Here is a 57,671-nt window from a genome sequence, read left to right on the forward strand (position 1 = left end):
CTCAGGCCCGGTCAGGCCGATCTGTTTCCCCGCGAGCTCACCCACTTCGGCAAAGTGCCCGGCGGAATCCGCGAGCGACCGCTCGATAAGATCTCCCAGATCTTTCTTCAGGTCCGCAGGCAACTCCTTGTCGACCGCCCACACGGCGAAGACGAACGGCATTTTTTTCCAATCATACCACTCCTTCGCCAGATCGAACACGAGCTCGAAGCCTTCGAGCCCGAACTTATTCCTGCGAAGCGCCTCGTCGCCGATCAGAAGAACCGCATCATACCCCGAACAATCGTTGACTCCCCCGTGCATCCGCTCGAAGGTCGCCCGAACCTCATACTTTCTCTCGAGCAGGACCTGAAGAAGCCTGACCGAGGTCGCGGTCTCGTTCGTAATCCCGATTCGTTTCCCTTGTAAATCGCGCCAGCCGTGATTGGAAAAAAGCATCACGCTCTTCACCTGATCGCGTGTGGCGATGCACCAGTTCAGGAGTTGCAGGCGCCCGGCCTGCCCGAAGTAATCCATGAGGGAGAAGGGGCCTGCGATGATTTGCCCTTTCTCCTGAAGGAGGCCCATGCGCCGCGGGTTGACGGGAAGCGTCTTAAAGGCATGCGGCTCGAAGCGACGGTAGAACGGGACGGAATTCAGGTACGGGATCTTTCCCACGACGTTTTCGGCATACAGATTCAGGGGATTATAATAGACGTCGCGCTCGACCGGAATTTTCCCCGCATCCCGTATGATTTTGATGATCTGGTCCTTGGCGAGCATCATGGGACTCACCGCCCCGGCGTCGTGTGCGATCCGCTCCTGGCCGACCGTACCGTCGATGTCGTCCGCGCCGAAGTTCAGCGCGATCGACGCGACTTCTTCGGTGAGCATGACCCAGTACGCCTTGATGTGCGGGAAATTATCGAGCATGAGCCGCGAGATCGCGATCGTCTTGAGATCGTCGATGGCGGACGTGAACCGGTGCCGCGGCTTGATGCCGGTATCGCCCGGCTGGAACGCGAGCGGGATAAATGTGAGGAATCCGCCCGTCTCATCCTGTGCCTCGCGCAGCTTGATCATGTGGATGATCCGCTCTTCGAGCGTCTCGATGTGGCCGTAGAGCATCGTGCTGTTCGTCGGAATGCCGAGCCGGTGCGCCGTCTTGTGGACTTCGAACCATGTTTTCGCGCCGATCTTCTGGTTGAAAATCAGTTTTCGCACCCGCTCCGAGAACACTTCCGCGCCGCCCCCGGGCATCGTCCTCAGACCGGCATCCTTCAGTTGACGCAATACTTCCTCGATCGAAAGCTTGAATTTCTTGTGGAAGAAATCGATCTCAACGGCTGTAAAAGCCTTTACGTCGAGATTGGGAAATTTTTCATGAATCGACCTCACGATGTCGAGGTAGCGTTCCCACGGCCAGTCGGCGGGCATCCCGCCGGTGATGTGCACTTCGTGGATGTCGGGGGTCAGCTTCGAGAGGATTTCCTCGGTGGCCATTTCGTACGCTTCGGGGTCGCCCTTCTTGACCGCGAAGTCGCAGAACTTGCAGGAGAGGATGCAGATGTTCGTGTGCTCGATCTTCTGGTTCAGGACAAAATAGACGGCGTCGCCGCTCTTCTGCTGCTGGACGAAGTGGGCCATCTTTCCGAGCGAGATGAGGTCGTTCGTGCGGTACATCGTGAGGCCGTCTTCGAGGGAGAGCCGCTCGCCCCGGCGGACACGCTCCCAGATGGGGAGAAGCTGTTTGTCCTGGAATGCAATCGTCATAAGTTATTCAGTTCTTGTCCCAGCGTTGTGCCGCGGGGTAATGAGATCCTTCGCTTCGCTCAGGATGACAACTTACTTCCAAATCTTTCCCCACTTTTCGTCGACCCGCCTGACAATCTCGTCCTTCATCACGAGCGGTTCGGGGTATCCGGGTTTCCAGGTGGCATCGATTCCCATGACTCCTTTATGGATGGGACAGATGCCCTCGAGCCTGCTTTCGGTGAAAATGACGTCGCGTTCGCAGTCAAACCTGGTAAATATCCCCCAAATATAACTCTCTCTGTCGTGAATATCCACATCGGGGCTGACGGCCGCGATCATTTTGAGCGATGCGAGCTCAGGCATGCCGACGAGTTTTCGAAGGACCTGCATCCCCGCTGTGGGACCGGGTTCCGGAGTCCCAACTCCCGGCAGATTGGAGAGAGCCGATTCGACTTTCACTATCAAGAGCGTCTCATCGATGATATCGCAGTCGAGAATGCGGCGATCCAGGGCTGCGAGTTCCGCGCGCGTCGGCGTCACCCTCTTCTCCTCAGCCCCCGATCTTCGCGAAGACTTCTTCGTCGCGTCGAGTATCATCTTGCTCCCCAGATTCATTTTGTAGCTCGTAAAATCGAGCGTATCGAGCGGGACATTTGGGATCATGATGAAATCAAAATGCGGATCGAAATTTTCCCGCATCTCCCGCACCACCGCGTGCCAGTCGCGCACGTCGACGCCCGGCGAGACGGTGACAAGGCACTTCGTCAGCGAGAGCTGATCGGTGCCCATGAGTCCGAGCGCAGCTTTCATCGCTTCTTTGTGATACCGCTCGTCGATGGAGACAACAAGCAGGTTGTGAAAACCTGCTTCATAGTACGCCCAGAGGTCCTGCACTTCTTTATGGATCAGCTTGACCAGCCGTCCGAGAAGCTGCTGCGTCGCATCTCCCAAAAACTTGTCTTCCATCGGGGGCTTGCCGACGACGATCGCGGGATAAATCGGATTCCGCCGGCGCGTGATTGCCCGGAGATGGAAGACCGGGAATTCTGCCGCGCCGGAGTAGTGGCCGAAATGATCGCCGAAGGGACCCTCCATGCGCCGCTCTCCGGCGGGAACCACTCCCTCCAGTATAAACTCGGCGGAGGCAGGAACTGAAATCGAAACCGATTTGCCGGGTCTGAATTCAACGCGCCGGTTCTGCAAAAAACCGGCGAACATCGCCTCGTCCAATCCTTCCGGAAGCGGCGCCACCGTCGCGATGAGCAATGCGGGATCTGTCCCGAGGGCGACCGCGAGCTCGAGGTCTCTTCCCATCTTCCCGGCCCGGGCGTAATGGAACCCGCCCCCTTTATGAATTTGCCAGTGCATTCCGGTTGAAGCCTTGTCATAGACCTGAAGCCGGTAGATTCCCATATTCCGTTTGCCGTCGCGGGGGTCGGAGGTGATGACCTGACCGTACGTGATAAAGCGGCCGCCGTCGTTCGGCCAGCAGACTTGAACCGGCAGCCGGCCGAGATCGGGGGCTTCCACCATCTGTTGGGAGACTCCGGACGAGACGTTTTTTGGCCTCGCGTTGAAAAAACGCCGAAGGATCGGTTTGTTGCCGAGAAGCCCGTCGAGCGTCGGCGGAAACGCGCTTTCGAGAAATCCGATCAGCTCTTCGCCGATCTCGTCCGGATTCCTTCCGAGCGCGAGTTCGATGCGGCGGGCGCTTGCGAAGTGATTGACGATGAGAGGAAATTCCGAGCCCTTCGGGTGCTCGACCAACAGGGCCGGTTTGCCCTCCCGTAGGGCGCGTGTCGAAACTTCGGTCAGCTCGAGGGCGGGGTCGATCTCAACCTGGGTCCGGTGGAGTTCGCCGGCGGCGGTCAACGCCGCCAGGTAACCGCGAAAGTCAGGAGAGGGCATTCATGATTCCGGCGAGAGCCTCTGCCGCATCACTCCAGTTCCTTGGCGCGCCATCCCCGGGATTCCCGGATTCCGGCCGCGCCGAGGAGTTTGTCGGTGAACGCGCCGACATATTCCTCCACCGTCTTGGGGACAAAGTAGAGCGGGGGAGCGATCGGCATGATCACCGCCCCGTCGCGCGAGAGCCGCGTGCACTGTTCGAGAGCGATCGTCGAGAGGGGAGTCTCGCGGATGCAGAGAATCAGCTTGAAGCGTTCCTTCAGCGCCACCTGCGCGGTGCGTGTGATCAGCGTGTCGCCGATTCCCGAGGCGATCTTGCCGAGCGTGGAGGTCGAGCAGGGGATAATGACGAACACGTCGAACCGGTTCGAGCCGGACGCGAGGGGAGCGGCGAGGTCGTCGTTCGCGAACTGCCGTTTGACGTACGGCTGCAGCTCCTTCTCGGAGATGTTCAGCTCGTCTTTCAGGAGCGCTTTCCCCCATTTGCTCACGACCAGAAATTTGTCGGGGGGGCACTTTTTCAGAAAGTCGAGCGCATAGACTGCTCCCGACGAACCTGTTATCCCGACGACGATTTTCACCGGGCGACGGCTCCGGTGACGATCATCGCGAAGACGAGAAATCCGAGGCCGGCGTTGATTTTGAAAAAGGCGAGTTCGACGTTCGAAGACTTGCGCTGTTCGATCCAGAGGAGGATCCCGGTAAGAAGAAGAAAGGGGACCGCATACCACGTGCGGATCGTGGTGAAGAAAAGGAGCGCCAGGCAGGTGAACGCCACCACGTGGAGCACCGACGACCAGAGGAGCGCCTTCCTTTTTCCGAACCGGGAAACGAAGGAATAGAGGTTTTCGCGGCGGTCAAATTCCTCATCGAGAGTTGCGTAGATGATATCGAAGCCGGCGCCCCAGAAGACCGTGAACAGGCACAAGAGGATCGCGGGGGGGAGATTCTCGAACGAGGGGGAGGCGGCGAACCAGCCCCCGAGAGGCGCCATCGCCATGCCGAGGCCAACGCCGAAGTGGGAGAAAGCCGTAAATCGCTTCATGTAAGGATAAATCGCAAAAATAAGGAGCGGTATCGGCGAAAGAGCGAGGCAGAACGTCGATATCAACGCCGCCGAGGTCAGATAGACGGCGATGCCGAGGGCCAGCACGATAATCGCCTCGCCAAGCTTCATTCTCCCGCTCGGTAATTCGCGCACTACCGTCCGCGGGTTTCGGCCGTCGATGCGCCGGTCGATGATTCGGTTGAGAGCGAACGCCGCTGTCCGGGCCCCGATCGCGCTTGTAAGGACAAGGAGAAGGATTCTCAGGGAGGGGAATCCGTGAATTCCGAGCGCCAGACCGCTATAAATCAGAGGAAGCGTAAAAAGGGTGTGCTCGATCTTTACGAAACTAAGGAACCTGTTGGTCTGGAAGATGGTTTGCTTCACGGTGAAGGATTCGTGATCTCGTGAGAGGCGAAAAGTCGGGAAAATATAGGCAAAAATTGAGTTTGATGCAAGAAAGCGCCGGAATTCTTGAATGTTTCGATAATTTTGACTATACTATTTGTTCGATTGCCCCCAAATCCAACCCTTGTAAAATCGCAACCGAAAGGATTTTTTCAATGAAGTTACGATCCGGGACGCTGGCGGCCTTTCTCCTCTCGCTGGGTATGTTCCATGGCTGCGCTCCCAAGTATGACGACCAGATTGTCCTCGAAGTAGGCCAGCACAAGGTCACGATGAGGGATTATGAGACGTTTTACCTCCGGAACAGCACGACTCTCGATGTCGCCCGGAAAAGCACTCCCGCCGACCGGGAACACTTTCTCGACCTCCTCACAAATTACAAGCTGAAACTCCAGGACGCGTACGACCGGCACCTGATCGACGACCCCGAGATCACGAAAGAGCTCCACGAATACCGCGCCACGCTCGCTTCCACCTTCCTGATCGAGAAGGAAATCAGCGGGCCGGGGATCCGGCGGCTCTACGAACGGCGGCAGAAACAGGTGCACGTTCAGCACATTCTTCTCCCGATGAAGCCCGATGCAAGCCCCCAGGATACGCTCAAACTCTATACCAAGGCAACGGATATTATCCGGCGCGCAAAAGCGGGGGAGAACTTTGATTCTCTCGCGATAAAATTCTCGGAGGGACCGGGTGCGAGCACGAACCGCGGGGATATTTACTTTATTTCTGGCGGCAAGGTGCCCGCACCTCTTGAAGATGCGATCTACTCCATCCCGCCGGGTCAAATCGGCCCGAACCCCGTTCGCTCTCCGTTCGGCTATCATGTCGTGCGTGTCATTGAAACAGAACCGACACGGTCCATAAAAGTCCGCCACATCATGGCGCGCTTTCAGAATCAGACTCCCGATTCCGCCGAGGTGGCGGGCGCTCTCACACGTATCAAGGGGATCCAGGATAGTCTGAAGAAAGGGTTGGATTTCGCGGGCCTGGCGACGAAGCTCTCCGAAGACGGGGGGAGCTCGGGCCAGGGGGGCGACCTGGGTTGGTTCGAGCGGGCCCGGTGGGTGCTGCCGTTCGATCAGGCCGCCTTCAAACTCAAGGTGGGCGAGGTCTCCGGAATTGTCAGGACTCCGTTCGGATTTCATATCCTGAGATGTGACAGCTCGAAATCGCTCGGATCGTACGCCTCCATGGAAAGCGAGCTCAAGAAGACCTACCAGCAGACCCGGTACAACGACGATTACACGGCCTTTGTCGATTCACTGAAGAGACAATTCGGGTATTCATTCCATGAGGAGGCGCTGAAGGACCTCCTTTCCCATGTCGATTCCACGAAAACGACCGAAGACAGCGCCTGGGACGAGAAGCTCACTCCGGAGATCCGGAAATCCGCACTGATGACGATCGCCGGGCGGCCGGTGACCCTGGATACGGTGATCACGATCCTCCGGAACAAACCGGAGTTCCGGAGCGCTTCGCTCCGCGAGGGTGAATTGAAGCCTCACATCGATCGAATCGCCGACGCATTCCTTTTTGAAGAAAAATCGGCGGGGCTGGAATCACGCTATCCCGATTTCGCGGCTCTGATGAAGGAATACACCGACGGCATCATTCTCTATAAGCTGGAACAGATGGAGGTCTGGAACAAGACGACCGTGACCGATTCCTCTCTCCGGAAATACTATGCCGAGAACAAGGATAAGTTCATGTTCCCCCCTCGGCTCAGGATCGGCGAAATCTATCTCGAAGCCGATACCTCGGCCCTCATGATTTACGATTCCCTCAAACACGGTGCGGACTTTACCGCCCTGGCGACTCAATGGAATGAGGACGCCGACCTGAAGGCCAAAGCGGGCGAGAAGGGCTTCCTGATCCCCGACACCGGAGAAGTTGCGGCACAGGCCTCCGCGCTCGCCATCGGAGAGATCTCCGAGCCGTTCGAGCTCGAGAACGGCGGCTATGCCATCGTAAAGCTCCTCGGGAAGGAGCCGGCACGCCAGAAATCGTATGAGGAAGCCGGTGCGGAAGTTTCAAACTCCTATCAGGAACACCAGTCGAAGCTTCTTGAGCAACAATGGGTCGACCGGGTGCGGCAAAAGTTCCCGGTGAAGCAGAACAAAGAACTGCTCAAGAACGCGTTCACCTCCCCGCAGGCGTCCGGACCTCCGTGAGATGCGATCTCTCCATCCCGGTTTTTTTCTCCTCCCGATCCTACTCTTCGGCTGCCGTCAGCAGCCTTCCGGCCGGGTTATCGCACGGGTCGGTTCGGCCGAGCTGACGCTGGACGAGGCGAAAGCCCATATCGACACCACCCGGGCCGCGCTCGACTACGCTCTGAACGACTACGCCTCGTATTGGGTCAACACGGAGCTTTTGTACCAGGAAGCGAAGCGCCAGGGAGTCGAGAACTCCCCGGAGTTTATCCGCCAGCTTGAGGAAGTGCGCCGCCAGCTCGCGAACCAGACATACCTCGAGCACTTCGTCTATTCGGATACCGCCGGGCTCACGCCGGAAGCGATGCAGCAGTACTTCAAGGAACACGCCCGGGAATTCCAGATCCGCGAAAACACTCTCCAGCTCAATCTCCTCGCGCTGAACAGCCGCGATCTTGCAAATTCGTTCTCCGCATCGGTGACAAAGGGCTCGGCCTGGCCGGCCGCCGTTGAACATCTCCTGCACGATTCGTCGGCCGCATCGAGCGTGCTTGCCTCGACGCACGCGCAATACTACACGATGCAAACGCTCTTCCCGCCCGAGCTCTGGAAGGTCGCATCCGCGCTCTCGGTCAACGAGGTTTCCTTCCCCGTCAAAACCGCGGGCGGATACTTCGTTCTCCAGTGCCTCGCGCGGTACGATCAGGGATCACCCGCCGCGTTTGAACTCGCCCGGCCCGAAGTCCGGCAGAGGCTTCTCATGGAGTCGAGACGGCGCCGCTATGACGAACTCCTCGGAACCCTTCGGTCGAAGGCCGATGTTGAACTGATGTTGGGAACTCATCGAACAACCGACTCCACGCATGCTCACGAATAACGCCCGGGCCGCCCTTTTCCTGGTCCTTCTGTTCCTCTGCGGCCTGCAGGTCCTTATCGCGCAGCCCGAGGTCATCGACCGGATCGTCGCCGTCGTCGGCAAGGAACCGATACTGATGTCGGACCTCAACGCGCAGTCCGAATTCTATTCGTTTAACAACCATGTCGATCTCAGCACGCCCGGTCTCAAGCAGCAGGTGCTCGAGGCGCTGATCAACGAGAAACTCATGCTGGCGAGCGCGCTCGAGGACACCACGATCACCGTGACCGAGGATGAAGTCACCGCCCAGCTCGACCAGCTCGTGGCGCAGCGGATACAGCAGGCCGGCTCGGAGAAAAAAGTCGAAGAGCTCTACGGCATGCCAATCACAAAGATGAAGAGGGAATTCCGCGACGAAACGCGGAAAAGGCTCCTCGTCCAATACCTGCAGCAGGCAAAGTTCGGGAACATCAAACCCTCCCGCCGCGAGGTGGAGGAATTCTTCGCGCAGTTCAAGGACAGCCTTCCCCCGGTTCCCGAGGGGGCGGATCTCTATCATATTTTCAAGCTCCCCATGGTCGGGGAATCGGGAAAGCGGGTCGTCCGGGCGAAGGCGTCGCTCGTTCTGGATTCCATCCGGGCCGGGGGCGATTTTGCGGATTTTGCGCGCCGCTATTCACAGGATCCCGCGACCGCCTCCTCGGGCGGCGATCTCGGTTCCTGGCGCCGCGGCCAATTCGTAAAAGAGTTTGAAGAGGTGGTGTTCGGCTTGAAGGAAAACCAGATCTCGGACATCGTGGAGACATCGCGCGGGTTCCACATCATTCAGCTCCTCGAGCGTCGCGGCGAATCGGTTCATGCCCGGCATATACTGTTTAAGATCGGGATCGACAGCGCCGCCGCCGATTCGACGATCGCTTTTCTCAAAGCGCTCAAAGACAGCATCGCGCATGGCGCCGATTTTTCCGACCTCGCAAAGCGTCACTCCGACGACAAGGAATCCGGCCCGCTGGGCGGAGCGCTCGGAAACCTCCCGGTCAGCCAGTTCGACAAGTCGCTGCAGGATCTCGTCCGGACCATGAAGGCGGGCGAGGTGAGCGATCCGGTGCCGGTGACCACCGGCTCCACCTCCGGCTTTCAAATCATCTACCTGAAGAAACACACCCAGGAGCACAGCATGAATCTCCAGGACGACTGGACGCAGGTGGAAAATCTTGCGGGATCGTACAAGCAGAACCTCGCATACCAGAAATGGATCAAGCAGCTCCGCCAGCAATACTTTTGGGAAGTGCGGATGTAAAAGGCTTGTCATTCTGAGGAGCGTAGCGACGAAGAATCTCCGAGATCCTTCGCTTCGCTCAGGATGACATTCGAGGGGTTGTTGTTCAATAAGCAGCACATCATCACCAAGAGGACGAAGTGAATACAGGCCGGCCGGTACGAGAATTGAGCGACGTTGAGGCGGTTGCAGCGCTGCGGGAAAGCTTTGCCGCGATCAAGGCTGAAATCGCAAAAGTGATCATCGGGCAGGATGAGGTGGTCGAGCAGCTCCTGATTTCCCTTTTGGCCCGCGGTCATTGCCTCCTGGTGGGGGTCCCGGGGCTCGCGAAAACCCTGCTGATCAAGACTCTCGCAGAAGTGATGGATCTGAAATTCAGCCGGATCCAGTTCACGCCCGACCTGATGCCGAGCGATATCACCGGCACGGAGATCATCGAGGACAACCGCGCCACGGGAACGAAGTCGTTCAAGTTCGTCAAGGGGCCCGTCTTCGCGAACATCCTCCTCGCCGACGAAATCAACCGCACGCCCCCGAAAACACAGGCGGCGCTTCTCGAAGCGATGCAGGAGCATCACGTGACGGCGGCTGGGCAGAAATACGTTCTCGAAGAACCGTTCTTTGTCCTCGCGACACAAAATCCGATCGAGCAGGAGGGGACCTACCCGCTTCCCGAGGCGCAGCTTGACCGGTTCATGTTCAACCTGTGGCTGGAATATCCCTCCGAGAAGGAGGAGATCGAGATCGTCAAGTCGACGACCAGCATGTACTCTCCGAAGCTCACCCACATGCTCGGAAAGGAAGAGATCCTCTTTTATCAGGAACTGGTCCGGCGGGTCCCCGTCGCCGACAATGTCGTGGCCTATGCCGTGAACACCGTGACACGCACCAGACCGAAGGCGGCGGCATCTCCTCAATTCATCAAGGATTGGCTGAGCTGGGGGGCGGGTCCTCGAGCGTCCCAATATCTGATTCTCGGCGCCAAGACCCGCGCCATCCTTGCTGGCCGGCATACGCCCGACGTGGAGGATGTCCGCAAGGTCGTAGGGCCGGTGCTTCGCCATAGGATTGTCCCGAACTTTAACGCGGAGGCCGACGGTGTCGCTGCTATCCAGATTGTCGAGAAGCTGTTAGAGAACGACTGACGCGCTGCACATGGCGAACGCCCGTCCGGTGCTCCGATCAGCACGAGCAACACTGCTCCTTGTTTCTCTTCTTTGCCTGACCCTCTCCGCTTCTTCCCCGGCGCAGAAAAAGTACTGGGTCTATTTTATCGATAAAGGTCCCTCCGTCGCAAGCCCATCATCCTCTGAGAGCCGCCTGACGCCCCGCGCATTGCACCGCAGGGAGAAGACGCTCCCCCCCGGCATGCTCGTCGATTTCCAGGACCTGCCCCTCTCGAGCCCATACCTTCAGGCGATCCGCGATGCGGGTGGCGTTCTTGCGAACGAAAGCCGGTGGATGAACGCGGCGAGTTTCTATCTTGCGCCGGATCTGGTCGATCCCGTGTCGCGCCTTCCGTTCGTCAAACGCATCGCCCCGGTCGCGGCCTTCGGCGGCCATAAGGAAGAGCAGACCGGCGGCAAGTATGCAGCGCCCGCGCTCCCTGTTTCCACGTCGATCGATTATGGCTCGTCGCTCGCCCAGGTGGAGGCGATTCATGCGACACTTCTCCACGACCTGGGGATTACCGGTTCGGGGGTGCTGGTCGGAATGCTCGATTCGGGTTTCCGCTGGAGAGTGCACGAGGCGCTCCGGACCAGGCATGTCATCGCCGAGTATGATTTCATTTTCAAGGACAGCACGACTTCGAACGAAAGCCCGGACACTCCCGATCAGGACGTCCATGGAACCCTCACGATGTCGGTCCTCGGAGGCTACATGCCCGGGAAACTCATCGGTCCGGCCTTCAACGCCGATTTCATCCTGGCGAAAACGGAAGACATCCGGAGTGAAACCCCCGTCGAAGAGGATAACTGGGCGGCGGGGCTCGAATGGATGGAATCGAGAGGGGTGGATGTCGTGAGCAGCTCTCTCGGTTATGATATTTTCGACGGCGGATCGGGCTACACGTGGGCGCATGGCGACTTTAACGGCAGGACGTCGGTGACTGCCCTTGCGGCCGCGCGCGCGGCGAGGCTGGGGGTGGTCGTCTGCGACGCGATGGGGAACGAGGGGAACGGAGACGGGGTGGCGGGGACCATGCTGACGCCGGCGGACGCGGATAGCATCGTCTCGGTCGGAGCGATCACGTTCGGAGAAAAGCTGGCTGGATTCAGTTCTACGGGCCCCACGAACGACGGGCGCACGAAGCCGGATGTCGTGACTCCCGGAGTCCAGGTCTTCTGCGCCCGCGTACCCGATTCATACTGGCTGCAACAGGGTACTTCGCTCGCCACGCCGCTCGCGGCGGCTTCGGCGGCGCTTGTTCTTTCCGCGAGGCCTGAATTGACTCCCATTCAGGTTCGGGACGCGCTCCGCTCCACAGCCCGGCCGGTCGTCGACAGCATCAGGTTCCCTTCGAGTCCGAACAACTTCACCGGATGGGGCCTCGTCAACGCGTTCGACGCCGCGCTCAGCTTCGGACCTGTCTTCGGCAATACCCCAGGGATCGCCGTGACCCATTCGGAAAGTGTCGTGTCGAGTATTGTGGTATCGGCGAAAGGGATCGTTCCCGCGAGCGTGACTCTCCATTATTCCGGCGCGATCGACCGGGAAAACGCGTCCATCGGGATGACGCTCGATTCCGCGATGTTTTATCCGACTTCGGGCAGGTACCGCGCGATTATTCCCCGCCAACTGCATGGAACGCTCGTTCAATTTACGATCAATGCCTCCGACAGTGCGGGAAATTCTTACCAGAGTCCCGCTCCATCGACCCGGTCGGTATGGCATTTGCGGTACGGTCTCGGAGGCGTCGAAAGGGATCCGTTGCTTCCGAACCTTTTTTCTCTCGCGCAGAATTACCCGAACCCCTTTAACGGAAGAACGATCATCGAATTCGACCTACCGGTCGCGGACGTCGCGGACGTCCGGGTCTATGATCTCCTGGGCAGGCAGGTAGCGGTGCTCACTCACGGCTTTCAACAGGCCGGGTCCGGCCACACGGTCCTGTTCGACGCGGGCGATCTGGCGAGCGGGGTTTATTTCTACAGGCTGACGACCCCCCGCTTCGTCTCCACGAGAAAAATGATGCTGGTCCGGTAGACGCATGGCAAAATTCTCCTTCTCTCTCGGTGGAAATGTCCTTGTCGCGCTCCTCCTTGTAGCCGCGCTTCTCGGGGCGGCGTTTCTATTCTACAGGTACACGCTTCCCCCGCTCGCCCCTCTGCGAAGAACGCTTCTGTCGGTCATCCGGTCCCTTGCCCTCGTTCTCATGCTCCTCATATTTTTCGAGCCGGTGTTGCGGCTCGTGCAGACCGACCACCAACCGGCGGGGCTCGCCGTTCTGATCGACAACTCACAGAGCATGACGATTCCGACAGCGCGCAACCCGGCGTCGGACATCAGGCCGCTCATTAACAACAGCGAACTCTCGCATCTCCCCTCCGGCGCGGGCATGAAGCTGCATCTCTTCGCGTCAAAACTTCAGCCGGAGCAATCCGCGCTCCCCGAATCCCTCCGCTTTGACGGCGAGACCACCGACCTTTCCGCCGCTCTCGCCGGCCTCAAGGACCGGATTGAAAAGGAGAATATTCGCGGCGTGGTGCTGATTTCGGACGGGAACTACACGAACGGAAGGAACCCGGTCTACGATGCCGAAGCGCTCGGGGTTCCTCTCTTCACGGTGGGAGTGGGAGATACCGCCGAGCAGAAAGATATCCTTGTCGCAAAGGCGGTCTCCAACGCGATCGCCTACGCGGAGACGCGCGTGCCGGTCGATATCTCGATCAAGTCGTCCGGGTATGCGGACCAGAACGTCGAGGTCACTCTCTCCGAGGGACCCTCTCTTCTCGATCGCACCGTTTTGAAAGTAAAGGAGGGCACGCATGAGTATCCGCTGCGGATGTTCGTCGAGCCGAAGGAGGAGGGGACAAAGAAGTACACCGTCAGCGTCTCCAGGCTGCCGGGCGAACTGACCGAGAAGAATAATGCGCGGTCGTTTTTCGTGAAAGTCCTCCGGAGCAAGCTGAGGATTTTGCTCTTCGCGGGTGCCCCGGCCCCCGACGTCGCCGCCGTCCGTCAGGCCTTCACGGAGGACGGACATTTCACGGTGGCGTCGTATGTACAGAAGAGCAGGGATGTATTCTACGAGGGCCCGTTCCGCCGCCAGCTCCTCGATAGCGCCGACTGCCTGGTTCTCGTCGGATTCCCGTCGCAGGGATCATCCCCTGCGATTCTTCAACAGGTCGCCGAGGCCGTCGACAGGGAAAAGAAACCGGTTTTCTTTATAAACAGCAGGAAGACCGATTATGCAAAACTGCAGCAACTGGAGCCCGCGCTCCCCTTCAGCTGGTCGGGGGTAAGCCAGAATGAAGGCCTGATCGGGGCCGCAGTCCCGGCGCTGCACAGGAACCATCCTCTGGCCACCCTGCAGGGAACGATGACCGATGAAACCTGGCAACGGCTCCCGCCGATCTTCAAAACCCAGACGATCTTCCGCGCCAAGCCGGGATCGGACATCCTTGCTTCGGGAACGTTTCAAAATACGGTGATCGGTGAGCCGTTGATTCTTTCGCGAAACCTCAACGGCGAAAAATCTTATGCGATCACGGGGGAGGGCGTCTGGAGATGGAGGTTGCTCGTTCAGGACGACACGCGGCTCGTGAATTTCTTTCCGGTTCTGATGGGGAACGTTGTCCGGTGGCTCACGACGAGGGAAGACCAGAAGAGGGTGCGGATTGCGCCTCTGAAAGAGGTGTTCACGACCGCGGAGCAGGTGGAGATGGAGGGCCAGATCTATGACGAACAGCTCCGTCCGGAAGACGACGCCGAGGTGACCGTCGATCTCGAGCACGGCAAGGAGAAAACGAAGATTTCCCTGAACGCGGTGGGAAACGGACGGTACGAGGGATCGCTGGACGGACTCCCGGGGGGCGACTACACGTTTACAGGAAAGGCGACCGCAGGAGGCACCGCGGTCGGTGAAGACCGCGGGAAATTCACCGTGGGCCAGGTGAACCTCGAATTTTTGCAAACGAGGATGAACAAGCAGCTCCTCGAACAGATGGCCTTTCAGACGGGCGGCAGGTATGTCGACATCGATTCGGCCGCCGGACTTTTCCGCGACATCGCGTCGGCAGTCAAGTTCGAACCGAAGGAGCTGGTGAACGCGAGCGAGATCGAGCTCTGGAACTGGAAATACCTCGCGGGGCTGATCATTCTGCTCCTCGCGGTGGAATGGTTCCTCCGGAAGAGGAGCGGGATGCTGTGATCAAAGAGATGTTCCGGCCCTTGCGGGGGAACATCTCTTTGAAACTGGCAGAGCTCGCCGGAGTTGCCGATGCTCTATTTGACGACGATCATTCTCTTTGTCAGGGTGAACGTCCCCGCCGTCAATCGATAATAGTAGATGCCGCTCGAAACCCCGCTGGCGTCCCAGCTGACCGACTTGTACCCCGGATCCTGAACCCCGTCCACCAGGGTCGCAACATCCTGCCCGAGCAGATCGTACACCCGTAACACCACATGGCTCTGGTACGGCAATTGATACCTGACAATTGTCGATGGGTTAAACGGATTGGGATAATTCTGGCCGAGCGCAAATTCCGCGGGACGTTGTCCCGGTTCCGCAACCCCGGATTGCTCCGGCGGAGAAGGGGGAGCGTCTCTCCCTTCGACAATCCTGATCCGTCCTGCTTGTGGCACGGCGCCCGCCGAGCTCAGATATAACTTTCCCGCATTGTTTGTCTTCACCCAGTAGGCCTTTCCGGGATCGATTGTCGTGGCAATCGTGTATGCGCTGTTATAACCGAAGAATGGCGATGTGACCAGACTACCGGGCGCGCTCGTGATGCTGGAAACGTTGACGGGGACGCTTATCGATCCGACGATGTTCCATCCCGGCACTACATCAATCGAGTCCGTCGTCCGGGGATAACCGGTGATCGAGTCGATTTGATCCCCGTTGAACTTCACCCAGTATCCTTTCCCATTTTCAAGAACGGGTTGCGTGACGTAACCCCCCTGGTAGGCGAACGCGTTTGATATTGCAGAGGGAAAGAGAATCGACTTATGGTAATCATCCGGGGTCACCTGCACCGAGAGCATGTTCCATCCGTTCGCCACCGTATCCTGGAACGTCGTTTGTGCTCTCACGAACACCCATGCCGCACCGGCGTTTTCATTGTCGGTCGGTCCACCCGCGATGACGGTGTTGCCATCGGCGGAAAGGGACGCTGAGAAGCCCTGGTAAGCACCGCTGGTCCCCGTGCCGACGAGCTTGCTACCAAGTTGAGTCCACACACTCCCTGAGCGTGTGAAGGCCCACGCCGCTCCGGCGTTTCCATTGTCGAGCGGTCCACCGACGATTGCCGTATTGCCATCGGCGGTAAGGGAGACTGAGGTTCCTCTTTTAGCAGGGTCCACCGCCCCTGTGCCGGCGAGAAGGGTCTGCTGCGTCCAGACACCGGCTGAGCGCGTGAAGACCCACGCGGCACCGCTATTACTATGGTAACTATACCCCCCCTCAATCGCTGTATTGCCATCTGCGGAGAGAGCGACTGAGGAGCCTCTGTTGCCAGGTCCCAATACCGGCCCTGAGCCGACAAGTTTTGGTCCCTGCTGGTTCCACAAACCTCCCGAGCGTGTATAGATCCAGGCCGCACCTGCATTACCATTGTCGCCGTCTCCCCCTACGATTGCCGTATTGCCATCGGCGGAAAGGGCAACTGCGTAGCCCTCACGGCCAGTACCTGCGGCGGCGTCCAGGCCGACGAGCTTCGACCCCTGCTGCGTCCACACACCTCCGGAGCGTGTGAAGACCCAGGCAGCACCCTTTTGGGTGTTGTCGATCGGTCCACCCACGATCGCCGTATTGCCGTCGGCAGAAATGGAGACTGAGTAACCTTGTTCGGCACCCCCGACAGCGCCCGTACCGACTAGTTTCGGTCCCTGTTGCGACCACACACCGCCTGTCCGCACGAATACCCATGCGGCACCAGCATAATTACTGTCGAGCGGTCCACCCACGATCGCCGTATTCCCATCGGCGGAGAGGGCGACTGAGGCGCCTTGGTAAACGGGGCCCACCCCGCCCGTGCCGACGAGCTTCGTCCCCTGCTGGGTCCAGGCACCGGCTGTCCGCGTGAAGACCCACGCGGCACCAGCATAATTACTGTCGAACTGTCCACCCACGATTGCCGTATTGCCGTCGGCGGAAAGAGAGACCGACTGACCTTGTCCGGCTCGACCCACCGAGCCTGTGCCGAAAAGCTTCGATCCTTGCTGGGTCCACACACCTCCGGAGCGTGTGAAGATCCACGCGGCTCCCCGATTTGCATTATCGGTATGCCCACCCACGATCAAGAAGGTGCCAGAGGAGGAAAGGGCGGCTGAGACGCCTTGTCGGGCACCCCCCACACCGCCCGTGCCGACAAGCTTCGATCCCTGCTGCGCCCACGCGAGAGGAAGGCCACTGCGCGTGAAGACCCAGGAAGCACCCCAATTACTACTGTCGCCTTGTCCACCGACGATCGCCATATTGCCGTCGCCGGACAGGGAGACGGAAGAGCCCTGGAAAGCAGCGCCCACGGCGCCGGTGCCGACAAGCTTCGATCCCTGCTGCGTCCACAGCAATGTAACGCCATTGCGTGTGAAGACCCACGCCGCTCCGGCGTTACCGTTGTCGAAGAATCCACCGATGATTGATGTACTGCCGTCGGCGGAAAGGGCGACCGACTGACCTTGTGCGGCGGCACCAACAGCGCCGGTGCCGACAAGCTTCGATCCCTGCTGCGTCCACACGGGTGGAAGGCCGCTGCGCGTGAAGACCCATGCCGCTCCGGCGCTACTATTGTCGGAATTTCCACCGACGATTGCCGTATTGCCGTCGGCGGAAAGGGCGACCGAGGCGCCTTGTCGGGCATTCCCCACACCGCCCGTGCCGACAAGCTTCGATCCTTGTTGGGCCCACACACCGCCTGCGCGCGTGAAGATCCATGCCGCACCGGCGTTTCCATTGTCGAGCGGTCCACCGACAATTGCCGTATTGCCGTCGGCGGAGAGGGAGACCGACTGACCTTGTTCGGCGGGACCAACAGCGCCGGTGCCGACGAGCTTCGCGCCCTGCTGCGTCCACACGCCTCCGGAGCGTGTGAAGACCCAGACCGCACCCATCCCACTGTCGTTCTGCCCACCCACGATTGCCGTATTGCCATCGGCGGAAATGGCTACCGAGTGGCCTTGTCGGGCGAAACCTATAGAGCCTGTGCCGAAAAGCTTCGATCCTTGTTGTGTCCAGGAACTATCCGTGCGTGTGAAGACCCACGCCGCGCCCCTTTGGTTGCTGTCCAGGTCTCCACCCACTATTGCAGTGCTGCTGTCGGCCGAAATGGCGACGGAGACGCCTTCCCCAGGAAAAGGTACGGCACCGGTGCCGACGAGCTTGCTTCCTTGCTGCGTGTACTGTGCTTCCGCAGAATTTTTTGCCGCGAAGATCAGAGCAATGACAACAAGAATCGTCATCGTTTTTTTGAGCCTCCACCCGAACGTACCTCGAATCATAATTTCTCCATTATGTTAGTCATGCAGTAATGTACCCTCCCGAAACCGGGTTGGCAATCACGTAATCACGGGAAAGAGTTGACTCTTCACCCTCTTTTGGCTACTATTGAGCTGAAAGGCAAACCGTCCGATGCAGGTTCCCCCCAGGCTCATTGGTATCATTGCTCTCCTTTGGAGTGTTTTGGATCTCGCCTCACCCGCGGGCATCCAGGCTTCCCGGCCGGCGGCCCCAACCGGCACATCCGACAGCATGATCCACCCCGTTACTCCAGATAAACTGCTCTCCCTCGATAAGTACCTGATCAGGTATGAAGACATACCGCTCCCGAACTTCGGACTCATCAATGATATCATCCGTGACGATCGCGGTTTTCTCTGGGTTGCAACAACCCGGGGCCTGTTCAAATACGACGGGTATCAGGTCAAAGAATATCCGAACGGCTACGAACCGATTCGCAATAGAGATAATATCACAAAGATTCTTCGAATGGACGACGGATCACCGCTGCTCTCCACCGGAAAGGGGCTCTGGAGGTTCGATCTCAAGACGGAACTGTTTGACTCCTTTCTCCCCGAGGCGGAATTCTCGGAGGTCAGAGTTCGTTCGATTGTGAACGACTCAAACGGCACGATCTGGATAGGAACAGAGTCTCACGGGCTGTTTGGGTACAATCAAAGAACAAAAGCGGTGCGGCGATACACCACAGGGAAGGGACTGAGCGACGATCGCATCACCGCGCTCCTGGCCGATCGATCGGGAACCCTCTGGATCGGAACCCTCGGCGGCGGTCTCAACTGTCTTGATCCTGCAACCTCAACGATTGTCTCCTATCGTGCCGCAGGGCGGGAGGATCGCCGGTTGCTTTCGGATCACGTGACCTCTCTGTGCGAAGCCGAAAATCGCGACATATGGATCGGCACCGATAATGGCTTGAATGTTCTCGAACCGGCGAGCCGTCAGATCCGGCGGGTAAGCCTCCCTTCGCCGATCCGGCATACAATCTGGTCGATGGCGCGCGATCCGGCGGGCAGTTTGTGGATTGCCGCATCAGACCTGGGGTTGCTCAACTATCGCGGCGAAGTCCTCACTCGCTTTCCCGCCTCGGGTGAGCTGGCCCGCTCGCTGAGTAAAATCAGAGCGTTGTACTTCGATCCGGTCGCCACAGGCAAGGCGAATCTTCTTCTCTGGATCGGAACGCGCAGCGGCGTCACCAAGCTCCTCGTCTCATCGAACCCGTTCGCCAACCATTTGCGCAATCAAGACTCGCTCCAACTTGACCGGGGGGCCGTCCTCTCGTTTTGCCGGGACCGGACGGGAATTCTCTGGTTGGGGTTGTGGGGCGGGGGGTTGGAGGGTCTCCGGCGGGTTGACGGGAGGTACCGCCGTATCAGCCACTTTGAACACGATTCGGGCGATCCGCTCTCTCTTCCCAGCAACGACATAGGATCTCTCGCCGAGGACCGGAACGGAAATCTCTGGATCGGGACTTCCCGGGGACTCGGAATGCTCGATCATCGCCGGAAACAGATGATCATCGACCGGCATGTCGAGGGGGATTCGACCAGTCTTTCGGGGGATGAAATAAACGAAATTCATGAGGACCGGAACGGCGCCGTCTGGTTCTGTACGAAAGGGGGGCTCTCGCGGTTGCTCCCAGGCGGGATGCACCGGTTCGAAAATTTTCTGGATGATCCCGGCGACGCGCGTCAAACAGGAGGGAACACAGTTTCCGGGATCGTTGAAGATCGCCTCTCGAATAGTTGGGTGGCAACGTACGGGAGGGGGTTGAACAAGATTGATTCCAGCGGAAAAATTACGCGATATCTGTGTCCCGCCGACTCTCCGGGCGTCGGAGAGAATCGCATCGACCAAATCGCCGAAGATCCGGACGGTTTGCTTTGGCTCAGCACGCGGGCCGGTCTCGTCTCCTTCGACCCCCGGAGCGGAGTGTACGGGCGATTCCCGATTGAAGACCTTCGGGACGGGCACATCTTCGGAATCTCGATCGACCGCGACGGCGACCTGTGGTTATCCACGGCCATCGGGCTCGGGAGATTCAGTCCGAAAAGCAGGGAGTTCGAGAGGTTTGACGAGCAGAACGGGCTGCAATTCAAGGAATTCTTTTCAGCGTTCTATCGCGACGATGCCGGGCGCCTTCTCGCGGGCGGCTCGGACGGATTCATGGAGTTTTCGCCCGCGGATGTTCCCGATCACCCGCCTGCTCCGGTGATCGTGATTACAAGTGTTTCGGTGTTCGACAGCGCGCTCCCCGCTTCTGTCCTGAACTCAAGCGAAGTGCGGCTCTCGCATGACCAGAATTTTTTTTCCTTTACCTTTGCAGCGCTTGATTATTCCAACCCCCGGCGCAACAGGTTTGCCTATAAGATGGAGGGGATTGACGAAAAGTGGGTCGATGCGGGCACCCGCAACTTTACGAGCTATGCCAATCTGGATCCCGGGGGCTACATTTTCCGCGTCAAAGGGTGCAATAGCAGCAACGTCTGGAACGAGGCGGGCGCCTCCATCTCGATTATGATCACGCCGCCGTACTGGCGGACGTGGTGGTTTCGCATCCTGGTTGCGGCCCTTTTCGGATGCGCGCTCTATACCGCCTACCGGTACAGGCTCGGGAGACTCCTTGCGGTCGAACGTCTCAGGCTCCGCATTGCCGACGACCTGCACGACGATGTGGGGAGCAACCTGAGCGCGATTGCAATGGTGAGCAGGGTGTTGCAGCGGACGCCGGATTTGACAGAAGCGACAAAACTCAAACTTGCCGAGATTTATGATACCGCGGTGACGACCTCCGAGGGAATGAGGGATATCGTATGGTTTATCAAGCCGGGAAACGACACGCTTGAAGATCTGTTCCTGCGATTGAAAGAGATCGCCTCAACGTTGCTTGCGGATATCGATTACGAGCTTCATGCGCCCGCGGGGGGAAGCTCAGTCCGGACCACTCTCGAATTCAAGAGAAACTTCTTTCTCGCATTCAAGGAGATTCTCACCAACGTTGTCAAACACGCGTCTGCCACGAGAGTCGAGATCCGTGTCGAGCAACGGGACCGGGTGCTGGAAGTTGTCGTTTGGGATAACGGGCGGGGGTTCAGTCCGCTTTCGCCAGCTGACCCCGCATGGAAACCGGCGGGCAACGGCCTCGGCAACCTGAGGAGCCGGGCGTTGACGATCGGGGGAAACTTCGAGATCAGCTCGGAGCGCGGGAAAGGGACGACGGCGAAGTTGTGGGGAAAGTTATGACAACCACGGGGGTGCCCCCCGTGAATACGTGATTGCGAGGAGGGAGTTATTACGGTATACTGTGGACATGACTGACATTTCTTTCCCGCGGACCGGCCATGAAACATCCGTCTGGTTGGTGGAAGACAACGAGCGGTTCCGGGCCAACATCAAAGATCTCATCGACGAGACCGAAGGCCTGACCTGTGAGTTTTCCGCTCCGTCGTGTGAAGACGCGCTGACGCAATTGCAAACCGAGGCTGCGCCGGATATCCTCCTGATGGATATCGGGCTGCCGGGAATGGACGGCATCGAAGGGATCGTAAGAGTAAAGCTTCTCGCCCCTTCGATTCAGGTCATTATGCTGACGGCCTTCGACGACAGCGATAAAATATTCCGGGCGATATGTGCAGGCGCTTCGGGATATCTTCTCAAAAGCGTCCGGCCTGACGAGATCATCCGGTCTCTGACGGATATCCTCAAAGGCGGCGCTCCCATGAGCGGACAGATCGCACGGAAAGTCCTGGAAATGTTTACGGAAATGGGGGCACCGAGAGGAAACTACGAAATCACAAGGATGGAGAGGGAAATCCTTCAACGCCTCGTGGAGGGATGTCCGAACAAGGAGATCGCCAAGGACCTCGGAATCAGCTTCCACACAGTCGATACCCACCTCAGAAATATCTACACGGAGCTCCAGGTTCACAGCCGCAGCGCGGCGGTTGCAAAGGCTCTGAAGGAGAGATTGCTTTAAGCCGTCCCGCCCCCCGGTAATGCCTCAGTTTCCCGTTGGTTGTCATCCTGAAGGAGCGTAGCGACCGAAGGATCTGGCTTTTTGCCATTCGGACGGACGGAGATCCTTCGCTGCGCTCAGGATGACAATAATAGAGTGAGAGACTGCCTGTCCCTTGCTTTTCCCTCTTAAAAGAGCTAATTTCAACAGTGGTGAAACTTCCGTACCTCCAGGCCGTTTATAGAACGGTTCGTTCACCTCGCGTCATCCCTTTACTCATCACAGGAGTCCCTATGTTCAGTTGCATCAAGCCAGGCAGGGCCGGCGTTTTCTCGTTCGTACTCGCGACGGCAATTTGTCTCTTCGGATCCACCGGTTCCGGCCAGGTAAAACCGGCGGTCGGCATCCATCAAAATACACCCAGCGTCCACGCCTTTACGAACGCGAGAATCGTCACCGCCCCCGGCAAAGTGATCGAGAAAGGAACGCTCGTCATTCGCGACGGAACGATCGTCGCGGTCGGCGCCTCGGTCGCGGTTCCGGCGGACGCCCGCGTCTGGGACCTCTCGGGCATGACCATCTACCCCGGATTCATCGACAGCTACTCGGATGTCGGGGTTCCGAAGAAACCCACCCCGGGCCAGGACCAGCCGCCTCCCCCAAAACCGCCGGACGCACGCGGGCCGAAACACTGGAATGAATTCGTTCTCTCCTCGCAGAATGCGGACGAGATGTTCATGCCCGATTCAAAGGCGGCGGAAAAGTTGCGGGGCATGGGATTCACCACCGTGCTCGTGCTTCCCCAGAAAGGAATCTTCCGCGGATCGAGCGCAGTCTTCGACCTTGGCGAGGGAACACCCAACGACCTTCTTGTCAAGCCCCGCGTCGCCCAGCATGTGACATTCGAGAACTCGAACGGCGACGCCTATCCCAATTCCCTGATCGGAACCATCGCCCTGATCCGCCAAACGTTCCTCGACGCGCAATGGTACCGGAGCGCGATGCAGGCTTCGGCAAAGTATCCGTCGGAGCCTCGTCCTGAATTCGTTGCGGAGCTCGCCGCCCTTGAGGGCGCGATCAGCGGGGGGCAGCCCGTCATGTTCGAATCGACCGACGAGCAGAGCCTGCTGCGGGCGGCCAGAATCGCGAAGGAGTTCAGTCTAAAGGCCTGGGTGCGCGGCAGCGGCTACGAGTACCGGCGGATCGATGCGGTCAAGGCGACGGGGCTTCCGATCGTCCTGCCGGTGAATTTTCCCGACGCCCCCGCGGTCCAATCGCCCGAAGAGGCGCTCAACGCGAGCCTTGAAGATCTTCGTTACTGGGACGAAGCGCCCGAGAATCCAAAAAAACTCTACGACGCAGGGATCACGTTCGCTCTTACCACCGCCACGCTGAAAGACGCCTCGACGTTCCCGGCCAATCTGCGCAAGGCGATCGAGCGGGGCCTCTCCCGGGATGCGGCCCTTGCGGCGCTGACAACGGTCCCCGCGAAGTTGTACGGGATCGACCAGAAGGCCGGAACGCTTGCCCCCGGAAAGCTGGCAAATTTCGTCGTCGCAGACAGCGATATCTTCAATGAAAAAACAAAGATCCTCGAAACCTGGGTGGACGGAAAGCGCTACGAGGCCAAGCCGAAGCCCGAGGTCGATCTGCGCGGCGAATGGACTCTCGAACTTGCCGGAGCGCCCGTGAATGACCTTACGTTGAACCTGAAAGGGGACGCCGGCGCCTTGCAGGGGACGTTGAAACGGAACGGGAGGGAAGTGAAACCGACGAACGTTTCGCTGGCGAACCTTCTCCTGGAACTTTCATTTAACGGCGATTCGGTCGGAATGGACCGGGTCATCCGGATGTCGGGAACGGTGAGCGGAGAGCGGATGATAGGAAGCGGCGAACTTGCAGACGGGAAGCGTTTCAGCTGGAGCGCACACCGCTCGGCGGCCTTCAAGCCGGAGCCCGATACGTCGAAAGCCAAGCCGGTCTCCCCCTCGATGTTCACCGCAGTCTATCCTCCGGTGGCATTCGGTCGGGCAAAAGCGCCCGCACAGCCCTCTCATCTGATGGTCCGCGACGCGACCGTCTGGACGTGCGGCCCGCAGGGGACTCTTGAGCACACCGACGTGTTGATGTCGGGCGGAAAGATCGTCAACGTGGGAAAGCACCTCGCGGCGCCCAAGGACGCGGTGATCGTGGACGGAAACGGGAAGCATATCACACCGGGTTTGATCGACTGCCATTCGCACACCGCGGTCTCGGGAAGCGTCAACGAAGCGGGCTCCGCGATTACGGCAGAGGTGCGGATCGGAGACGCCATCGACGCAAACGACATCTCCATCTACCGTGAACTCGCGGGCGGATTAACGGTCGCGCACGTGCTCCATGGCTCCGCGAACCCGATCGGCGGCCAGTGCCAGCCCATCAAACTGCGCTGGGGCTTGTTGCCCGAGGAGATGAAGTTTGAAGGGGCTCCGCCCACCATCAAGTTTGCCCTGGGAGAGAATGTGAAGCAAAGCAACTGGGGCGACAAATATACCACCCGCTATCCCCAGACGAGGCAGGGCGTGGAGCAGACCATCCGGGACGAATTCCGGGCGGCGCTCGATTACGAGCGGACATGGAAGGATTTCGAGAGCGGCAAATTCAAGATCCCTCCCCGGCACGACCTGCGACTCGAGACGATGGTGGAGATCCTGAAAGGGAAGCGCATCGTGCATTGCCATTCCTACCGGCAGGATGAAATCGAGATGCTGATGCGCCTCGCAGAGGATTTCGGGTTCAGGATCGGGACATTCCAGCACGTTCTCGAGGGATACAAGGTCGCGGACCAGATTGCGGCGCACGGCGCGGGGGGATCGACGTTCAGCGACTGGTGGGCGTACAAGATCGAGGTGTATGACGCCATCCCCTATAACGGGGCCCTGATGCACGACGCCGGAGTGACGGTGTCGTTCAATTCCGACAGCGACGAGCTCGCCCGAAGGCTCAACACAGAGGCGGCCAAAGCGGTGAAGTACGGGGGGCTCTCCCAGGAGGAGGCGCTGAAATTTGTCACGATCAATCCGGCGAAACAGCTTCGCGTCGACAAACGGGTCGGATCGCTTGAGACGGGGAAAGACGCCGACTTCGTCGTCTGGAGCGGGAACCCTCTCTCCACCTACTCAATCTGCGAACAGACGTGGATCGACGGGCGGAGATATTTCGACCGGGAGGAGGACCGGACGATGAACGACGAAGTGACCCGCGAGCGCGCCGCCCTAACCCAGAAAGCGCTCCAGTCGAAAAAGGGAGGCTCGATGGATTCGAAGCCGACCGCATCGATGGAAGACAAAGAGCCCTACTCGTGCCATGAAGAAGAGTCGGGAAAGGAGCTACGCTAACATGAAAACGATATTAATTGCCCTTTGCCTGTCCGTCATCGTGTGCGTCTTGCCTGCGCGCGCATCCGAAACTCCCGCGAAGAAACAGGATCACCCCATCGCGCTTGTCGGGGGAACGATTCATACGGTCAGCGGTTCGGTCATCGAAAACGGGACCCTCCTCTTCGATAAGGGAAAGTTGACCGCGATCGGGGCGAACGTCGACCCCGGAGCGGGAGCCGAAAAAATCGACATCCGCGGGAAACACGTCTACCCCGGGCTCATCGACGCCCGGTCCGCAATCGGGCTGGTCGAGATCGACGCGGTGCGGGCTTCCCGCGATGTCAATGAAAGCGGAAGCGTGAACCCGAACATTCGCGCCGAAGTGGCGGTGAATCCCGAGAGTGAAATCATCCCGGTGACGCGCGCCAACGGCGTGACGGTTGCCCTGACGATGCCCGACGGGGGTGCGATCAGCGGATCGGCGGCTGCGATCGAGCTCGACGGTTGGACATGGGAGGAGATGACTCTCAAGGCGCCCGTCGGAATGGTCGTGAACTGGCCCTCCATGCGGATCAACCATGCCTGGTGGGAGCAGCGTTCGGAGGAGGATCAGAAGAAGGCGCGCGACAAGAATCTGAATGAATTGCGCGGGGCCTTCCTCGATGCGAGGGCCTATCTGAAGGCGAAACAATCCGAGACGCAGGCGAATATTCCGTTCCATAAGACCGACCTGCGATGGGAAGCCATGGCGCCGGTTCTGAACCGGGCGGTTCCGGTCCTTATGAACGCCGAGGAGATCGAACAAATCGAGGCTGCCGTGGCCTGGGCGGGGCAGGAGAACGTCAAGCTCATCCTCGTGGGAGGATATGATTCATGGCGGATCGCCAACGTGCTCAAGGAGAAGGATGTCGCCGTCATCGTCAATCCGATACACCGGACGCCCTGGCGGAGCTGGGAGGCGTACGATGAGGCGTTTACGCTTCCCAAGAAACTGTCGGAAGCCGGCGTGCGCTTTTGCATAGCGGGGGACGGCGGAGGTTCGAACGAGCGCAACGTGCCGTACCACGCCGCCACCGCCGCATCATACGGATTGCCGAGGGAGGAAGCGCTCAAAGCCGTCACCCTCTATCCCGCGCAGATCCTTGGGATCGCGGACCGCGTCGGATCCCTCGAGGTCGGAAAGGACGCCACGCTCATCGTGACCGACGGCGATCCGCTGGAAATCATGACTCACGTGGAGATGGAATTCATCCGTGGAAAGAACATCAGCCTCAACAGCAAGCACACCCACCTGTACGAAAAGTACAAGGAGAAATACAGGCGGACGGGCGCGAAGTGACGCCCATTTGTGGCGGCCTTGACGACCATATTCCAGGTTGAGGCTCTTTGCTGTGCGGATGAAGAACACCTGATCCGGAAGAAACTCGACCAGACCCCGGGGATCGAGAGTTTCAGCTTCAACCTGATCTCCAGGACGCTGACCGTGCGGCATTCCTGCACGGTCGAATCGATCGTCGGGGCGCTCCTTGATATCGGATTCAGCGCAAGATCGGATCAGGGCCTCGACGAGCCGCAGACGTTCTGGGAGCGCCGCAACCACCTTCTCTTTACCCTTACCGCCTGTCTGTTTCTCGCCGCGGGGATCATCGCCGGCTTCGCCGGCGCTCCGCAGCCCGTTCTGATACCCCTCTTTCTCTGTTCGATCGCCGCCGGGGGCTGGCGGATCGCCGTGAAGGGGTTCAAAGCCGGGAAGAACCTGGCTCTCGACATGAACTTCCTCATGACGATCGCGACAGCCGGCGCACTTGTCATCGGAAAGTGGGAGGAGGGGGCGGCGGTCATCGTTCTCTTTTCGCTTTCGCAGTTGCTTGAGCGTTACACGATGGAGCGCTCGCGCAAGGCGATACGGTCATTGCTGAATCTCTCCCCGGCGATGGCCACGGTCAGGCGCCGGACGGCGGAGGTGACGGTAAGAGTCGAGGAAGTCGGTGTCGGCGAGCGGATCGTCATCAAACCGGGAGAGCGCATCCCGCTCGACGGCGTGGTCGAATCGGGCGAGTCGGCGGTGAACCAGGCGCCGATCACCGGAGAGTCGCTCCCGGTCCTGAAACGGACGGGTCATGAGATTTTTGCCGGAAGTCTCAACGAGCGCGGCATGCTCGAGGTGCGAGTAACGAGGTTATTTCGCGACACGACGTTATCGCGGATCGTCCGGATGGTGGAGGAGGCCCAGACGGAGCGCGCTCCGGTGCAGAACGTCACCGACCGGTTCGCCCGGATCTACACTCCCGTGATCATCTCCGCGGCCGTTGCGGTTGCAGTCCTTCTCCCCCTGCTGTTCCATCAACCCTTCGGCGTCTGGTTTTACCGGTCGCTCGTCCTGCTCGTCATTGCCTGCCCGTGCGCGCTCGTGATCTCGACACCGGTTACGATCGTGAGCGGCCTCTCCAACGCCGCGAGGAAGGGAGTCCTCATCAAGGGTGGCCGCCACCTCGAAGAAATCGGCCGGGTTCGCGCGATCGCATTCGATAAAACAGGAACGTTGACGGAGGGCGCGCCGCGGGTGACGGACGTGGTCCCGCTCGATTCGCTGACCAGAAACCAGATCATTCAGCTTACCGCCGCGGTCGAGGCGAGATCCGAACACCATCTCGCGGCCGCAATCCTGAAACGGGCCGACGAGGAAGAGCTGTCGATCGACAACATTGCCTACCAACAGTTTGAATCCCTCACCGGAAAAGGGGTCCGCGCGACGATCGACGGGGTGGCCTACGTCGTCGGGAACCACGCGCTGATCGAAGAGAAGAAGATCTGCTCGCCCAGGGTGGAAGCGCTCCTCCGGCAGCTGGAGGGAGACGGCAAGACGGCGATCATCCTCGGCACCGAAACCGAGGCCCTCGGGATTATTGCGATCGCCGACGCGGTTCGATCCGGAAGCGCCGGGATCACCCGGGAGTTGCACGCGGAGGGGATTCAGAAAGTCATCATGCTGACCGGGGACAACGAAGGGACCGCCAGGGTGATTGCGCAGAGGACGGGTATCGACGAGTATTACGCGGGAATGCTTCCCGATGAAAAAGTGGAGAGGATCCGCGCCCTGAAGAAGGAATACGGGAGCGTTGCGATGGTCGGAGACGGAATCAACGACGCGCCGGCTCTTGCGGCGTCATCGGTGGGGATTGCGATGGGGGGGTCCGGCACGGACGTCGCGCTTGAAACCGCCGATATCGTGTTGATGTCGGACGACCTTTCCAGGCTGGTCTCCACAATTCAGCTGAGCAGGAGGACTCTCTCCGTGATCAGGCAGAATATCCTGATCTCTCTCCTGACGAAGATCGTCTTCATGGTCCTTGCCGTTGCGGGGGTTGCGACGCTCTGGATGGCGGTACTGGCTGACGACGGAGCAACGCTCCTCGTTATACTGAACGGACTGCGAGTGCTGGGATTTCGGGGCGGAAAAGCGTCAACGTGAGAAGGAGTGCGTTCTTACGACTCCATCACAACGAGATACGTGTTGATGACGCCGAGAGCCAGATAGATGGTGATTCCCAGCGACACGCCCCACTCCAACAGCAACGGGATTTTGCTCAAGATTGCTGATACCATACATCCCTCCTTGGGATTAGTCTTCCTACCAATAAATATACCTGTGTCAATGACAAATAGCAATAGATGTGACGCGGAGCCGGGGGTCGTTCAGATACATATTTGAGAAAACCGCGCAGTACGCGGGAATGAAGCGGTTTGGAGGGTTTTTTTTGAGGCTTTGCGGGGAGGGGTCTACGAATCCGTATTCAGGACCACATTTCGTATCGTTTGGTGGATTTCGTGCATGTCGACGCGCCCCTTTCGCAAATAGGGGATTCCGTGCATCTTGAGCGTCGCGATGTCCTTCACATCCAGATCGCGGCCCGTAATGACGATGACGGGGACCGACTTGTGTTTCGAATGGTCTTTGAGCTCCCGGATCAGATCGAAGCCGCTGAGCCGGTTGAGGGCCAGATCCATGATGATTGCGGAGGGTTTTTCCTTGTCCACCCACTGTAGGAAGTTTTCCTCGAGCGGAAAAAGGACGCCCTTGAAGCCTTCATCCTCCACGACGAATTTCATGAGCTCGGAAAAGCCGGGGCTATCTTCGACGATAAGGACTGTTTTCTTCTTCATGATCTGCGCGTTTGAAGACTGCACACGGGATTTGCCCGGATGGATGAGTTAGGAAACCGACGCCCCGAAGATACTCGTTCTAGCGCTGAAAGGTACCTGAACATAAAAAAAAACGAATTAAAAGTCAACCTGAATGCAAGGTCTGGTTGAGTTTCGTCGCCCTCTCGTTCCGCGACCTGAAGGTCGCGGCTACCGAGGCCTCGGGCTTGGTAGCCGCAGCCTTTAGGCTGCGGTCGTTTACCCTCGGCGCGTTACCGTCTTTGCCGTCACCCGTCAGGCGGCGATCGACCGGATCGGGCCTCTCCGCTGACTCTCCCCGCCTCAGGATCTCATTGACTTTAAGCGATAATTTTGGTAGATTATTCCACCAAATTTCCCTTTAGAACCAGTAAATCAGGATAAAATCGTCATGTTTGCGGTCGTCGATATCTCAGGGCAGCAGATGAAGGTGAGCCCCGCTGAACGGGTCCACGTTCCAAGACTTTCGAACGAAGTGGGGAGCACGGTGAAGTTCGACCGCGTTCTGCTCGTCTCCGATGAGACGGGCGTGAAAATCGGCAATCCTTTCGTCAAGAGCGCCTCCATCGAGGCGAAGGTCCTCGGCCACGTAAAGGACGATACGGTCATCGTGTTCAAGAAAAAGCGGCGCAAGGGTTATCGCGTCCGCCGCGGTCACCGGCAGCAGTACACCGAAATCGAAATCACCGGCATCGCATAATCGAATCATCGTCATCCCGAGGGAGCGAAGCGACCGAAGGATCTCTCTTTTTGATTTCAGGAGCATCAGGATATGGCACATAAAAAAGGCGGCGGAAGTTCACGCAACGGACGCGACAGCAATTCGCAGCGTCTCGGAGTAAAGAGGTTTGGCGGGGAAAAAGTGACCGCCGGAAGCATTCTGGTCCGCCAGCGCGGCACCCGGTTCGCGCCGGGCGTCAACGTCGGCGTCGGCAGCGACGACACGCTCTATGCGCTGAAGGAAGGCGTCGTCTCGTTCCGCCGGTACGGGAAGTCGTCCAAAGTGGTAAGCATCACCCCGGCCTAACGCCGGCCGCACATCATGCGATCTCAGTGCCCGCGTCCGCGGGCACCGTTCTGACCTCGGGTTCCCCGGAAAACACTCACACCATTTGAAGGACTGTACGATGAAGATTACCGTCGTCGGGGCTGGAAACGTCGGCGCCACTGTCGCGCAACGCATTGTCGACAAGGAGCTTGCCAACGAAGTCGTGCTCGTCGACATCGTCGAAGGGCTGCCGCAGGGGAAGGGCCTCGACATGTACGAATCGGCTCCGATCAGCGGGACCGATGCGCGCGTCCGCGGCTCCAATTCCTATGACGACACGGCGGGATCGAACATTGTGGTCATCACCGCCGGGATCGCCCGGAAGCCCGGCATGACGCGCGAGCAGCTCCAGGAGACGAACGCCGGGATCGTGAAGGGAGTGACGGAAGCGGTGGTCGCCAAGTCGCCCCAGGCGATCCTGATCGTGGTCTCCAATCCGCTCGATGTCATGACGTACGTGGCCTACAAGGTGAGCGGGTTCGAGCGGCACAGGGTGATCGGCATGGCGGGCATCCTCGACACCGCGCGCTATCGCACGTTTATCTCGATGGAGCTCGGCGTTTCCGTGGAAGACATCCAGGCGCTGGTGCTCGGCGGGCACGGCGACTCCATGGTCCCGCTCGTGCGATATACGACGATTGCAGGCGTTCCGCTCTCGGAGTTCCTCGACCGCCCCGCGATCGAGAAGCTGGTGAAGCGCACGAGGGACGGCGGCATCGAAATCGTCAACTACCTGAAGACCGGAAGCGCCTATTACGCCCCGTCCGCAGCCGCGGTGGAAATGGTGGAGGCGATTGTGAAGGACAAGAAGAGAATCCTTCCGTGCGCCGCGTACCTTCAGGGAGAGTACGGCCTTCGGGATACGTATATCGGGGTGCCGGTGAAGCTGGGGAGGAAGGGGATCGAGCAGGTGCTCGAAATATCTCTTTCGGAGGAGGAAAAAGCCGCTCTTACGAAATCTGCGGAGGAAGTAAAATCGAATATCGCCAAGCTGAAACTATAGCAGGGTCAGGCTCCCAGATCCATCTTCATCACGACCTTCGCCCCGCCTTCAAGCCGCTCGAACTCCACGCTGTCCATCAGTGTCCGCATGAGGAACACGCCGCGCCCGTTTTCGCGGAGCAGGTTCTCCTCCGCCAGCGGATTCGGTAACGCTTCGGGGTTCACCCCGCCTCCTTCGTCCTGAACCTTCACGGTGAGGGACGAGTTGTTCACCTCGCACGTCAGCGTGACTTTCTTCTTCGGATCGCGCTTGTTCCCGTGGATGATCCCGTTGTTCACCGCTTCGGTCGTCGCCACCAGGAGCTTGTTGTAGCGGGTGTCCCCGAGCGCCAGATCCTCGTTGATCTTCTCCAGGAACTCCTCCACCTTGATGATCTCGTTCGGGGCGCTCACCAGGACAAGTGTGAAGACCTTATGTTCACGTTTTGGCATCGAGCTCTTTGGCTTACATGTGTACGGTGAGGGACATAGTTATGTTTGCGAAGGAACGCCCGGCGGAACCGGTTTGTGTCTGGTTTTCGAACCAGCCGTTCGTTGAGAATTCGGTCCGCTCGCCGACGTTCCAGACGATGCCCGTCACCGGGCCAATGCTGCGCAAAAAGCGGTCCAAACTTCGTTCCTGCCCCGTGAAGATGTATCTGCGCTGACTAAAATAACGAATACCTGTTGAAAAAAGCAAACTCCGCCCCATGCGGTAACGGATCGTGCCGAGATACGTTTGATCCTCGAAAGAGGTCAACGGAAGCTCGGAAAAATCCGACCACCGCAGCTCTCCCTGCTCATAGAGCCTGATTCCGCTGAACCATTCCAGCCGGAGCCGGTTCGTGAGGTCCCATCCCGACGAATCGGTGAAGGAAAACTGTCTGAAGGCGAAACTCCGGATCGGCGAGGAAGGCGACTCGAAATCGTACACCGTGTAATTCGCGAGCACCTCGAACGTGTTGGTCGACGAGAATTCGCCCGAGGGCAACCAGGCGAGCCGCGGCGCCAGACGGATGACCCTGTTCCACGTATTGTCGGCGCTCCGGCTCGAGAAGACATAGACGAGGTGGTTCAGGTTGGCGTTCGCCTGCATCCAGAACGTGAAGTGCCGGTTGAGGCGGTGGGACCAGAGGAAGCTCGCGATGTACCACAACTCGTCGCGGTCGTCGTCGTTCAACGCGCTCGGAGTGTCGTACCGGAGAAGGCTGCCCGACGCGGAGAGCGTGAGAGTGTCGGATGGGGGGAGCCCGATCGTCAGCCTCGAGGAGACGGAGCTTCGCCGGGAGTGGTTATTCTTTCTCTCCTCCGAGCGGGCCGCCGGGCCCGGGTTGCCCGCGGGGGTGAGCGGCTCTCCCTCCACGGAATGGGTCTCGTCCCGTTCCTGGTACGAGAACTGGGCGGACCCGCGAAACGAGTCCCACGGCGTGTAGTCGAGCCGGACGGCGCTCTCCAGTTTCATCTCGTCGATGTTCGTGTTCGGCGTGGTCCCGGATGCGCTTCTGAACCGGTCCTCACGGCCGATCGAGCGGGAAGCGAGGTTCCCCTGAACCGTCATCGACATCCTGCCCGAAAAGCCGTAGGTCAGGGAATCGGCGACCGCGAGGGCGTCCTCTGTGCGTGTCTCAATATTCTGGGCCACGCCGAACTCCCGCTGAACGTCGGAATCGGCCGCGAAGTAGAAATCGCGCCGGTTCCTGGAGTAGATGAACTGGAGAGAGTTCTGCGTCTGTTCGAAGAAGACCTTCTCGATGCTCAACAGCGCGTTTCGGGTTTCGAGCGTGCGGGGAGTGAGTTTGTCATACTCCCACTTGCCGGTGAGGAATGTGCGGTATCCGTTGTAGTCGAGCCCGTCCCCGGCAAGATCAAGCAGGTACGAGGGCCCGTGATCGCGCTGATCGAGCTGGTGGTCATAGCGGACGCCGATATAAGGCTCGATCGTGAAGTGGCTGACAGGCTGATAGGAGAGCCCTCCGTAGAGCGACTGGGTCGCGGCGTCGCTGATCCCGATGTCCTTATTGTTGGAGAGGCTGAAAAAGGAAACCTTCATCCCCGCGCTCAACGGCGTCCAGAGCCGGCGCTGGAGGGAGAGGTCGAGCGTATGTTCGTCCGTGATGAGTTTGCGGTCGGTCTGGATCATTGTGGAGAGAAACCGGTCCGCCAGCTTGACGGAGAACGGGCCCTGCATCGTCTGAAACAGGGCAAGCCCGTTCCAGTGGTTGGTATTGATCATCTTGTCGAAGGAGATCGAGGCGATGTTGAGCCGCGAGACGGTGTCGGGCCGGGCCTCGCCGGGCCTGAGGACGGGATAGTCGTCCTGCCCCAGCGCCGCGTGGGAGAGGAGACAGAGGAAGCACGCCGCTCCGACCGCGGGCCGGAGGCTCACCATATTCCAAGCGACTCGCCGGCATCGACATTGATCGAAGTTCCGTTGATGAAACTTGCGGCTTCCGATGCAAGGAACAGGACGGCGTTTGCCACGTCCCCGGGCGATGCGAGACGGACGGGAACTTTGGGAGGCGGGGCCTGGGGCGGCACTTCCCCGGGGGATTTCTGGGAGAGCGCACCGATCGACTTGATCGTCTCCTCGGCGAGGGGCGTGTCGGACGGTCCGGGATTTACGCTGTTCACAGTGATATGATCCCCCTCGAGCCCCTTCGACAGCGACTTCGTGAAATTGAGCAGAGCGGCATTGATCACACCCGGAAGGAGAAACAACGGGCCCGGTTCCCTGCCCGCCATCCCGACGATGTTGATGATCTTTCCTCCGCCGCAGGCTTTCATATGTTCGATCACTTCACGCGAGGTGCGGATATATCCGAGGAGCTTGAGCTGAATGTGATACTCCAGGTCCTCTTCGGACGTTTGCAATATCCCGCCGACATGCATGCCGCCCGCGTTGTTCACAAGGATATCGATCCGACCGAATTTGCTCATCGCGGCGCCGACGAAGCGCCGGATATCGTTGAGCCTGGTCATGTTGGCTTTGACCGAAATGATATCGGTCCGGAGGCCCGACCTGAGTTCGTCCACAATCTGCTGGAGCCGCGGCTCATCGCGTCCGCAGATTGCGAGCCTCGCCCCCTGCGCGGCCATGGCCGAGGCCACGGCGCGTCCGATTCCGCCGCTCCCCCCGGTGATGAGAACAACCTTCCCTTCCAGGCCGGTGGTAAGGGGCATTAAAACGTCCTCATAGTTCGGCCTTCTGGCCGCGCACCGGGATCCCGACATTCCTGTACCCGAGGCGTGTCAGTCCGGCCTGCAGATCCGATGCGCGTCCAGCTTCCCCGTGCACAAGGTAAATTTGCCCGAGGAGCTTCTTGTCGAACTGGCCGATATACGCGAGAAGTTCGTTCCCGTCTGCATGGGCGCTGAACGAATTGTGGACGATCACTTCCGCCTTGCGCTTATAGATCGTCCCCAGGATCCGGACCTCCTCGTCTCCGTTCACGAGCCGTTTCCCGAGCGTGTGATCGGCCTGGTATCCCACCATGAGAACGGTGTTCCGGGAGTCGGAAACGTTGTTTGCAAGGTGGTGCAGGATCCTGCCCCCCTCGCACATTCCGGATGCGGCGATAATCAGGCAGGGGCCCTTCAAATCATTAAGCTTGATGGATTCTTCGACGGACCGGATGTACTTGAGCTGGCTCAGGCCGAACGGGTCGTGGTGCTGCCGGATGTGCGTATTGACGTCGTCGTCGAAACACTCGGGGTGCGCCTTGTAGATGTCCGTCGCATTGACCGCGAGCGGACTGTCGACATAGATCGGAATGCGGGGAAGCGTTCCCGCGTCCCAGAGCTGGTGCAGGGTGTAGACGACATCCTGCGTTCTCCCGACGCTGAACGCGGGCATGATGATTTTCCCGCCCCGCTCGATCGTCCGGGTCAGATCGGCAGCAAGCTGTTGTCCCATGTTCTCCGGCGGGTCGTGCAGCTTCCCTCCGTAGGTGCTTTCGCTGATCAGCAACCCGACGTCACCCATGAACACGGGATCGCGGATGATCGGCATATCGCGCCTCCCGAGGTCACCGGTAAAACCGAAAACCTTCGATGTTCCGTTTTCCCGGACCGAAACCTTGATGGAGGCCGAGCCGAGGATATGCCCCGCATCGAAAAACTCGACCGTCACGTCCGGGGTCACGTTGAAGGGAGTCTGGTAGGGGAGGCCCTTGAATAATTTCATCGCGGCTCCCGCGTCGTCGGAAGTATAGAGCGGCTCGATCAGGGGGAGATTCTGTCTGGCCAGTTTCTTGTTCAGGAACTCCGCGTCCTTTTCCTGTATGAAGCCACTATCCGCAAGCATGATCGCGCAGAGATCTTTGGTGGCGAGGGTGCTGTAAATAGGGCCGGAGTAGCCCTGTTTTACGAGGCCGGGGAGATTTCCGCTGTGGTCGATGTGCGCATGGGAGAGGACGACCGCATTGATCGAACGGGGGTCGAAGGGGAATGTCCGGTTGCGCGCGTTTGCCTCCTCACGCCTCCCCTGGAACATGCCGCAGTCGAGGAGGATCGTCGATCCTCCGGCGCGGAGCAGGTGCATGGAACCGGTGACGGTCTGTGCCGCCCCCTGAAATTCTATCTGCATTGCGGATTCTTGCGGTACGTGTTGGCGTATGGTACGCAGTTTTGCCCAGAGAAGCAACGTAACCGGCCGAATTTCAATTGCCGAACCAAAAAGACCGCAGCCTGAAGGCTGCGGCTACCAAGCCCGAGGAATCGGTAGCCGCGACCTTCAGGTCGCGGAACGATCAGGCGACCCTACTGAGCCGGCACCGGAGCGAGGAGGATTATTTTCGGTACTCCATTGCGGCGCGGATGAAGTCGCGGAAGAGCGGATGGGGATCGGTCGCGCGGGAGCGCAGCTCCGGATGGAATTGCGTGCCGATGAACCAGGGATGATCGCGCAGCTCGATGATCTCGACAAGGTTGTTCGTGGGGCAAACGCCCGTCACCATCATCCCGTGCTCCTCGAGCGTCTCTTTGAACGCGTTGTTCACCTCATACCGGTGCCGGTGCCGTTCGGAGACAAGCTCCTTCTTGTACGCACGGAACGTTTTCGTTCCCTTGAGGATCTTGCAGGGATACGATCCAAGCCGCATCGTTCCCCCGTAGGCGGTCACCTTCTTCTGCTCGATCATCATATCGATGATATTCTGCTTCGTCTGCTTGAACTCCGTGCTGTTCGCGTCGGAGAGGCCGCAGACATTGCGCGCAAACTCGATCACGGCGCATTGCAGCCCCAGGCAGATTCCGAAGAAGGGGATCTTCTGTTCCCGGACGTACCGGATCGCCTGAATTTTCCCCTCGATGCCGCGTTCCCCGAAGCCCGGCGCGACGAGCAGGCCGCAGATATGATCGAGGAGGGGGCTCGGGCCGTCGCGTTCGATGTCCTCCGCCCTGATCCAGGAGAGAGTCACCTTCACGTTATTCGCCGCTCCCGCGTGCACGAACGATTCGGCGATGCTCTTGTACGCGTCCTGGTGGTCCGTGTACTTGCCGCAAATTCCGATCGAGACATTCCCCTGCGGCTCCCTGACCCGCTTGACGAATTTTCGCCATTCGCCGAGGTCCGGTTTCGGACAGGTCAGATCGAGCTTGTCGAGGATGATCTCGTCGAGCGACTCGGCCGCGAACTGGAGCGGGACCTGGTAGATGGTCGATACGTCGTGGGCGTCGATCACCGATTCGGCTTCGACGTTCGTAAAGAGAGCGATCTTTTCACGCACCCCCTTGTTGAGGGGCTCTTCCGACCGGCAGATAAGAATGTCGGGCTGGATGCCGATCTCCAGAAGGGTCTTCACGCTGTGCTGCGTCGGCTTTGTCTTGATCTCGCCGGCGGCCTTGATGTAGGGTACGAGCGTGACGTGGACGCTGAGCGAATTCTTTCTTCCTTTCGCGAACATGAACTGTCTCATGGCTTCGAGAAAGGGAAGCCCCTCGATGTCTCCCACCGTCCCCCCGATCTCGATGAGCACCACGTCATATTTATTGGTGGACGCAAGCGCCTCGAACCGCCGCTTGATCTCGTCGGTCACATGAGGGATGACCTGCACCGTCCCTCCGAGGTAGTCGCCGCGCCGCTCCTTGGAGATGATTTCGAAATACACCTGCCCGGTCGTCGCGTTGTTTTCCTTTGTCATGTTCACGTCAAGGAACCGCTCGTAGTGTCCGAGGTCCAGGTCGGTTTCCGCGCCGTCTTCCGTCACATAGACTTCCCCGTGCTGGAACGGGTTCATGGTCCCGGGATCGACGTTCAGGTAGGGATCGAATTTCTGAATCGTGACCCGCAGGCCCCGTGATTTCAATAGCAGGCCGATCGAGGCGGCCGCGATGCCTTTTCCGAGCGACGAGATCACACCGCCGGTAATAAAAATGTACTTCACCTTGTTCTTAGGCAATCCGCATCCTCATTTTGTATGAATTGGACCCCGTGTGACGATCCCGCCCGACAACACCAGCTTCAACCCCTCTTCAACCGACAGGTCGAGAACCTGCATGCTTTCTCTCGGCAGCAGGATCATTGTGCCAGACGTGGGATTCGGCGGGTTTGGTATGTAAACGCTGATCAGTTCAGAAACGGCGGAACCGGAATGAATCGTCAATTGGTTGGTGACGAAGCCGATCGCCGACAGTCCGACGCGCGGGTACTCGACGAGCACGACTTCACGAAAAGATTTTCCCCGCTGTCCGGGTTGAAACGCGTTCATGAGATCCCTGGTGGCGCCGTAAATCGTCCGCGCCAGCGGGATGGAAGAGATGACCCGCTCGAAGAACTTGAAGATCGCAGCGCCGATCAGATTCCGCGAGAGGACGCCCAGCACCATGATCAGGAGTATCATCGTGATAAACCCGAGCCCCTGGGTGTGCCGGGAGAGCAACCGATCGAACAGGGGGGAGATGATGCCGTCGACCGTACTGAAGAGCAGAGTGAAGACCCACACAGTGATCACGACCGGGACGATGACGAAGAACCCGCGCCAGAACGTCGCCCGCAACGCTTGCCAGAATGTCTGGCGGCTCGTTTCCCAGGTCATTCCGCCTGGACCGATTGTTGCTCGCGGAGGAGGGTCCGGACCTTGTCCACGTCCTCCGCGGTATCGACCGGGATGCTTTCGAAATTTGTCACACGCGTCTTGATCCGGATCCCCCGGTCGATGATGCGCAGCTGCTCGAGCTGCTCGATTTCCTCCAGCTTCGAAGGAGGCCACGATGCGAACTCGAGCAGGAACTCGCGCCGGTACGCATAGATGCCGACATGCTTGAAGTAGGCGGGGCGGGCCGGAGGATGCCCGTCAGTCCCGTCCCGGAAATGTGGGATCGGAGATCTCGAAAAGTAAACTGCGAACTGGCCCGAGTCGGTCACAACCTTGACGACACTCGGATTCACCGCCTCCTCCGGATTCTCGATCTTGCGAATGAGGGTGCCGACGCGAATCTGGGGATCGTTCAACAGGAGTTCGGCAGCCTCGTCGATCATCCTCGGCACGATGAGGGGTTCGTCGCCCTGCACGTTGACGATGATTTCAGTGCCGGTCATTTCCTTTGCGACCATCGCGATGCGGTCGCTCCCCGAGCGGGCCTCCTCCGGAGTGAGGACGCACTCTCCGCCGAAACTTCGCACTACGTCTGCGATCCTCTTGTCGTCGGTCGCGACGATGACTTGCCCGGCGAGCCGCGCACGCTTCGCCCGTTCCCAGACGTGCTGGATCATCGGTTTTCCGCCGAACTTGATGAGCGGTTTGGCGGGCAGGCGCGTCGACCCGTACCGCGCGGGGATGATGATCGCAACCGAAGGCGCGGTCATCTCTTAACCCTTCCCGCGCCTGGAGGGAGCGTCGCCGATGACCTTCGGAACTTTGAAAAACTTGTCCGTCTTGTCCGGGGCGTTTTTCAACATCTCCTCTCTGGGGGAAGACGGCCGTGTGCGGTCCTCCCGGAACACGTTCGAGATTTCGATCACGTGGGAAAGGGGTTCGACGTGCGACGTATCGAGCTCGTTCAGTTTTTCCATGTAGGCGAGAATCTGGTTCAATTGGTTTTTGAATTTCTCCTTCTCCGCCGCGGTAAACCGCAGGCGGGCCAGCTCAGCCACATGTTCGACGTCGTTGATTGTGACGGGCATGAGACCCTCCTACTGATTCTTGTAATTTCGTTCGATTGCGGCGTGAACGTCGTCGCGCATCGCAAGCTCCGAGCTCTTTCCGTTCGAGCCGCGCGGTTGTATCGGCCGTTCGACCACAAGCGTGATGGTTCCGGGCTCAATCCGGAGGGACCCCTTCGGCATGATCTTATAGCTGCCGTTGATCGTGAGCGGGACGACCGGAACGCCGGCCTTCGCAGCCAGATTAAAAGGCCCGCGCTTGAACGGTTGCAGCTTTCCGTCCTCTGTGCGCGTTCCCTCGCCGAACATCAGGACGGAGCCGCCGCCGCGGGTGATTTTCGCCGCGGCCTCCTCCAGCCCGTGCATCGCCTCCTGTCTGTTCCGCCTGTTGATCGCGATGTATGTTCCTCCATAGCGCAGGCCCCACCCGAATACCGGAATCCGTTCAAGTTCTTTTTTATAGACGATCCGGACTTCGCCCGGGAGGCCCGCGATCACAGCGGGAATATCGAACATGCTGGCATGATTCGCGACCAGAACGTGATTTTGATTGAAATCAACCCGCTCCACCCCTTCGACGATGAGATCGACGCCGCACAAGGCGAGCACGGTGCGGGAATAGAACCGGGCCATCGAATAGTACGCGCGCTCGGACCTGATCACCAGCGATGTCAGCGTCATGATCGCGGCCATGAAGGCCGTAAAGAGAGCAGCGAGCACCACCCTCACGGCCGAGAGGATCATTGCAGAAACCCCGGAAATTTCCCAAGAAGAGAGACGAACAACGAATCGGCCGGGTAAGGATGGTGAGGGATCAGGGGGCGGCTCGGCGTTGCGTGGCGGAACACATCAGCGGAATTGCCTGGCACCGTCTTGCCCTCGCGACGAGTGAACGACATCGTGGTTTGATTAATTTACAAAAACGAGGGCTGAAAATCAAGAAGGATTGTCATCCTGAGCGTAGCGAAGGATCTCAATCCTTCGAGGCGCGAGATCCTTCGGTCGCTGCGCTCCCTCAGGATGACAACCGATAAGGCGGCTTGAATTTGTCGAGCACGCTTAGTACAATGGTTTGATTTTATGACTCTTCCATCAGGCATCCCCCTCAGGAGAATCGATCACCTCGTCATCGGCGCACTCACCGTGGCCGCGATTTATTTCTATGCGGGATTTTTCTTTCCCGATCCATACATTCTCTCCTATGGGACACACACACGGAAGATCCTGTGGTTCATCCGGATCTGTCTCCCGCTCCTGTATGCCGGGACGGTCATGCTCTACGTCCAGGTGCGCCGGCAGAAGGTGGATCGCGCCTCCGTGGCATTGCTGATCGTAACCGCGCTGATCACCCTCTCCGTCGCCTATACGGTCGGAGACATTTACTATCAGCATTGGGCCGACAACCATCACGCCCAGTATCACCCGTATCTCCAGTTGATGCCCGCGGATGACAGCGTTTCGCAGGAAAGGAAGCCCGGAGCGCTCTCGGTGTATTGCGTGGGGGGATCGACGACGGAGCTTGCCGACAGCTCTGGTGTGGATTGGCCTTCGCGGGTCGAACGGGAACTCCGGACCGGATACGGAATGCAACATGTGGAGGTGTATAACCGCGGGAGACAGTGGTACACCTCGCTCCATACGCTGATCAATTATGAGACCAATCTCAGGAGGCACAGGCCGTCGGTCGTCCTGTATATGGAGTCGGTCAACGACCTTCTGCAGAACGCGGACTTTTCATATTTCAGCCACGGCCGTTTCCGGGAAGATTACGGACATTTCTATGGGCCGGTCAACAGGGTGATCAACCGGCGCAGTCTCTGGCGCTATCTCGGGGACGTCATCCCCGCGCTCTGGTTTGCCCGCCCCCGGCAGGCGCTCACCACCGGAATATTCCCGGGCGCGGCGGCGTATGCGCGAAACATCGAATCGTTGATTGAATTGGCGCGGAATGACAGCACGCGGGTGGTGCTCATGACCGAGCCCTGCCTGCTCAAGCCCGAGATGACTGAAGCCGAGCTTTCTGCAATCTGGATGATCAGAGTGGAAGCGGTGAACGATACTTTGGCCTGGAGCAGCGAAACGGTGCTGAACGGGATGAGGCAATATAACGACACGGTGCGGGCGATCGCGGCCCGAAACCGGGTGCCCTTGATCGATCTTGAACGAGAACTCCCCAAATCACTGACGTATTTCCGGGACGAGGTGCATTACCGCGATACGGCATTTCCCCTCATCGCCCGGTTCGTGGCCGCGCGGCTCCATGAGATCCTTGTGTCCCCATGAAGATTCTCGCACTCACGGACATCCACGGAGCGTATAAGAAGGCGAAGGAGATCATCGACCGGCATCCCTCGGACGTGGTTCTGATCGGTGGCGATCTGACCACGGCGGGATCCGTGAAGGAGGCCGAGGAAGCGATCAGGTTATTTCAAACCGGCCCGGGACGGATTTTCTCCGTTTCCGGAAACATGGATTTGCCCCAGCATGACCAGATGATGGCGAGGGTGGGAGTCTCTCTCGATTCCAGGGGAGTCAAGATCGACGGGATCGGCTTTTTTGGAGTCTCCGCGGCGCCCGTCTCTCCGATGCACACCCCCTACGAGATAAGCGAGGAAGAGATCGCCCGGCGGATCGAAGCCGGCTTTTTGCAGGTGCGGGAGTGTCCGGTCAAGGTGTTCGTGCCCCACGCCCCTCCGTATGGAACCAGGGTGGACATCATCCACATGGGCATTCACGTCGGGAGCACGGCGGTCCGCGACTTCATTGAAGAGAATTCTCCCGCCGTCGTGGTCTGCGGCCACATCCACGAGGGCCGGGGGCAGGATCGTCTGGAAGGAAGCCGGATCGTCAACTGCGGAGCGGCGATGAACGGGTATTTTGCCACCATCGATATTGGAGAGGAAATCACGATCGAGAACCACCAGCTCGGGCACTGATGGAGTAGCGCCGAACTCCCCCTGCTCCCACCCCAAAATCCCCCCTTTCTCCCCCTCGAAATTCGCAAAAAATGAGCATTTCTGGAGACCGCCATTGGGCATGCCGCACCGGTACCATTAAAAATATCTAAAAGTGGTATTTCCGCATTATTTTGCTTGACTTTCAATCGAAAAACCCTACATTGGTAAACCACAGTGGGGAAAAGTGGGTAATAATGGTGTGGAAATCATTTTGTTTTGAAGGATAGAATTACGAACAGGGCTAGCTGAAGCAATGTCATCATTCAAGGGTTCATATATGTATTCTGTGGACGAAAAAGGGCGCGTAAATCTGCCTGCCAAGCTGCGGAAATATGTCTCTCCCGACACGAATGACACATTTGTTCTCACGCGGGGTTTCGAGAAATGTCTCTTCGTTTACCCGATCGACGAGTGGAACAGGCTGGAAGAAAATTTGCGAAATTTATCCGGGTATGATCCGGAGCATCGCCGGTTCATCAGAGCGCTTCTCGAGCTCGCCTCGGAGAGCCAGCTGGACGCCCAGGCCCGCCTATCAATCCCCCAGGAACTGAGGGAATATGCCAACATCGAGAGCGAGGTCAGGATTATCGGAACCCTCGATAAGATCGAACTCTGGAACCCTCAGGTGTACGTCGAATACCGAAACTCTCAGCCGGAAACGTACGAGAGTATCGCCGCGAAGGTCATGAAATAGCGAGATGAACAAGAGAACTTGATACCCGGTGATTACCACACTCCTGTCCTTGTCGATTCCGTTCTTCACTACCTCCGGCCCGTGCCGGGCGGCGTCTATGTGGATGGCACGGTCGGCGGAGCAGGCCACGCCGAAGAGATTCTCATGAAGAGTTCCCCCAACGGAAAACTCATCGGGTTCGACATGGATTCGGATGCGATCGCGTTTGCGGGCAAACGCCTCAAGAGATTCGGAGACCGTGTCACGCTCATCAGGGATAACGCGGCCAACATCGGCAGGAATCTCAGAGACGCCGGAATCGGGCGGATGGACGGAATGCTCCTTGATCTGGGCGTTTCCTCGCACCAGATCGGGTCACCGGAGAGAGGGTTCAGTTTCCAGTCCGGCGACCGGATCGACATGCGGATGGACCGGAGTCACGAACCGGACGGGTGGACCGTGATCAACACCTACCCGCAGGAGCGGCTCGCGGAGATACTCTGGAAATTTGGAGAAGAGCGGGGAGCACGCCGGATCGCAAAGCTCCTCGTCCAGCGGCGCCGGAGCAAGACCATCGATACGACGGACGAACTCGCGGCCCTGATACGCCCGGTGGCGACCGGCGGAAATCCGCAACAGACCCTCGCAAGAGTCTTCCAGGCGATACGGCTGGAAGTCAACAGGGAGCTGGAAAACCTCCCCCGGGCGTTGTCCGGCGGGTTGGAATTCATCGTTCCGGGCGGAAGGCTGGTAGTGATCTCCTACCACTCGCTGGAAGACCGGATCGTAAAAACGTTTTTCAGGGATGAATCGAAGACTTCGGTGGCGTCGGGGACGAAGCTCCTCCCCGACCGGCCGGCGGTGCCGCGATTGAGCGTGCTCACGCGGAAGCCCGTCGTGCCTTCGTCCGAAGAACTCGCCCTCAACACACGGTCCCGCAGCGCCAAGCTGAGGGCCGCGGAGAGAATATGAACAATATGAAAAGCGCCGGCACGACCGTCGAACTTCCCGCCCCGCGCGCGACGGCGGAACGGCGCTATGTCTATAACGGTGAGCCCCCCGCGGAACCTGTGTATGAGGTTGCCCCGCGCAGCAACCGGCCTGTACAACGCCCCAAGCGTTCCGCATTCACGGTCATCGCGACGCTCGTCGCAGTTTCGCTGATGATCGTCTTCTATGTGTGGACAAAAATAAGCGTCGACAGACTGGCCATCGAGGTGAATGAGCTGCAGGCGCAGAATCAAAAGATCATGAACGCCAACGCGCTGCTGCAGGCCGAGATCAATAAGAAGTCGACGCTCGAGCGGATCGGAAGGATGGCAACCCAGCTCGGCCTCACGTACCCCAAGGAGCAGCCCGCCTGGATTGAAATCGACGGCGAGAAGCTCGACGAACTCGAATCACACTAACATCCGAATCATCCACGGATCATCAGAGACGCACCGATGAGCTATCAGGAAAACAACGCCCCGCTCGGAAATACCGCAGGATCGCTCCGGCCGGTGACCCTGCGTGTGAGGATCGTGCTCGGGTTGATCCTGGCATTCTTCGCGCTGGTGGGATTGCGGCTTGCTCAAGTCCAGGTCGTGGATTATCAAAAGTACCGCGGCATCGCGCAGAAGCAATACCAGGCGAAGGTCGATCTTCCCGCGGCCCGCGGGACGCTGACGGACCGCAACGGCGCGATGATCGCGTCCAACACATCGCTCGTGTCATACGCGGCGGATCCGAAGCTGGCGGCGGACGATGCGAGAGCCATCGCCAGGAGATTTTCCAAGCTCTTCGGCAAACCGGCGGGCTACTACCTCGAGAAGCTCCGCTCGGACTCCCGGTTCGTCTGGCTCGAACGGCTGGTGAGCGTCAGCAGCCTCAAGAAGATCGATCCGCATGAATTTGACGGGCTTGTCGTCCGCTACGAGCCCAAGCGCCTCTACCACGACCAGGTGGCGGGCCAGCTGATCGGCTCCACGGACCTCGATAACAAGGGAATCGCGGGGATCGAATCGAAGTTCGACGCGGACCTTCATGGCGTCGAGGGGTGCGTCATTTTTCAGCGCGACGGGCTCGGCCGCGCCCGACCGTCCGTCGACTTCCCCCGCGTCGAGCCGGTGAACGGTTCGGATATCTCGCTCACGATCGACATGGAAGTGCAGCAGATCGCCGAACAGGAGCTCAAGAAGGGCGTCGACCAGTTTAACGCCGACGGCGGGATCACGATCATCATGCGTCCCGGGACGGGCGAAATACTGGCGATGGCGCAATGCCCGACGGTCGATCCGAACAACTTCAAGAACTATCCCCTCGAGCAGCAACGGCTTCGCGCGGTGACCGATCTCTTCGAGCCGGGATCGGTCTTCAAGATCGTGACCGCGTCGGCTGCGCTGGAGAACAAGCTTGTCGCGCCCGAGAGACGGTTCTTCGCGGAGAACGGAACGTACGTCGTGCCCGTTCTGAACAGCAAGCCCCGCACGATTGTGGACACCCATAAGGAGGGGTGGATCACCTTCATGGAGGCGATGGAGTTTTCGAGCAACATCGTGATGGCAAAAGTGAGCGATATCGTCGGGAGCGAGCGCCTGTACAAGATGGCGCGGGATTACGGGTTCGGCATTCCCACGAATATCGAACTTCCGGGCGAAGTGAACGGGGTGCTGAAAAAGCCGGCCGATTGGTCCGCAACGACACTGAACACCATCGCGTTCGGGTACGAGGTCGGAGTCACGCCGCTGCAGATCGCGACCGCCTATGCCGCCGTCGCGAACGGCGGGATGCTCATGAAGCCGTACATTTTTGCCAGGGAAACCGACCAGGCGGGGCTCGTCGTCCGTTCCGGACAGCCGGAACAAATCAGGCGCGTGATCTCTCCCGCGACGGCCCGGACGTTGACGGGATTCTTTGAGGGTGTCGTGACGAAGGGAACGGGAAAGCCCGCGGCGATTCCCGGCGTGAAAATCGCGGGGAAGACGGGCACGTCAAAAAAGATGGTCCAGGGTCACTATGAACAGGGGAGCTACACCGCGTCGTTTGTCGGGTTCTTCCCCAGCGACGATCCGCGGATTCTCTGCCTCGTGATGCTCGACAATCCCCGCGGAGGAAATTACACCGGCGGCGCGACCAGCGCTCCGGTGTTCCGGGCCATCGCCCAGCGCCTCCTGAACCGGTCCGAGCTCTTCGCTCCCGCGGTGCCGAATAACCAGGTCATCGTGAAAAACACTCCCCGCACCGGGGGCGGCGACGAGAGAGACCGGGACGAGACGGTTGCCGCGGCTCCGGACCGCCAGGTTGCGGCGGCGGGAATCGTGCCGGATGTGCGCGGATTCAGTTTGCGCCGCGCGGTGAACCTCCTCGGAACCGGAAAGCTCGTGCCGGTGGTGAACGGCTCCGGCGTCGTGGTGAGCCAGTCTCCCGCGGGGGGATCGTCCGCAAAACCAGGAATGCGAGTTCTCCTCACATGCCAGTCCAAATCGGCCGCCTTCCTCGGCAATTGAAACGCGGCGCGGCGATCGGCCGGTGATTGGCCAGAGATCGGAACGACATGAATTGGAATCGAAACTGCGGCGGGGAATCGGGAGAGGTCGAGATTGCGCCGCAGTCCCCGATTGAGGAATACAGGGTCTGGAATGAAGCGTGTCCCATGATGTTATCGAAGTTGCTCGAAGGAGTGACCGTCGCCAAGATGTTCCAGACGATGTACGGCCAGATGGTCGTCACCCACGACGTCGAGGTTCACGCTCTCCAATACGATTCGAGGAAGGTCGAGAGGGGAGACCTTTTCGTGGCGCTCCGCGGAAGCGCGCAGGACGGGCACCGGTTTATTGCCGGCGCGGTGGAGAGAGGGGCAAAAGTGGTTGTGCTGGAGGACGACCGGGCGCTGCCGGATTCGTACTTCATGCACGCGGGCGTCGCAAAAGTCGTCGTACCGGATTCGAGGATTGCTCTCGCGCAGCTCTCGGCCGCTTTTTACGGCAACCCCTCCCGCGGGCTCGAGCTCGTCGGGGTGACGGGAACGAACGGAAAAACGACAACCGCGTACCTGTTGAAATCGATACTCGAATCGCGGGGATCGAAGGCGGGGCTCATCGGTACCATCGAGTATGCGATCGGCGACCGGGTGGTGCCCGCGACGCACACGACGCCTGAATCGCTGGAGCTGAACGGGCTGCTCTCACAAATGCTGGGCGAGGGCTGCTCGGCGGTTGTGATGGAAGTGTCGTCGCACGCGTTGGAGCAGAGGAGGGTCTACGGACTCGGTTATCGCGCCGCGGTCTTCACGAACCTGACGCAGGATCATCTAGATTATCACGGCACAATGGAACGCTACTTTGAAGCAAAAAAAATCCTGTTCGAGAACCTTGACCCCGGCGCCTGGGCCGTCGTCAATCTCGACGACGAGTGGGGCGGGAAGATGCTCGCAGCCGCGAGGGGCAACAAGTTGACCTTTGGGATTCAAAGCGCGGCCGACGTCCGTGCCACGAAAATATCGCTTTCGATGAGGGGGACGGCATTCACCATCGCCCACTCCGGCGAGGAGACCGCGATCGAGACGCCGCTGGTCGGAAGGTTCAACGTCAGCAATATCCTTGCGGCCTTCGGAACGGGCATCGCGCTCGGAATTCCGAAGCCGGCCATGCAGAAGGCGATCGGCACGATGAATCGGGTGCGCGGGCGGTTCGAGACCGTCGCCTCCCCGAAAGGCTGGACGGCCGTGATCGATTATGCGCATACGCCCGATGCGCTCGAGAAAACGCTCGCCGCGGTGCGCGACGTGGTCGGCACGGGCGGCGGCAGAATCGTCACCGTCTTCGGGTGCGGCGGAAACCGCGACCGGACGAAGCGGCCGAAGATGGCCCGGGTGGCGACCGGGATGAGCGACATCACGGTCGTCACGTCGGACAATCCCCGGCAGGAAGATCCGGAACGGATTATCGACGAGATCATGACGGGAGTGCGTCCCGGATCGACGACGTACAGGGAAACCGACCGGAAGGAGGCCATCGGAACGGCGCTCCGGTTGGCCGCCAAGGGGGATGTTGTGCTGATCGCAGGAAAGGGGCACGAGGACTACCAGGTCATCGGCGACCGGAAGATCCATTTCAGCGACCGGGAAGTCGTCGATGCATTCGTCCGTTCGCAGGCATGAAGCTGTCGCTCTCCGACCTGCTCGGCATCGAGCACACCGCGATGTGGAATATCGACGGGCTCCGGAGGAAATCGTTTACGGATGTTTCGACAGACTCCCGGTCGGTGAATGAAGGAGAGCTCTTCGTCGCCATCCGGGGCGAGAGTTTCGACGGCCATCAGTTCGTCGAAACCGCTTTCCGGCGCGGGGCTGCCTGCGCGGTCGTCGACCGGAGGGCGAATATTCACGCGTACCGGAAGCGTCCGTTCCTTGTCGTCCACGACACCACGAAGGCGCTCGGCGGACTGGCGCACGCGTACCGGAAGAAATTCGACATCCCGTTCCTCGCGGTTGCGGGGAGCAACGGCAAGACGACGACGAAAGAAATGATCACGAACGTACTCCGATCCCGGTATTCCGTGCTCAGCACGGAAGGGAACCTGAACAACCATATCGGCGTCCCGCAGACGCTCTTCCGGCTGAACCGGCGCCATGAGTTCGCGGTGGTTGAGATCGGGACGAACCACTTCGGCGAGCTGGATCATCTCTGCTCCATACTCGATCCGACCCACGGAGTGATCACGAACATCGGCCGGGAACACCTGGAGTTTTTTAGATCATTGAGCGGGGTTGCCCGGGCCGAAGGCGAGCTGTTCGACGCGCTGCGGCCCCGGGGGACGGGGTTTGTCAATGCCGACGATCCCCGGATCCGAACCATCGCGCAGAAGCTCCGGAGAAAGGTCTCCTACGGCTTCACCGCGGGAAGCGTGCGCGGGACCCTTGCCGGGATCGGGCCGGACGGGTGCGCGACATTCCTGGTAAAGGCGCGCTCGCGGAGGGCGTTCAAGGTCGCCCTCAGGACGCCGGGGCTTCACGCCGCGGTCAACGCGCTTGCGGCCGCCGCCGTCGGCTTGTCCTTCGATGTTCCGCCCCGGGAAATCGGCCGGGCGCTCGGAACGTTTTCGAGTGTGGGCAAAAGAATGGAAGTGCTGCGCTCGTCCGGGCTGACGATTTTGAACGACACCTATAATGCGAACCCCGATTCCGTGCTGACCGCGCTCCGGACGCTGGAGGGGATGAAGACGAGCGGCAGGAAGATTGTCGTCCTCGCAGACATGCTTGAGCTGGGCGAATCGTCCCGGACCGAGCATGAGCGAATCGGAAAGGCAGTGGGCAGGATGGGAATCGACGCCCTGTTCACGTTCGGAAAGGGAGCGGCCGCCATTCATGAAAGCGCCGCGATCCGGACCCGCCGGCACTTCGGAACAAAAGGCGAATTATCGAGGGCGCTTCTCGCCCTCGCGGCCGAACCCGACATTATTCTCATCAAAGGATCGCGCGGCATGAAAATGGAAGAGGTGACAATGGCACTGCAACAACGGCGCGGGGGAAAAGCGAAATGAAGCGAGTTCTTTTCGTGGTATTATTAAGCGTCTCCATGCTCGGAACGATGCAGCGCCGCGCCGATTTCGGCGGGACCTGGAAGATGGCGATCGTGAAGAGCAAGAACCTCCCGCCCTCCTTTAAGAATCTGAAGGTCTATCAGATGAACATTCAGCAGACCCCGGATTCGATGACCGTGATCGTCGGGTTCGAAGGGATGGGCCAGAAGGTCGTTCTTCCCCCGTCGGTCTACGTCTTCGACGGGAACGAACGGTACCGGGAAGACACCGCGCGTGGTTCGAAGCGGTGGACCAAATCGACCTGGACGACGACCGGGCAAAAACTGATCATGACGAGCCGGGTCATTCAAAGCCGGCCGGGGCGGGAAAGCCGTTATACGGAGACCGACACCTGGGAGTTGACCGGCAGCTCCACGCTCCGGCTTCACGTTGACCAAAAATTTGAGGGGAAGGATTCGACGAACAGCGAGATACGGGTCTTTCGTCGCGTAGGGAAGTAATGCTCTATTATTTTCTTGAATATATCCGTCACAAGTACAGCCCGCCGGGATTCGGGATGTTCCGGTATATCACCGTCCGGGCCGGCGCCGCAGCGATAACGGCACTGATCATCTCCTTCTGGCTCGGGCCGAAGATCATCCGCATGCTGAAGGAGCATCAGATCGGGGAAGCGGCGAAGCTCGAGGCCCCGAAGTCGCATCTCAGCAAGGCCGGGACGCCGACCATGGGAGGGCTCATCCTCCTGGCAGCGATCCTCGTGCCGGCGGCGCTCTGGGCGGACATCAAGAACGGCTATGTCTTTCTCATCCTGGTCGTCACCGCCTCCCTCGGGGCGGTCGGGTTCCTGGATGATTACCTGAAGGTCGTCCGGAAGAAACGAAAAGGGTTGATCGAAGAATACAAGCTCATCGGCCAGATCGCCGTCGGGTTGTTCGTCGGATGCGTGATTTATTTCTATCCCAACTACATCGACCCCGACCTCTGGAAGATCAAATCGAGCACGACGGTCCCGTTTTTCAAACATATGGAAATCGACTTCCAGTGGTTCTACATCCCGATGGTCATTTTCGTGATCACCGCGACCAGCAACGCGGTCAACCTCACCGACGGCCTCGACGGGCTGGCGGCCGGGACCGTCGGCATCGTGGTCCTGACGCTTGCGGTCATGAGCTACGTTTCGGGGAATGCCGTCCTGAGCCAGTACCTGACCATCCCGTATCTGCGCGGCACGGGAGAACTCAGCATTTACTGCGCCGCGCTGGTGGGGGGAGTCCTCGGGTTCCTCTGGTTTAACGCATACCCCGCGCAGGTGTTCATGGGCGACACGGGATCGCTCGCGCTGGGCGGGGCCGTCGGCGCGCTTTGCGTGTTGATTAGAAAGGAACTGCTCCTGCCGACGCTGGGCGGAGTGTTCCTGGTCGAGACTCTCTCGGTGATCATTCAGCGGTACTACTACAAGTACACGAGGCGGAAGTACGGCGAAGGCAGGCGCATCTTCAAGATGGCGCCGCTCCATCATCATTTCGAAATGCAGGGGTGGCCCGAGCCGAAAATCGTCACACGCTTTTACATTATGGCGATCCTGCTCATGATCCTGAGCCTTGCGACGTTCAAAGTCCGATGATGAACTGTGACGGGGCGACAATCGGCGGCGGGGAATCGATACAGGAACTTGACTACGACGAGACGATGACGGACCGGTCGGTGCAGGGGAAACATATTTCAGTTCTCGGCGCGGCGCGAAGCGGCGTGGCGGTGGCCCGTCTCCTGCAGCGGAACGGAGCCGACGTGTTCGTGAGCGACAGCGGCCCCGCCTCGCGGCTCGAGCCGCAGCTCTCGGAGTTGCGCGCGCTCGGAATCCCGTACGAGACCGGGGCGCACGGCCCGAAGGTGCTGGATGCGGACCTGCTCGCGATCAGCCCGGGCGTGCCCTCGAACCTCCCGGTCGTCCAGCAGGCAGAGTCGCGCGGCCTGCGCGTCCTGAGCGAGCTGGAGATAGCTAGCTGGTTTTGCCCGGCCCCGATGGTCGCGGTGACGGGAACAAACGGAAAAACGACTACGACAACGCTGATCGGCAGAATGCTCCACGACGCAAAGAGGAAGAACGTGGTGGCGGGCAATATCGGCACCGCCTTTTCGGCGGCGGTGGATGAACTCGACAAAGATTCGGTGGCGGTGCTCGAGGTGAGCAGCTTTCAACTTGATCACACCGAAAGCTTTCACCCCGCGGTCTCGATCATTCTGAATATTACTCCGGATCATCTCGACCGGTATGAGCGGGACTTCGACCGCTACGCCGCCTCGAAATGCCGCGTGTTCGAACACCAGACGGCCGAAGATGTGCTGATCGTGAACGCCGACGATCCGGGAACGCGCGATCAGATACGGCGGAGGCAACCGCTGCCCGTCCGGATCCTTGAGTTCGGTCTCGCGCAAGGGCCGGGCGAGGGCGCGTTCGTCGAAAATGGTGATCTCGTCGTGTTGCTCGGCGGGGTGCGGACTCCCATCGTCGCCGCGTCCGATATCAGCATCCGTGGGGTTCATAACCTCTATAACGCGATGGCGGCGACGCTCGCGGCGAAGGTGCTCGGCGTGTCCGCTCCGTCTCTCAGGGCGACGCTGAAAAACTTCAAGGGCGTCGAGCACCGGCTCGAATTCGTCCGGGAAACCGGGGGAGTCAGATATGTGAACGACTCGAAGGCGACGAACATCGATTCCGTCTGGTACGCCCTGCAGGCGTTCGAGGAGCCGATCGTCCTTCTGCTCGGCGGACGGGACAAGGGGAACGATTACTCGAAGCTCTACGAGCTCGTGGACAAACATGTCAAAGCGATCGTGGCGATCGGTGAGTCGGCGGAGAAGGTAAGAACCGCGTTTGAGAGCCGGAAGAAAGTCGTGACGGCCGGCTCGATGGAAGATGCGGTCCGGGCGGCGCGGTCGCTCGCCTCGCGGGGCGATGTCGTGCTTCTCTCGCCCGCGTGCGCCTCGTTCGACTGGTTCGAGAACTACGAACAGCGGGGACGCGTCTTTAAAGAAATAGTCAATTCATTATGAGGAACAGGGTTTGAAATTTCATCGCAACCACGTCGATTTCGCGATGCTCGTCGCCGTCCTGGCGCTCATGCTTCTGAGCCTCGGGGTGGTTTACAGCGCGTCGGCAAGCTACGCGCTCGCGAAGTACGGGGAGAGCGAGCGGATGCTGACGAGCCATGCCCTGAAGGTGCTTCTCGGAATGCTCGGCCTCTTCATCGGATTGCGGGTCGATTACCACAAATTGCAGCGCCTGACAAAGTGGGGCGTGGCCGCGGCGGTGGCGTTGCTCTTCGTGACCCTGGTCCTCGGGGGTGAGGCGAAAGGCGCGACCAGATGGCTCCGGTACAGCAGCATCGGGTTCCAGCCGTCGGAATTCGCGAAGTACGCGCTGCTCTTTCATCTGTGCTCGCTGATTGCGACCAAGGGAGACCTGATACGGGATTTTAAACGGGGGTTTATCCCGATGATGGTCTGGATCGGACTCGTCACATCGCTCGTCATGCTGCAGCCGAATTTCAGCATGGGCGTTATGATCTTCTTCCTGAGCCTCATCATGCTGTTCATCGGCCGGGCCAAATTCTCGCACCTGGCCATTACGTTCGCCATTCTTACGCCGATCCTGATACTCTATCTCCTGAGCGCGGAGTACCGGCGCGCGCGCATCATGGCCTTCCTCGGCGGGAGCGGAGGGGGGGCGCGATCGAGTTACCAGTCCTCGCAGGGAATCCTCGGGTTCGGCAACGGAGGGATCTTTGGGGTCGGTCCGGGGGAAAGCAAGCAGCGTGATTTTTTCCTCCCCGAATCGTACGGGGACTTTGTCTTCTCCATCGTCGGCGAGGAGTACGGGTTCGTCGGGACGATGTTCTGCCTGCTTCTCTTCCTGACGATCGCGTTCAGGGGATTCAGGATCGCCCGGTTCGCACGCGATATCTTCGGAAGGAACCTCGCGATCGCCGTTACGTGCGCCATCACGTTTTATGCGTTGATCAATGCCGGCGTCACGCTCGGCATTCTTCCCACGACGGGCCTGCCGATGCCGTTCGTGAGTTACGGAGGGTCGTCGATGGTCTTCTCGGCGTGTGCGATAGGAGTCTTACTGAATATTTCATCGCAAACGGATCTGCACCCGAGGGCGAGGCAGGTTCCCGTGGTCGGCTCCGTGAATGCCGGCGATGCAAATGTCGGGAAGGTCTACTGATGTGGAGCCGCTCCATGCAATTTTCTCCGGCGGCGGGACCGGCGGGCATCTCTTCCCGGCCCTGGCAATCGCAGACGAGGTCAAGCGCCTCGAACCCGCTGCGGAGATCATGTTTATCGGCACGAGAGACAGGATCGAAGCCCGCGTGGTCCCGCAAAAGGGATACGCGTTTCGATCCATCTGGATCAGCGGGTTTCGGAGGGGTTTTTATGCGGGCAACATACTTTTTCCGATCAAAGCGGTGGCCGGACTGATGCAGGCGATTTCCATCATAAAACGGTTCAAGCCGGATGTGGTTGTCGGAACGGGCGGGTATGTTTCAGGCCCGGTCCTTCGGGCCGCGGTCATGCTGAAGGTTCCGACGCTGATTCAGGAACAAAACAGCTACCCCGGCGTCACCACCCGCCTCCTCTCGCGAAAGGTGGACGAGGTGCACCTGACGTTCGAGAGCTCGAAGAAGTATTTCGACCGGACCGAGGACGTTTTTGTCACCGGAAATCCGACGCGAAGCGATCTCGACGGCGTAAATCCCGACGAAGCGTGCAGGTACTTTTCGTTCGACCCCTCGGACCGGAACAAGACGATCCTCGTCGTCGGAGGGAGCCTTGGTGCGAGATCGCTCAACCTGGCGATGGAAACGCATCTGGAGATGCTGATGCGGCACGGTCTCCGGATCGTCTGGCAGACGGGTCCGGATGACATTGAGAAAGCAAAACGCCTGGCGGGGCAATACGCCGCAGGCCGGATCTGGACGGGAGCGTTCATCGACAGGATGGAATACGCCTACCGGGTGAGCGATCTCGTGGTGTGCCGCGCCGGGGCGACGACGATCGCGGAGCTGACGCGGCTGGGAAAACCGGCGCTTCTGGTCCCCTATCCGCATGCGGCCGCGAACCACCAGGTGGAGAACGCGCGCTCCCTGGCCGGCTCGGGCGCCGCGGAGGTCGTCTTCGATCACGAATCCCTCGCGGTGCTGGGTGAACGGATCATCGCCGCGCTCGACGAACACCGGCTGAACGAGATGAGCGTCAGGAGCAGGAAGCTCGGCAAGCCGGATGCGGCCCTCCGGATTGCGGAGCATGTGATCCGGTTGGCGCGGAGCGGGCATCCCGCGCCGGATGCAGCGTCGCCGAAGGGGTAGCCGGAGGATGGAAGAACACACGTTGCCGCCCGGCGCCGCTGTCTTTAAGTACAAACTCGATTTTTATTATCAGCAGGCGTTGCTCTACCTTGTGACCCTGTTGTTGTACGGCGGAATCCGGGGAACGATCACCTTCGAGCGGTTGCCGTCGCTCGGGGCGGACCCGATCCTGTACATCATTATTTTGTTCGTGATCATCTCGTTCGTTGTGCTCGCGTTGAACAAGGCGCGTGACCGCAAGCTGATTGTGGCGGCGGATAAGATCATCTTCCACCACAAGTTTCACGAGCGGGAGATTCCGTTCTCGGCGATCGAATGGTTTCACATCGGCCGGGAACGCAGAGTTCAGACCGCGGGCCGGTCACAGGTGATCGTCTTTAAAATGAAACATCGCAGGCGATTGTTCCGCATCAGGGTCGGCAGGTACGAGCACGAAAAAGAGCTCATCGCCGAGATGCAGCGCATCGCGCAGAGTATTCCCAAGGGCAAACGGCCCGACGTCGGCCGGCCCTGATTTTTACCGGACAAGGAGAAGGTTATGATACAGGCTCTTCCGTACATATTATTGGGGCTCATTGTGGGGGTGCTGGCGGGAGTCCTCGGCATCGGGGGAGCGGTGTTCGTCGTTCCGGCGCTCGTCTACATCTTCGGATGGGAACAGCATATGGCGCAGGGGACCACGCTCGCGATGCTGCTCCCTCCGATCGGGCTGTTTGCGGCGTGGACGTACTACAAGGCGGGGAACGTCGACTTTAAAGTCGCGGCGCTCCTCTGCGTCGGTTTCCTTGTGGGCGGATATTTCGGCGGGTCGTTCGCGAACCAGGTTCCCGCGGACTCGTTGCGGAAGATCTTCGGGGTCGCGTTGTTGATCATTTCGTTGAGGATGATCATCGGAAAGTGACCCGAAGCGTCGAGACTGGAAAAATCAAAAGAGGTATTTACACGGGATTATGTTCAGCTCCATTAAAAAAATACACTTCGTCGGAGTCGGCGGGATCGGAATGAGCGGAATCGCCGAGATCCTGCTGGATCAGGGATTCAAGATCAGCGGCTCCGACAGGGCGACCGGCGAGGTGACCGACCGCCTCCAAACGCTCGGGGCCGAAATCTTCGAGGGCCACAAGGCGCAGAATGTCGGACCGGATGTCGACGCGCTCGTCTATTCTTCGGCGATCTCGCACGACAACCCGGAACTGGTCGAAGCGCAGAAGCGGAAGATCCCGGTCATCCGGCGCGCGGAGATGCTCGCCGAAGTGATGCGCCTCAAGTACGGAATCGGCATTGCCGGTACGCACGGCAAGACGACCACGACGTCGATGGTGAGCCTGATTCTGATGGAGGGGGGCCTCGACCCCACGGTCGTGGTCGGCGGGAAGCTGAGCGGCCTCGGCGGAACGAACGCCCGGCTCGGCCACGGCGAGTTCATCGTGGTGGAGGCGGACGAGTTCGACCGGTCGTTTCTCTCGATCACGCCGACGATCGCGGTCCTCACGACGCTTGAAACGGACCATCTGGATTGTTATCGGGACCTCGAGGATATCAAGGGCGCGTTCATCCAGTTCGCGAACAAGGTTCCTTTTTACGGGTTCATTGTGCTCTGTTCCGACGAGCCCGCGCTGCAGGATATCATGCCGCGCCTCAACAGGAAAAAGACGGTCACCTACGGGATCAATCCGCAGGCCGACGTGCAGGCGCTGGACCTCCGGTTCAAAGACAATACCTCCACGTTCACGGTGATGAGGGAGAAGCGGGAGCTCGGGCAGGTCACTCTGCAGATTCCGGGCAGGCATAACGTGCAGAACGCGCTCGCGGCGATCGCCGTCGGGCTGGAAGTGGGCGTCCCGTTCGAGCGGGCGAAGGAGGGGATAGAAAAGTTTACGGGCGTCTACCGCCGGTGGGAGAAAAAGGGGGAAGTCAACGGTATTTCCGTCTACGACGACTACGCCCATCACCCGACGGAGTGCCGGGCGACGCTCTCGGGAGTGAAGGCGGGCTGGCGGCGCCGGGTCGTGTGCGTGTTTCAGCCGCACCTCTACTCGCGAACGCGGGATTTTTACGAGGAGTTTGCGAAGTCGTTCCTCCTCTCCGACGTGCTCGTGGTGACCGATGTCTATCCGGCGCGCGAAGAGCCGATCCAGGGAATAACCGGAGAGTTGATCGCAAACGCCGCAAAAGAGTACGGGCACAAGGAAGTGTTCTACCTCGCCGACAAGGCGGCCGTTCCGGGGCTTCTCGGGAAGATCACGAAACGGGACGACATCGTGATCACGATGGGCGCGGGAGACATCTGGAAATACGGGGAGGAATTTCTCAAACAATTGAAGAAGAAGAAACCGGGTTCCTGACGTGATCACAATCGACGACATACGAAAGCATTTCCGCGGGCAGATCCGGCTCGGCGAACCGCTCAGCAAGTACACGTCGTGGCGCGTGGGCGGGCCTGCGGACTACTACC

General features: G+C 59.4%; 46 protein-coding genes (1 of these 46 running past the window's edge). 31 read left to right on the top strand and 15 right to left on the bottom strand.

All coding sequences use genetic code 11. The features are described 5' to 3' along the window. From mqnE to VI215_12785, 4 genes are all read right to left on the bottom strand, one after another. A partial coding sequence (gene mqnE, locus VI215_12770) for an aminofutalosine synthase MqnE (GenBank protein HEY6193188.1) occupies positions 1–1,752 on the bottom strand: 1,752 nt, incomplete at its 3' end. 72 nt (positions 1,753–1,824) lie between these two features. Then, positions 1,825–3,642 carry a UbiD family decarboxylase gene (locus tag VI215_12775; GenBank protein ID HEY6193189.1) on the bottom strand — a complete coding sequence of 606 codons (1,818 nt, stop codon included), beginning with the start codon at positions 3,640–3,642 and terminating at the stop codon, positions 1,825–1,827. Between the two features lie 29 nt (positions 3,643–3,671). Continuing rightward, complete coding sequence (locus tag VI215_12780; GenBank protein HEY6193190.1) at positions 3,672–4,223, bottom strand: UbiX family flavin prenyltransferase; 552 nt, start codon at positions 4,221–4,223, stop codon at positions 3,672–3,674. Further along, positions 4,220–5,074, bottom strand: a complete 855-nt coding sequence (locus tag VI215_12785; protein HEY6193191.1) for a UbiA-like polyprenyltransferase — start codon at positions 5,072–5,074, stop codon at positions 4,220–4,222. Before VI215_12785 ends, VI215_12780 begins: the two co-directional genes overlap by 4 nt. Before the next feature lie 176 nt (positions 5,075–5,250). On the opposite strand from VI215_12785, the gene VI215_12790 reads away from it, so the two are divergent. The 6 genes from VI215_12790 (at position 5,251) to VI215_12815 (ending at position 14,760) form a co-directional block, all read left to right on the top strand. Then, positions 5,251–7,269 carry a peptidylprolyl isomerase gene (locus tag VI215_12790; GenBank protein ID HEY6193192.1) on the top strand — a complete coding sequence of 673 codons (2,019 nt, stop codon included), beginning with the start codon at positions 5,251–5,253 and terminating at the stop codon, positions 7,267–7,269. Position 7,270: 1 nt separating this feature from the next. Continuing rightward, entirely contained in the window at positions 7,271–8,128 is an 858-nt protein-coding gene (locus tag VI215_12795; GenBank protein ID HEY6193193.1) for a peptidylprolyl isomerase, read from the top strand. Next, positions 8,115–9,407 (top strand): peptidylprolyl isomerase, encoded by a 1,293-nt coding sequence (locus VI215_12800; protein HEY6193194.1) that lies wholly within the window; start codon positions 8,115–8,117, stop codon positions 9,405–9,407. Before VI215_12795 ends, VI215_12800 begins: the two co-directional genes overlap by 14 nt. Positions 9,408–9,553: 146 nt before the next feature. Next, positions 9,554–10,531 (top strand): MoxR family ATPase, encoded by a 978-nt coding sequence (locus VI215_12805; GenBank protein ID HEY6193195.1) that lies wholly within the window; start codon positions 9,554–9,556, stop codon positions 10,529–10,531. 10 nt (positions 10,532–10,541) lie between these two features. Further along, entirely contained in the window at positions 10,542–12,593 is a 2,052-nt protein-coding gene (locus VI215_12810; protein HEY6193196.1) for a S8/S53 family peptidase, read from the top strand. A 4-nt stretch (positions 12,594–12,597) separates the two neighbouring features. Next, complete coding sequence (locus VI215_12815) at positions 12,598–14,760, top strand: vWA domain-containing protein (protein ID HEY6193197.1); 2,163 nt, start codon at positions 12,598–12,600, stop codon at positions 14,758–14,760. Positions 14,761–14,834: 74 nt separating this feature from the next. On the opposite strand, the gene VI215_12820 is transcribed toward VI215_12815, so the two are convergent. Then, positions 14,835–18,050, bottom strand: coding sequence for a T9SS type A sorting domain-containing protein (locus tag VI215_12820; GenBank protein ID HEY6193198.1), 3,216 nt, complete (start codon positions 18,048–18,050; stop codon positions 14,835–14,837). Positions 18,051–18,231: 181 nt separating this feature from the next. Here VI215_12820 and VI215_12825 point away from each other — a divergent pair, with 181 nt between their 5' ends. The 5 genes from VI215_12825 (at position 18,232) to VI215_12845 (ending at position 28,852) form a co-directional block, all read left to right on the top strand. Continuing rightward, a complete protein-coding gene (locus tag VI215_12825; GenBank protein HEY6193199.1) occupies positions 18,232–21,309 on the top strand; it encodes a two-component regulator propeller domain-containing protein in 3,078 nt (1,025 codons plus the stop codon). 67 nt (positions 21,310–21,376) lie between these two features. Next, positions 21,377–22,042 (top strand): response regulator transcription factor, encoded by a 666-nt coding sequence (locus VI215_12830; GenBank protein ID HEY6193200.1) that lies wholly within the window; start codon positions 21,377–21,379, stop codon positions 22,040–22,042. A 272-nt stretch (positions 22,043–22,314) separates the two neighbouring features. After that, positions 22,315–25,398: an amidohydrolase family protein gene (locus VI215_12835; GenBank protein HEY6193201.1), complete on the top strand. Its 3,084-nt coding sequence runs from the start codon at positions 22,315–22,317 to the stop codon at positions 25,396–25,398. A 1-nt stretch (position 25,399) separates the two neighbouring features. Beyond that, entirely contained in the window at positions 25,400–26,719 is a 1,320-nt protein-coding gene (locus VI215_12840; GenBank protein HEY6193202.1) for an amidohydrolase family protein, read from the top strand. An 18-nt stretch (positions 26,720–26,737) separates the two neighbouring features. After that, positions 26,738–28,852 (top strand): heavy metal translocating P-type ATPase, encoded by a 2,115-nt coding sequence (locus tag VI215_12845; protein HEY6193203.1) that lies wholly within the window; start codon positions 26,738–26,740, stop codon positions 28,850–28,852. A 308-nt stretch (positions 28,853–29,160) separates the two neighbouring features. Here the strand turns inward: VI215_12845 and VI215_12850 are convergent, their stop codons facing one another. After that, complete coding sequence (locus VI215_12850; GenBank protein HEY6193204.1) at positions 29,161–29,544, bottom strand: response regulator; 384 nt, start codon at positions 29,542–29,544, stop codon at positions 29,161–29,163. A 409-nt stretch (positions 29,545–29,953) separates the two neighbouring features. On the opposite strand from VI215_12850, the gene rplU reads away from it, so the two are divergent. The 3 genes from rplU (at position 29,954) to mdh (ending at position 31,613) form a co-directional block, all read left to right on the top strand. Continuing rightward, entirely contained in the window at positions 29,954–30,262 is a 309-nt protein-coding gene (rplU, locus tag VI215_12855) for a 50S ribosomal protein L21 (protein HEY6193205.1), read from the top strand. Positions 30,263–30,334: 72 nt separating this feature from the next. Next, on the top strand, positions 30,335–30,589 hold the full coding sequence (rpmA, locus tag VI215_12860; GenBank protein ID HEY6193206.1) for a 50S ribosomal protein L27: 255 nt from the start codon (positions 30,335–30,337) through the stop codon (positions 30,587–30,589). Positions 30,590–30,689: 100 nt separating this feature from the next. Beyond that, complete coding sequence (gene mdh / locus VI215_12865; protein HEY6193207.1) at positions 30,690–31,613, top strand: malate dehydrogenase; 924 nt, start codon at positions 30,690–30,692, stop codon at positions 31,611–31,613. A gap of 5 nt (positions 31,614–31,618) precedes the next feature. On the opposite strand, the gene VI215_12870 is transcribed toward mdh, so the two are convergent. The 9 genes from VI215_12870 to VI215_12910 all read right to left on the bottom strand — a co-directional run bounded on the left by VI215_12870 (position 31,619) and on the right by VI215_12910 (position 40,436). Then, a complete protein-coding gene (locus tag VI215_12870) occupies positions 31,619–32,044 on the bottom strand; it encodes an ATP-binding protein (protein ID HEY6193208.1) in 426 nt (141 codons plus the stop codon). A gap of 13 nt (positions 32,045–32,057) precedes the next feature. Next, positions 32,058–33,980 carry a hypothetical protein gene (locus tag VI215_12875; protein ID HEY6193209.1) on the bottom strand — a complete coding sequence of 641 codons (1,923 nt, stop codon included), beginning with the start codon at positions 33,978–33,980 and terminating at the stop codon, positions 32,058–32,060. Then, a complete protein-coding gene (locus VI215_12880; GenBank protein ID HEY6193210.1) occupies positions 33,974–34,771 on the bottom strand; it encodes an SDR family NAD(P)-dependent oxidoreductase in 798 nt (265 codons plus the stop codon). Before VI215_12880 ends, VI215_12875 begins: the two co-directional genes overlap by 7 nt. Before the next feature lie 10 nt (positions 34,772–34,781). Beyond that, a complete protein-coding gene (locus VI215_12885) occupies positions 34,782–36,176 on the bottom strand; it encodes an MBL fold metallo-hydrolase (protein HEY6193211.1) in 1,395 nt (464 codons plus the stop codon). A 202-nt stretch (positions 36,177–36,378) separates the two neighbouring features. After that, entirely contained in the window at positions 36,379–37,989 is a 1,611-nt protein-coding gene (locus VI215_12890) for a CTP synthase (GenBank protein ID HEY6193212.1), read from the bottom strand. 9 nt (positions 37,990–37,998) lie between these two features. Further along, on the bottom strand, positions 37,999–38,625 hold the full coding sequence (locus VI215_12895) for a DUF502 domain-containing protein (protein HEY6193213.1): 627 nt from the start codon (positions 38,623–38,625) through the stop codon (positions 37,999–38,001). Next, a complete protein-coding gene (gene kdsB / locus VI215_12900) occupies positions 38,622–39,395 on the bottom strand; it encodes a 3-deoxy-manno-octulosonate cytidylyltransferase (GenBank protein HEY6193214.1) in 774 nt (257 codons plus the stop codon). Before kdsB ends, VI215_12895 begins: the two co-directional genes overlap by 4 nt. Before the next feature lie 3 nt (positions 39,396–39,398). Then, on the bottom strand, positions 39,399–39,713 hold the full coding sequence (gene gatC / locus VI215_12905) for an Asp-tRNA(Asn)/Glu-tRNA(Gln) amidotransferase subunit GatC (GenBank protein ID HEY6193215.1): 315 nt from the start codon (positions 39,711–39,713) through the stop codon (positions 39,399–39,401). Positions 39,714–39,722: 9 nt separating this feature from the next. Next, entirely contained in the window at positions 39,723–40,436 is a 714-nt protein-coding gene (locus VI215_12910) for a lysophospholipid acyltransferase family protein (GenBank protein ID HEY6193216.1), read from the bottom strand. A 336-nt stretch (positions 40,437–40,772) separates the two neighbouring features. Here VI215_12910 and VI215_12915 point away from each other — a divergent pair, with 336 nt between their 5' ends. The 17 genes from VI215_12915 to murB all read left to right on the top strand — a co-directional run. After that, on the top strand, positions 40,773–41,975 hold the full coding sequence (locus VI215_12915) for an SGNH/GDSL hydrolase family protein (GenBank protein HEY6193217.1): 1,203 nt from the start codon (positions 40,773–40,775) through the stop codon (positions 41,973–41,975). Beyond that, positions 41,972–42,628 (top strand): metallophosphoesterase, encoded by a 657-nt coding sequence (locus VI215_12920; GenBank protein HEY6193218.1) that lies wholly within the window; start codon positions 41,972–41,974, stop codon positions 42,626–42,628. Before VI215_12915 ends, VI215_12920 begins: the two co-directional genes overlap by 4 nt. A 274-nt stretch (positions 42,629–42,902) precedes the next feature. After that, complete coding sequence (gene mraZ, locus VI215_12925; GenBank protein ID HEY6193219.1) at positions 42,903–43,343, top strand: division/cell wall cluster transcriptional repressor MraZ; 441 nt, start codon at positions 42,903–42,905, stop codon at positions 43,341–43,343. Between the two features lie 18 nt (positions 43,344–43,361). Next, entirely contained in the window at positions 43,362–44,294 is a 933-nt protein-coding gene (gene rsmH / locus VI215_12930; GenBank protein HEY6193220.1) for a 16S rRNA (cytosine(1402)-N(4))-methyltransferase RsmH, read from the top strand. Further along, positions 44,291–44,731 carry a septum formation initiator family protein gene (locus VI215_12935; GenBank protein HEY6193221.1) on the top strand — a complete coding sequence of 147 codons (441 nt, stop codon included), beginning with the start codon at positions 44,291–44,293 and terminating at the stop codon, positions 44,729–44,731. The genes rsmH and VI215_12935 overlap by 4 nt, the downstream gene beginning before the upstream one ends. A gap of 36 nt (positions 44,732–44,767) precedes the next feature. Then, entirely contained in the window at positions 44,768–46,810 is a 2,043-nt protein-coding gene (locus tag VI215_12940; protein ID HEY6193222.1) for a penicillin-binding protein 2, read from the top strand. A 47-nt stretch (positions 46,811–46,857) separates the two neighbouring features. Then, positions 46,858–48,462: a UDP-N-acetylmuramoyl-L-alanyl-D-glutamate--2,6-diaminopimelate ligase gene (locus tag VI215_12945; GenBank protein ID HEY6193223.1), complete on the top strand. Its 1,605-nt coding sequence runs from the start codon at positions 46,858–46,860 to the stop codon at positions 48,460–48,462. After that, entirely contained in the window at positions 48,459–49,844 is a 1,386-nt protein-coding gene (gene murF, locus VI215_12950) for a UDP-N-acetylmuramoyl-tripeptide--D-alanyl-D-alanine ligase (GenBank protein ID HEY6193224.1), read from the top strand. Before VI215_12945 ends, murF begins: the two co-directional genes overlap by 4 nt. Continuing rightward, positions 49,841–50,344 carry a hypothetical protein gene (locus VI215_12955; GenBank protein HEY6193225.1) on the top strand — a complete coding sequence of 168 codons (504 nt, stop codon included), beginning with the start codon at positions 49,841–49,843 and terminating at the stop codon, positions 50,342–50,344. Before murF ends, VI215_12955 begins: the two co-directional genes overlap by 4 nt. Then, the gene (gene mraY / locus VI215_12960; protein ID HEY6193226.1) at positions 50,344–51,468 is read left to right on the top strand and encodes a phospho-N-acetylmuramoyl-pentapeptide-transferase; all 1,125 of its coding nucleotides are present in this window, start codon (positions 50,344–50,346) and stop codon (positions 51,466–51,468) included. The genes VI215_12955 and mraY overlap by 1 nt, the downstream gene beginning before the upstream one ends. Further along, a complete protein-coding gene (gene murD, locus VI215_12965; protein HEY6193227.1) occupies positions 51,465–52,898 on the top strand; it encodes a UDP-N-acetylmuramoyl-L-alanine--D-glutamate ligase in 1,434 nt (477 codons plus the stop codon). Before mraY ends, murD begins: the two co-directional genes overlap by 4 nt. 10 nt (positions 52,899–52,908) lie before the next feature. After that, on the top strand, positions 52,909–54,075 hold the full coding sequence (locus tag VI215_12970; protein HEY6193228.1) for a putative peptidoglycan glycosyltransferase FtsW: 1,167 nt from the start codon (positions 52,909–52,911) through the stop codon (positions 54,073–54,075). Next, the gene (gene murG, locus VI215_12975) at positions 54,056–55,216 is read left to right on the top strand and encodes an undecaprenyldiphospho-muramoylpentapeptide beta-N-acetylglucosaminyltransferase (GenBank protein ID HEY6193229.1); all 1,161 of its coding nucleotides are present in this window, start codon (positions 54,056–54,058) and stop codon (positions 55,214–55,216) included. The genes VI215_12970 and murG overlap by 20 nt, the downstream gene beginning before the upstream one ends. 7 nt (positions 55,217–55,223) lie before the next feature. Continuing rightward, the gene (locus VI215_12980) at positions 55,224–55,730 is read left to right on the top strand and encodes a hypothetical protein (GenBank protein ID HEY6193230.1); all 507 of its coding nucleotides are present in this window, start codon (positions 55,224–55,226) and stop codon (positions 55,728–55,730) included. A gap of 24 nt (positions 55,731–55,754) precedes the next feature. Beyond that, entirely contained in the window at positions 55,755–56,117 is a 363-nt protein-coding gene (locus tag VI215_12985; GenBank protein ID HEY6193231.1) for a sulfite exporter TauE/SafE family protein, read from the top strand. Between the two features lie 49 nt (positions 56,118–56,166). Further along, a complete protein-coding gene (murC, locus tag VI215_12990) occupies positions 56,167–57,561 on the top strand; it encodes a UDP-N-acetylmuramate--L-alanine ligase (protein HEY6193232.1) in 1,395 nt (464 codons plus the stop codon). 1 nt (position 57,562) lies between these two features. Further along, positions 57,563–57,671 carry the 5' portion of a UDP-N-acetylmuramate dehydrogenase gene (murB, locus tag VI215_12995; GenBank protein HEY6193233.1) on the top strand. Its footprint extends 812 nt past the window's final position, so only the first 109 of its 921 coding nucleotides appear in the window; its start codon is at positions 57,563–57,565; the stop codon falls past the right edge of the window.

The sequence above is a fragment of the Bacteroidota bacterium genome, assembly GCA_036522515.1.
GTDB lineage: Bacteria > Bacteroidota > Ignavibacteria > UBA10030 > SZUA-254 > VBOC01.

What these genes read in the sequence shown, in the direction of transcription:
- kdsB (HEY6193214.1), bottom strand. Translation starts at nt 39,395, where the DNA reads ATGACCGCGCCTTCGGTTGCGATCATCATCCCCGCGCGGTACGGGTCG.
- VI215_12945 (HEY6193223.1), top strand. Translation starts at nt 46,858, where the DNA reads ATGAATTGGAATCGAAACTGCGGCGGGGAATCGGGAGAGGTCGAGATT.
- VI215_12935 (HEY6193221.1), top strand. Translation starts at nt 44,291, where the DNA reads ATGAACAATATGAAAAGCGCCGGCACGACCGTCGAACTTCCCGCCCCG.
- VI215_12820 (HEY6193198.1), bottom strand. Translation starts at nt 18,050, where the DNA reads ATGATTCGAGGTACGTTCGGGTGGAGGCTCAAAAAAACGATGACGATT.
- gatC (HEY6193215.1), bottom strand. Translation starts at nt 39,713, where the DNA reads ATGCCCGTCACAATCAACGACGTCGAACATGTGGCTGAGCTGGCCCGC.
- VI215_12955 (HEY6193225.1), top strand. Translation starts at nt 49,841, where the DNA reads ATGAAGCGAGTTCTTTTCGTGGTATTATTAAGCGTCTCCATGCTCGGA.
- murC (HEY6193232.1), top strand. Translation starts at nt 56,167, where the DNA reads ATGTTCAGCTCCATTAAAAAAATACACTTCGTCGGAGTCGGCGGGATC.
- VI215_12800 (HEY6193194.1), top strand. Translation starts at nt 8,115, where the DNA reads ATGCTCACGAATAACGCCCGGGCCGCCCTTTTCCTGGTCCTTCTGTTC.
- VI215_12835 (HEY6193201.1), top strand. Translation starts at nt 22,315, where the DNA reads ATGTTCAGTTGCATCAAGCCAGGCAGGGCCGGCGTTTTCTCGTTCGTA.
- murD (HEY6193227.1), top strand. Translation starts at nt 51,465, where the DNA reads ATGATGAACTGTGACGGGGCGACAATCGGCGGCGGGGAATCGATACAG.
- VI215_12915 (HEY6193217.1), top strand. Translation starts at nt 40,773, where the DNA reads ATGACTCTTCCATCAGGCATCCCCCTCAGGAGAATCGATCACCTCGTC.
- VI215_12840 (HEY6193202.1), top strand. Translation starts at nt 25,400, where the DNA reads ATGAAAACGATATTAATTGCCCTTTGCCTGTCCGTCATCGTGTGCGTC.
- murF (HEY6193224.1), top strand. Translation starts at nt 48,459, where the DNA reads ATGAAGCTGTCGCTCTCCGACCTGCTCGGCATCGAGCACACCGCGATG.
- VI215_12795 (HEY6193193.1), top strand. Translation starts at nt 7,271, where the DNA reads ATGCGATCTCTCCATCCCGGTTTTTTTCTCCTCCCGATCCTACTCTTC.
- VI215_12895 (HEY6193213.1), bottom strand. Translation starts at nt 38,625, where the DNA reads ATGACCTGGGAAACGAGCCGCCAGACATTCTGGCAAGCGTTGCGGGCG.
- VI215_12830 (HEY6193200.1), top strand. Translation starts at nt 21,377, where the DNA reads ATGACTGACATTTCTTTCCCGCGGACCGGCCATGAAACATCCGTCTGG.
- VI215_12885 (HEY6193211.1), bottom strand. Translation starts at nt 36,176, where the DNA reads ATGCAGATAGAATTTCAGGGGGCGGCACAGACCGTCACCGGTTCCATG.
- mdh (HEY6193207.1), top strand. Translation starts at nt 30,690, where the DNA reads ATGAAGATTACCGTCGTCGGGGCTGGAAACGTCGGCGCCACTGTCGCG.
- VI215_12870 (HEY6193208.1), bottom strand. Translation starts at nt 32,044, where the DNA reads ATGCCAAAACGTGAACATAAGGTCTTCACACTTGTCCTGGTGAGCGCC.
- murG (HEY6193229.1), top strand. Translation starts at nt 54,056, where the DNA reads ATGTCGGGAAGGTCTACTGATGTGGAGCCGCTCCATGCAATTTTCTCC.
- VI215_12810 (HEY6193196.1), top strand. Translation starts at nt 10,542, where the DNA reads ATGGCGAACGCCCGTCCGGTGCTCCGATCAGCACGAGCAACACTGCTC.
- VI215_12850 (HEY6193204.1), bottom strand. Translation starts at nt 29,544, where the DNA reads ATGAAGAAGAAAACAGTCCTTATCGTCGAAGATAGCCCCGGCTTTTCC.
- VI215_12875 (HEY6193209.1), bottom strand. Translation starts at nt 33,980, where the DNA reads ATGGTGAGCCTCCGGCCCGCGGTCGGAGCGGCGTGCTTCCTCTGTCTC.
- VI215_12790 (HEY6193192.1), top strand. Translation starts at nt 5,251, where the DNA reads ATGAAGTTACGATCCGGGACGCTGGCGGCCTTTCTCCTCTCGCTGGGT.
- VI215_12880 (HEY6193210.1), bottom strand. Translation starts at nt 34,771, where the DNA reads ATGCCCCTTACCACCGGCCTGGAAGGGAAGGTTGTTCTCATCACCGGG.
- rplU (HEY6193205.1), top strand. Translation starts at nt 29,954, where the DNA reads ATGTTTGCGGTCGTCGATATCTCAGGGCAGCAGATGAAGGTGAGCCCC.
- VI215_12910 (HEY6193216.1), bottom strand. Translation starts at nt 40,436, where the DNA reads ATGATCCTCTCGGCCGTGAGGGTGGTGCTCGCTGCTCTCTTTACGGCC.
- mraY (HEY6193226.1), top strand. Translation starts at nt 50,344, where the DNA reads ATGCTCTATTATTTTCTTGAATATATCCGTCACAAGTACAGCCCGCCG.
- VI215_12940 (HEY6193222.1), top strand. Translation starts at nt 44,768, where the DNA reads ATGAGCTATCAGGAAAACAACGCCCCGCTCGGAAATACCGCAGGATCG.
- VI215_12920 (HEY6193218.1), top strand. Translation starts at nt 41,972, where the DNA reads ATGAAGATTCTCGCACTCACGGACATCCACGGAGCGTATAAGAAGGCG.
- VI215_12815 (HEY6193197.1), top strand. Translation starts at nt 12,598, where the DNA reads ATGGCAAAATTCTCCTTCTCTCTCGGTGGAAATGTCCTTGTCGCGCTC.
- VI215_12980 (HEY6193230.1), top strand. Translation starts at nt 55,224, where the DNA reads ATGGAAGAACACACGTTGCCGCCCGGCGCCGCTGTCTTTAAGTACAAA.
- rpmA (HEY6193206.1), top strand. Translation starts at nt 30,335, where the DNA reads ATGGCACATAAAAAAGGCGGCGGAAGTTCACGCAACGGACGCGACAGC.
- VI215_12775 (HEY6193189.1), bottom strand. Translation starts at nt 3,642, where the DNA reads ATGCCCTCTCCTGACTTTCGCGGTTACCTGGCGGCGTTGACCGCCGCC.
- VI215_12985 (HEY6193231.1), top strand. Translation starts at nt 55,755, where the DNA reads ATGATACAGGCTCTTCCGTACATATTATTGGGGCTCATTGTGGGGGTG.
- mraZ (HEY6193219.1), top strand. Translation starts at nt 42,903, where the DNA reads ATGTCATCATTCAAGGGTTCATATATGTATTCTGTGGACGAAAAAGGG.